General features: G+C 31.5%; 70 protein-coding genes and 2 CRISPR repeat arrays (1 of these 72 only partly in view). Of the genes, 41 read left to right on the forward strand and 29 right to left on the reverse strand.

What is annotated here, in order from left to right; translation table 11 throughout:
- The 4 genes from MFS40622_RS07685 to MFS40622_RS07700 form a co-directional block, all read right to left on the reverse strand.
- Positions 1–166: the 5' end (the start) of a hypothetical protein gene (locus tag MFS40622_RS07685; RefSeq protein ID WP_012981103.1), read on the reverse strand. Its footprint begins 344 nt before the window's first position; only the first 166 of its 510 coding nucleotides appear in the window; it begins with the start codon at positions 164–166; the stop codon falls past the left edge of the window.
- Between the two features lie 51 nt (positions 167–217).
- Positions 218–460, reverse strand: a complete 243-nt coding sequence (locus tag MFS40622_RS07690; protein WP_012981104.1) for a 50S ribosomal protein L14e — start codon at positions 458–460, stop codon at positions 218–220.
- Between the two features lie 83 nt (positions 461–543).
- The gene (gene cmk, locus MFS40622_RS07695; protein WP_012981105.1) at positions 544–1,089 is read right to left on the reverse strand and encodes a (d)CMP kinase; all 546 of its coding nucleotides are present in this window, start codon (positions 1,087–1,089) and stop codon (positions 544–546) included.
- A gap of 62 nt (positions 1,090–1,151) precedes the next feature.
- Positions 1,152–1,421, reverse strand: coding sequence for a 50S ribosomal protein L34e (locus MFS40622_RS07700; RefSeq protein ID WP_012981106.1), 270 nt, complete (start codon positions 1,419–1,421; stop codon positions 1,152–1,154).
- A 268-nt stretch (positions 1,422–1,689) separates the two neighbouring features.
- Between MFS40622_RS07700 and MFS40622_RS07705 the strand changes: the two genes are divergently transcribed.
- Positions 1,690–2,598, forward strand: a complete 909-nt coding sequence (locus tag MFS40622_RS07705) for a dihydroorotate dehydrogenase (RefSeq protein WP_012981107.1) — start codon at positions 1,690–1,692, stop codon at positions 2,596–2,598.
- Between the two features lie 17 nt (positions 2,599–2,615).
- Here MFS40622_RS07705 and MFS40622_RS07710 read toward each other — a convergent pair whose 3' ends face one another.
- Positions 2,616–3,200, reverse strand: a complete 585-nt coding sequence (locus MFS40622_RS07710; RefSeq protein ID WP_012981108.1) for a CBS domain-containing protein — start codon at positions 3,198–3,200, stop codon at positions 2,616–2,618.
- Between the two features lie 61 nt (positions 3,201–3,261).
- Complete coding sequence (gene tmk / locus MFS40622_RS07715; protein ID WP_012981109.1) at positions 3,262–3,819, reverse strand: dTMP kinase; 558 nt, start codon at positions 3,817–3,819, stop codon at positions 3,262–3,264.
- Positions 3,820–3,887: 68 nt separating this feature from the next.
- Between tmk and MFS40622_RS07720 the strand changes: the two genes are divergently transcribed.
- Positions 3,888–4,163: a cation:proton antiporter gene (locus tag MFS40622_RS07720; protein ID WP_012981110.1), complete on the forward strand. Its 276-nt coding sequence runs from the start codon at positions 3,888–3,890 to the stop codon at positions 4,161–4,163.
- Between the two features lie 11 nt (positions 4,164–4,174).
- Here MFS40622_RS07720 and ftsY read toward each other — a convergent pair whose 3' ends face one another.
- A complete protein-coding gene (ftsY, locus tag MFS40622_RS07725) occupies positions 4,175–5,377 on the reverse strand; it encodes a signal recognition particle-docking protein FtsY (protein WP_012981111.1) in 1,203 nt (400 codons plus the stop codon).
- Between the two features lie 142 nt (positions 5,378–5,519).
- Between ftsY and MFS40622_RS07730 the strand changes: the two genes are divergently transcribed.
- The 7 genes from MFS40622_RS07730 to MFS40622_RS07760 all read left to right on the forward strand — a co-directional run bounded on the left by MFS40622_RS07730 (position 5,520) and on the right by MFS40622_RS07760 (position 10,079).
- Positions 5,520–6,158 (forward strand): winged helix-turn-helix domain-containing protein, encoded by a 639-nt coding sequence (locus MFS40622_RS07730; protein WP_012981112.1) that lies wholly within the window; start codon positions 5,520–5,522, stop codon positions 6,156–6,158.
- A gap of 313 nt (positions 6,159–6,471) precedes the next feature.
- The gene (locus MFS40622_RS07735) at positions 6,472–7,479 is read left to right on the forward strand and encodes a hypothetical protein (protein WP_012981113.1); all 1,008 of its coding nucleotides are present in this window, start codon (positions 6,472–6,474) and stop codon (positions 7,477–7,479) included.
- A gap of 48 nt (positions 7,480–7,527) precedes the next feature.
- A complete protein-coding gene (locus tag MFS40622_RS07740; protein WP_012981114.1) occupies positions 7,528–8,064 on the forward strand; it encodes a hypothetical protein in 537 nt (178 codons plus the stop codon).
- Between the two features lie 53 nt (positions 8,065–8,117).
- On the forward strand, positions 8,118–8,414 hold the full coding sequence (locus MFS40622_RS07745) for a winged helix-turn-helix domain-containing protein (RefSeq protein ID WP_012981115.1): 297 nt from the start codon (positions 8,118–8,120) through the stop codon (positions 8,412–8,414).
- A gap of 16 nt (positions 8,415–8,430) precedes the next feature.
- A complete protein-coding gene (locus MFS40622_RS07750) occupies positions 8,431–8,784 on the forward strand; it encodes a hypothetical protein (RefSeq protein WP_012981116.1) in 354 nt (117 codons plus the stop codon).
- A gap of 151 nt (positions 8,785–8,935) precedes the next feature.
- Positions 8,936–9,379 carry a heat shock protein HSP16.5 gene (locus MFS40622_RS07755; RefSeq protein WP_012981117.1) on the forward strand — a complete coding sequence of 148 codons (444 nt, stop codon included), beginning with the start codon at positions 8,936–8,938 and terminating at the stop codon, positions 9,377–9,379.
- A 70-nt stretch (positions 9,380–9,449) separates the two neighbouring features.
- Positions 9,450–10,079: an METTL5 family protein gene (locus MFS40622_RS07760; RefSeq protein ID WP_012981118.1), complete on the forward strand. Its 630-nt coding sequence runs from the start codon at positions 9,450–9,452 to the stop codon at positions 10,077–10,079.
- Positions 10,080–10,523: 444 nt separating this feature from the next.
- A CRISPR array of direct repeats spans positions 10,524–11,930; the repeat unit is 30 nt; unit sequence GTTAAAATAAGACCGATTCGGTATGGAAAC.
- A gap of 33 nt (positions 11,931–11,963) precedes the next feature.
- Here MFS40622_RS07760 and MFS40622_RS07765 read toward each other — a convergent pair.
- From MFS40622_RS07765 to MFS40622_RS07775, 3 genes are all read right to left on the reverse strand, one after another.
- Positions 11,964–12,404: a hypothetical protein gene (locus MFS40622_RS07765; RefSeq protein ID WP_012981119.1), complete on the reverse strand. Its 441-nt coding sequence runs from the start codon at positions 12,402–12,404 to the stop codon at positions 11,964–11,966.
- A 220-nt stretch (positions 12,405–12,624) separates the two neighbouring features.
- Positions 12,625–14,631 carry a ferrous iron transport protein B gene (gene feoB, locus MFS40622_RS07770; RefSeq protein ID WP_012981120.1) on the reverse strand — a complete coding sequence of 669 codons (2,007 nt, stop codon included), beginning with the start codon at positions 14,629–14,631 and terminating at the stop codon, positions 12,625–12,627.
- The gene (locus MFS40622_RS07775) at positions 14,618–14,866 is read right to left on the reverse strand and encodes a ferrous iron transport protein A (RefSeq protein WP_012981121.1); all 249 of its coding nucleotides are present in this window, start codon (positions 14,864–14,866) and stop codon (positions 14,618–14,620) included. Before MFS40622_RS07775 ends, feoB begins: the two co-directional genes overlap by 14 nt.
- Before the next feature lie 104 nt (positions 14,867–14,970).
- Between MFS40622_RS07775 and MFS40622_RS07780 the strand changes: the two genes are divergently transcribed.
- Positions 14,971–15,348 (forward strand): metal-dependent transcriptional regulator, encoded by a 378-nt coding sequence (locus MFS40622_RS07780; RefSeq protein WP_012981122.1) that lies wholly within the window; start codon positions 14,971–14,973, stop codon positions 15,346–15,348.
- Here the strand turns inward: MFS40622_RS07780 and hemC are convergent.
- Together hemC and MFS40622_RS07790 are read right to left on the reverse strand one after the other, a co-directional pair.
- Positions 15,345–16,223 carry a hydroxymethylbilane synthase gene (gene hemC, locus MFS40622_RS07785; RefSeq protein WP_012981123.1) on the reverse strand — a complete coding sequence of 293 codons (879 nt, stop codon included), beginning with the start codon at positions 16,221–16,223 and terminating at the stop codon, positions 15,345–15,347. The genes MFS40622_RS07780 and hemC overlap by 4 nt on opposite strands.
- 9 nt (positions 16,224–16,232) lie before the next feature.
- Positions 16,233–16,904 carry a TIGR00289 family protein gene (locus MFS40622_RS07790; protein WP_012981124.1) on the reverse strand — a complete coding sequence of 224 codons (672 nt, stop codon included), beginning with the start codon at positions 16,902–16,904 and terminating at the stop codon, positions 16,233–16,235.
- A gap of 480 nt (positions 16,905–17,384) precedes the next feature.
- Positions 17,385–17,769: direct repeats of the CRISPR family, unit length 31 nt; unit sequence GTTAAAATCAGACCTCTTAGAGGATGGAAAC.
- A gap of 303 nt (positions 17,770–18,072) precedes the next feature.
- On the opposite strand from MFS40622_RS07790, the gene MFS40622_RS07795 reads away from it, so the two are divergent.
- The 8 genes from MFS40622_RS07795 (at position 18,073) to MFS40622_RS07830 (ending at position 24,619) form a co-directional block, all read left to right on the forward strand.
- Positions 18,073–19,491 carry an aspartate kinase gene (locus tag MFS40622_RS07795; protein WP_012981125.1) on the forward strand — a complete coding sequence of 473 codons (1,419 nt, stop codon included), beginning with the start codon at positions 18,073–18,075 and terminating at the stop codon, positions 19,489–19,491.
- 29 nt (positions 19,492–19,520) lie between these two features.
- Positions 19,521–19,781, forward strand: coding sequence for a tetratricopeptide repeat protein (locus MFS40622_RS07800; protein WP_012981126.1), 261 nt, complete (start codon positions 19,521–19,523; stop codon positions 19,779–19,781).
- 141 nt (positions 19,782–19,922) lie between these two features.
- The gene (locus tag MFS40622_RS07805) at positions 19,923–20,495 is read left to right on the forward strand and encodes an OsmC family protein (RefSeq protein ID WP_012981127.1); all 573 of its coding nucleotides are present in this window, start codon (positions 19,923–19,925) and stop codon (positions 20,493–20,495) included.
- Positions 20,496–20,594: 99 nt separating this feature from the next.
- Positions 20,595–21,998 (forward strand): radical SAM/SPASM domain-containing protein, encoded by a 1,404-nt coding sequence (locus tag MFS40622_RS07810; protein WP_012981128.1) that lies wholly within the window; start codon positions 20,595–20,597, stop codon positions 21,996–21,998.
- 24 nt (positions 21,999–22,022) lie between these two features.
- A complete protein-coding gene (locus tag MFS40622_RS07815; protein ID WP_012981129.1) occupies positions 22,023–22,292 on the forward strand; it encodes a PLD nuclease N-terminal domain-containing protein in 270 nt (89 codons plus the stop codon).
- Positions 22,267–22,956: a DUF166 domain-containing protein gene (locus MFS40622_RS07820; protein ID WP_012981130.1), complete on the forward strand. Its 690-nt coding sequence runs from the start codon at positions 22,267–22,269 to the stop codon at positions 22,954–22,956. The genes MFS40622_RS07815 and MFS40622_RS07820 overlap by 26 nt, the downstream gene beginning before the upstream one ends.
- A 115-nt stretch (positions 22,957–23,071) precedes the next feature.
- Positions 23,072–24,115 carry a tellurite-resistance/dicarboxylate transporter gene (gene tdt, locus MFS40622_RS07825; protein ID WP_012981131.1) on the forward strand — a complete coding sequence of 348 codons (1,044 nt, stop codon included), beginning with the start codon at positions 23,072–23,074 and terminating at the stop codon, positions 24,113–24,115.
- 21 nt (positions 24,116–24,136) lie between these two features.
- On the forward strand, positions 24,137–24,619 hold the full coding sequence (locus tag MFS40622_RS07830; RefSeq protein WP_012981132.1) for a universal stress protein: 483 nt from the start codon (positions 24,137–24,139) through the stop codon (positions 24,617–24,619).
- On the opposite strand, the gene MFS40622_RS07835 is transcribed toward MFS40622_RS07830, so the two are convergent.
- From MFS40622_RS07835 to MFS40622_RS07845, 3 genes are read right to left on the reverse strand one after another with little or no spacing between them, the layout of a single operon-like run.
- Positions 24,612–25,421, reverse strand: a complete 810-nt coding sequence (locus tag MFS40622_RS07835) for a P-loop NTPase (protein WP_012981133.1) — start codon at positions 25,419–25,421, stop codon at positions 24,612–24,614. The genes MFS40622_RS07830 and MFS40622_RS07835 overlap by 8 nt on opposite strands.
- A 1-nt stretch (position 25,422) precedes the next feature.
- Entirely contained in the window at positions 25,423–26,220 is a 798-nt protein-coding gene (locus MFS40622_RS07840) for a P-loop NTPase (protein ID WP_012981134.1), read from the reverse strand.
- A 4-nt stretch (positions 26,221–26,224) separates the two neighbouring features.
- Positions 26,225–26,554 (reverse strand): NifB/NifX family molybdenum-iron cluster-binding protein, encoded by a 330-nt coding sequence (locus tag MFS40622_RS07845; RefSeq protein WP_012981135.1) that lies wholly within the window; start codon positions 26,552–26,554, stop codon positions 26,225–26,227.
- Between the two features lie 171 nt (positions 26,555–26,725).
- Between MFS40622_RS07845 and MFS40622_RS07850 the strand changes: the two genes are divergently transcribed.
- The 4 genes from MFS40622_RS07850 (at position 26,726) to MFS40622_RS07860 (ending at position 29,940) form a co-directional block, all read left to right on the forward strand.
- Entirely contained in the window at positions 26,726–26,983 is a 258-nt protein-coding gene (locus MFS40622_RS07850; protein WP_012981136.1) for an MTH895/ArsE family thioredoxin-like protein, read from the forward strand.
- Positions 26,984–27,045: 62 nt separating this feature from the next.
- Positions 27,046–27,219 (forward strand): hypothetical protein, encoded by a 174-nt coding sequence (locus MFS40622_RS09620; protein ID WP_012981137.1) that lies wholly within the window; start codon positions 27,046–27,048, stop codon positions 27,217–27,219.
- Positions 27,220–27,221: 2 nt separating this feature from the next.
- Positions 27,222–28,313 (forward strand): permease, encoded by a 1,092-nt coding sequence (locus tag MFS40622_RS07855; RefSeq protein WP_012981138.1) that lies wholly within the window; start codon positions 27,222–27,224, stop codon positions 28,311–28,313.
- A gap of 316 nt (positions 28,314–28,629) precedes the next feature.
- Entirely contained in the window at positions 28,630–29,940 is a 1,311-nt protein-coding gene (locus tag MFS40622_RS07860) for a hypothetical protein (protein WP_048197513.1), read from the forward strand.
- A 49-nt stretch (positions 29,941–29,989) separates the two neighbouring features.
- On the opposite strand, the gene MFS40622_RS09625 is transcribed toward MFS40622_RS07860, so the two are convergent.
- A complete protein-coding gene (locus MFS40622_RS09625; RefSeq protein ID WP_012981140.1) occupies positions 29,990–30,160 on the reverse strand; it encodes a hypothetical protein in 171 nt (56 codons plus the stop codon).
- A gap of 91 nt (positions 30,161–30,251) precedes the next feature.
- Between MFS40622_RS09625 and MFS40622_RS07865 the strand changes: the two genes are divergently transcribed.
- Positions 30,252–30,749, forward strand: a complete 498-nt coding sequence (locus MFS40622_RS07865; protein WP_012981141.1) for a multiprotein bridging factor aMBF1 — start codon at positions 30,252–30,254, stop codon at positions 30,747–30,749.
- Positions 30,750–30,890: 141 nt separating this feature from the next.
- On the opposite strand, the gene MFS40622_RS07870 is transcribed toward MFS40622_RS07865, so the two are convergent.
- Both MFS40622_RS07870 and truD read right to left on the reverse strand, forming a co-directional pair.
- Entirely contained in the window at positions 30,891–31,115 is a 225-nt protein-coding gene (locus MFS40622_RS07870) for a hypothetical protein (RefSeq protein ID WP_012981142.1), read from the reverse strand.
- Positions 31,116–31,170: 55 nt separating this feature from the next.
- Positions 31,171–32,472, reverse strand: coding sequence for a tRNA pseudouridine(13) synthase TruD (truD, locus tag MFS40622_RS07875; protein WP_012981143.1), 1,302 nt, complete (start codon positions 32,470–32,472; stop codon positions 31,171–31,173).
- 36 nt (positions 32,473–32,508) lie between these two features.
- Here truD and MFS40622_RS07880 point away from each other — a divergent pair, with 36 nt between their 5' ends.
- The gene (locus MFS40622_RS07880; protein WP_012981144.1) at positions 32,509–32,817 is read left to right on the forward strand and encodes a hypothetical protein; all 309 of its coding nucleotides are present in this window, start codon (positions 32,509–32,511) and stop codon (positions 32,815–32,817) included.
- A 2-nt stretch (positions 32,818–32,819) separates the two neighbouring features.
- Here the strand turns inward: MFS40622_RS07880 and MFS40622_RS07885 are convergent, their stop codons facing one another.
- Positions 32,820–32,963, reverse strand: coding sequence for a C2H2-type zinc finger protein (locus MFS40622_RS07885; protein WP_012981145.1), 144 nt, complete (start codon positions 32,961–32,963; stop codon positions 32,820–32,822).
- Between the two features lie 122 nt (positions 32,964–33,085).
- Here MFS40622_RS07885 and acs point away from each other — a divergent pair, with 122 nt between their 5' ends.
- A complete protein-coding gene (gene acs / locus MFS40622_RS07890) occupies positions 33,086–35,185 on the forward strand; it encodes an acetate--CoA ligase alpha subunit (RefSeq protein ID WP_012981146.1) in 2,100 nt (699 codons plus the stop codon).
- A gap of 60 nt (positions 35,186–35,245) precedes the next feature.
- Here the strand turns inward: acs and MFS40622_RS07895 are convergent, their stop codons facing one another.
- Positions 35,246–35,533, reverse strand: coding sequence for a HesB-like protein (locus MFS40622_RS07895; RefSeq protein WP_012981147.1), 288 nt, complete (start codon positions 35,531–35,533; stop codon positions 35,246–35,248).
- 302 nt (positions 35,534–35,835) lie between these two features.
- On the opposite strand from MFS40622_RS07895, the gene psmA reads away from it, so the two are divergent.
- The 10 genes from psmA (at position 35,836) to MFS40622_RS07945 (ending at position 41,421) form a co-directional block, all read left to right on the forward strand.
- Positions 35,836–36,621 (forward strand): archaeal proteasome endopeptidase complex subunit alpha, encoded by a 786-nt coding sequence (psmA, locus tag MFS40622_RS07900; RefSeq protein WP_012981148.1) that lies wholly within the window; start codon positions 35,836–35,838, stop codon positions 36,619–36,621.
- A gap of 251 nt (positions 36,622–36,872) precedes the next feature.
- The gene (locus MFS40622_RS07905) at positions 36,873–37,580 is read left to right on the forward strand and encodes a ribosome assembly factor SBDS (protein WP_012981149.1); all 708 of its coding nucleotides are present in this window, start codon (positions 36,873–36,875) and stop codon (positions 37,578–37,580) included.
- Positions 37,581–37,610: 30 nt separating this feature from the next.
- The gene (gene rpl37A / locus MFS40622_RS07910) at positions 37,611–37,889 is read left to right on the forward strand and encodes a 50S ribosomal protein L37Ae (RefSeq protein ID WP_010870097.1); all 279 of its coding nucleotides are present in this window, start codon (positions 37,611–37,613) and stop codon (positions 37,887–37,889) included.
- A gap of 62 nt (positions 37,890–37,951) precedes the next feature.
- Positions 37,952–38,092: a DNA-directed RNA polymerase subunit P gene (locus MFS40622_RS07915; protein WP_012981150.1), complete on the forward strand. Its 141-nt coding sequence runs from the start codon at positions 37,952–37,954 to the stop codon at positions 38,090–38,092.
- A 1-nt stretch (position 38,093) separates the two neighbouring features.
- Positions 38,094–38,603 carry an rRNA maturation protein gene (locus MFS40622_RS07920; RefSeq protein WP_012981151.1) on the forward strand — a complete coding sequence of 170 codons (510 nt, stop codon included), beginning with the start codon at positions 38,094–38,096 and terminating at the stop codon, positions 38,601–38,603.
- Positions 38,604–38,618: 15 nt separating this feature from the next.
- Positions 38,619–38,861 carry a KEOPS complex subunit Pcc1 gene (locus tag MFS40622_RS07925; protein WP_012981152.1) on the forward strand — a complete coding sequence of 81 codons (243 nt, stop codon included), beginning with the start codon at positions 38,619–38,621 and terminating at the stop codon, positions 38,859–38,861.
- A 12-nt stretch (positions 38,862–38,873) separates the two neighbouring features.
- Positions 38,874–39,101, forward strand: a complete 228-nt coding sequence (gene rpl18a / locus MFS40622_RS07930; protein ID WP_012981153.1) for a 50S ribosomal protein L18Ae — start codon at positions 38,874–38,876, stop codon at positions 39,099–39,101.
- A gap of 73 nt (positions 39,102–39,174) precedes the next feature.
- On the forward strand, positions 39,175–39,600 hold the full coding sequence (locus MFS40622_RS07935; RefSeq protein ID WP_012981154.1) for a DUF2666 domain-containing protein: 426 nt from the start codon (positions 39,175–39,177) through the stop codon (positions 39,598–39,600).
- Positions 39,590–40,636, forward strand: coding sequence for a radical SAM protein (locus MFS40622_RS07940; protein WP_012981155.1), 1,047 nt, complete (start codon positions 39,590–39,592; stop codon positions 40,634–40,636). The genes MFS40622_RS07935 and MFS40622_RS07940 overlap by 11 nt, the downstream gene beginning before the upstream one ends.
- Positions 40,636–41,421, forward strand: coding sequence for a sulfide-dependent adenosine diphosphate thiazole synthase (locus tag MFS40622_RS07945; protein ID WP_012981156.1), 786 nt, complete (start codon positions 40,636–40,638; stop codon positions 41,419–41,421). Before MFS40622_RS07940 ends, MFS40622_RS07945 begins: the two co-directional genes overlap by 1 nt.
- 9 nt (positions 41,422–41,430) lie before the next feature.
- Here the strand turns inward: MFS40622_RS07945 and MFS40622_RS07950 are convergent, their stop codons facing one another.
- Positions 41,431–42,216, reverse strand: coding sequence for a hypothetical protein (locus MFS40622_RS07950; RefSeq protein ID WP_012981157.1), 786 nt, complete (start codon positions 42,214–42,216; stop codon positions 41,431–41,433).
- A 169-nt stretch (positions 42,217–42,385) separates the two neighbouring features.
- Here MFS40622_RS07950 and MFS40622_RS07955 point away from each other — a divergent pair, with 169 nt between their 5' ends.
- Entirely contained in the window at positions 42,386–42,721 is a 336-nt protein-coding gene (locus MFS40622_RS07955) for a nucleoside triphosphate pyrophosphohydrolase (RefSeq protein ID WP_012981158.1), read from the forward strand.
- Positions 42,711–43,346 carry a hypothetical protein gene (locus MFS40622_RS07960; protein ID WP_012981159.1) on the forward strand — a complete coding sequence of 212 codons (636 nt, stop codon included), beginning with the start codon at positions 42,711–42,713 and terminating at the stop codon, positions 43,344–43,346. The genes MFS40622_RS07955 and MFS40622_RS07960 overlap by 11 nt, the downstream gene beginning before the upstream one ends.
- Here the strand turns inward: MFS40622_RS07960 and hemL are convergent.
- The 6 genes from hemL to spcS all read right to left on the reverse strand — a co-directional run bounded on the left by hemL (position 43,341) and on the right by spcS (position 49,115).
- Positions 43,341–44,618 carry a glutamate-1-semialdehyde 2,1-aminomutase gene (gene hemL / locus MFS40622_RS07965; protein WP_012981160.1) on the reverse strand — a complete coding sequence of 426 codons (1,278 nt, stop codon included), beginning with the start codon at positions 44,616–44,618 and terminating at the stop codon, positions 43,341–43,343. The two genes, MFS40622_RS07960 and hemL, sit on opposite strands and share 6 nt — an antisense overlap.
- Before the next feature lie 45 nt (positions 44,619–44,663).
- On the reverse strand, positions 44,664–44,939 hold the full coding sequence (locus MFS40622_RS07970; RefSeq protein WP_012981161.1) for a DUF5379 domain-containing protein: 276 nt from the start codon (positions 44,937–44,939) through the stop codon (positions 44,664–44,666).
- 1 nt (position 44,940) lies between these two features.
- Positions 44,941–45,180 carry a hypothetical protein gene (locus MFS40622_RS07975; RefSeq protein WP_012981162.1) on the reverse strand — a complete coding sequence of 80 codons (240 nt, stop codon included), beginning with the start codon at positions 45,178–45,180 and terminating at the stop codon, positions 44,941–44,943.
- 153 nt (positions 45,181–45,333) lie between these two features.
- Positions 45,334–46,257 (reverse strand): manganese-dependent inorganic pyrophosphatase, encoded by a 924-nt coding sequence (locus MFS40622_RS07980; RefSeq protein ID WP_048197514.1) that lies wholly within the window; start codon positions 46,255–46,257, stop codon positions 45,334–45,336.
- A gap of 238 nt (positions 46,258–46,495) precedes the next feature.
- Positions 46,496–47,797, reverse strand: coding sequence for an APC family permease (locus MFS40622_RS07985; protein WP_012981164.1), 1,302 nt, complete (start codon positions 47,795–47,797; stop codon positions 46,496–46,498).
- A gap of 13 nt (positions 47,798–47,810) precedes the next feature.
- Positions 47,811–49,115 (reverse strand): O-phosphoseryl-tRNA(Sec) selenium transferase, encoded by a 1,305-nt coding sequence (gene spcS / locus MFS40622_RS07990; RefSeq protein WP_012981165.1) that lies wholly within the window; start codon positions 49,113–49,115, stop codon positions 47,811–47,813.
- A 77-nt stretch (positions 49,116–49,192) separates the two neighbouring features.
- Here spcS and MFS40622_RS07995 point away from each other — a divergent pair, with 77 nt between their 5' ends.
- The 4 genes from MFS40622_RS07995 to MFS40622_RS08010 all read left to right on the forward strand — a co-directional run bounded on the left by MFS40622_RS07995 (position 49,193) and on the right by MFS40622_RS08010 (position 52,305).
- Positions 49,193–49,765 (forward strand): rhomboid family intramembrane serine protease, encoded by a 573-nt coding sequence (locus tag MFS40622_RS07995; protein WP_012981166.1) that lies wholly within the window; start codon positions 49,193–49,195, stop codon positions 49,763–49,765.
- Positions 49,766–49,783: 18 nt separating this feature from the next.
- Positions 49,784–50,359, forward strand: coding sequence for a site-2 protease family protein (locus MFS40622_RS08000; RefSeq protein WP_012981167.1), 576 nt, complete (start codon positions 49,784–49,786; stop codon positions 50,357–50,359).
- Positions 50,360–50,703: 344 nt separating this feature from the next.
- The gene (locus MFS40622_RS09740; protein ID WP_232217811.1) at positions 50,704–50,889 is read left to right on the forward strand and encodes a phosphatase PAP2 family protein; all 186 of its coding nucleotides are present in this window, start codon (positions 50,704–50,706) and stop codon (positions 50,887–50,889) included.
- 75 nt (positions 50,890–50,964) lie between these two features.
- A complete protein-coding gene (locus tag MFS40622_RS08010) occupies positions 50,965–52,305 on the forward strand; it encodes a prephenate dehydrogenase (RefSeq protein ID WP_012981169.1) in 1,341 nt (446 codons plus the stop codon).
- Positions 52,306–52,307: 2 nt separating this feature from the next.
- Here MFS40622_RS08010 and MFS40622_RS08015 read toward each other — a convergent pair whose 3' ends face one another.
- Together MFS40622_RS08015 and MFS40622_RS08020 are read right to left on the reverse strand one after the other, a co-directional pair.
- The gene (locus MFS40622_RS08015) at positions 52,308–53,342 is read right to left on the reverse strand and encodes a DUF123 domain-containing protein (RefSeq protein ID WP_012981170.1); all 1,035 of its coding nucleotides are present in this window, start codon (positions 53,340–53,342) and stop codon (positions 52,308–52,310) included.
- An 83-nt stretch (positions 53,343–53,425) separates the two neighbouring features.
- A complete protein-coding gene (locus MFS40622_RS08020) occupies positions 53,426–53,806 on the reverse strand; it encodes a DUF22 domain-containing protein (protein WP_012981171.1) in 381 nt (126 codons plus the stop codon).
- Between the last annotated feature and the right edge of the window lie 88 nt (positions 53,807–53,894).

Genomic DNA, 53,894 nt, shown 5'->3' on the forward strand with positions numbered 1-53,894 from the left:
ATAACTTTATTTCTCCGAGTGTTGATTCTAAAATTGAAGTGATGTAGTTCTCAACATTATCATAATTTAAATTATCAATATTTGCAGAACTACTGTTCTCTATACACCCACAAGTTGTTATAAAAAATATCGATAAAATTATTGATATCAATTTTCTTATTTTCATCAATACTCACCTAAACTGATAAAAATAAATAAAAAATAAAAAAGAGAGAATTTATTCTTCTTTTAATAATCCAGCAGCATCTAAAGCTAATTTAACTTCTTCTGTTGTAGCTCCTTTTTGAATATCAACTTTTTTCTCTGTTGGTTCTAAGTGTTTTATGTTGCATCTTCTTCTCTTAACTAATCCATCAACTATAACGAAGTTTTTATCTAAGATATCTACGATAACACAAACTTTTCCTGCTTCTCTTCCTGCTGTTTTTATACAAACTCTTCCTACTTCTATAGCTGGCATTTACCTCACCTCATTTTTGTTGTTGTGACTCTCGCGAATCACAACTCATCCTCCAATGAGGGAGGTTTAATATCGCCCCCTCTTTAAATTTGTTTTTGAGTTAAATTATCAATGGCAGAGGAGACAATATTAAACACTCCCTCCACATCCCATTTTGAAGTATCAATAACCAAATCGTAAATGGATAGGTCATCTAAATCTATATTATAAATTTCTTTATATCTTTTTTTCTCACTTGCTTCTCTTTCAACCATCTTTTTTAAAGCAATTTCTTTACTTATACTTTCTCTCTTACTAATTCTCTCAGCTCTAACTTCAAGGGGGGCTTTAAACCAGATTGTTAAATCTGGCTTAATTCCATTTTTTAATAACATCCAGGCAGCTAATCTTCCCTCTAACACAACATTTCCCTGCTTTGCTATCTCTACTTGTCTTCTATCAATTTCTTCATCAACTTCTTTATGCTGTTCTGCATACTTGCTGAATTCCTGTAAGTCCATTCCCATCTCTTTTGCCATCTCTCTAAATATGAATCCTGCACATACGTGTCTTAAGTTATATTTCTCTGCTATCATCTTTGCAATTGTTGTTGTGCCAGTCCCTGGTAGCCCCCCAATAGTGATTATCATCTATTCACCCATCCAAAATGGATTAACCATTATGTAATCTTTTATTATATAAACTTAATTGCTTAGAGGTTTCTTGCCTTTTGAATCATTAATCTCTTTAAGCATCTTGGGCATAAGTAACCTCCATAAGGTCTCTCTGGTCTTCTCTGTGATTTTGGTAATTTTCTAATCTCAACAGGTCTTCCTCTTGGAACTCCGTGTAATTCAGCTCCACATACGGCACACTTTGGTTTGTCTGGTTTTCTTCTCTTGTAGTGGATAACTATTCTTCCTCCTGGTGTTCTTCTGTATATTCTTCTGTATGACCTTGACCTGTATCTTGGTGCTGGCATGTTTGGCTCACCTTTTTAATATAATTTTGATAGTATTAGACTTAGTTTCTATTTATTAATAAAAAATCGTTGTATTTTTAAATGTTTTTAATGGGACTTTCGCAGGAATTAAATATTGTCTCTGCATTCAGACAGTTATTGATGCCTAAAGGCATCTAAATTCCAAAGTTGATGTATAAACTGCGAAAGTCCTATTTAATTGCCATCAAAAATTTAATATCATTATACCATAAGAATTAGTATTTAAAACTTTTGGTTAGGTGAATATATGCTGAGAACAAAAATATGTGGAATTGAGTTTAAAAACCCTGTTTTTTTAGCAAGCGGGATAATGGGAGAAACTGGGAGTGCATTAAAAAGAATTGCCAAAGGAGGAGCTGGAGCAGTGACAACAAAATCTATTGGGTTAGAGCCAAATCCTGGGCATAGAAATCCAACTATTGTAGAGGTTTATGGAGGCTTTTTAAATGCTATGGGTTTGCCAAATCCAGGAATTGATGAATATTTGGAGGAAATAAAAAAGGTTAGAGATGAATTAAATAGAATGGATGTAAAAATTATTGGTTCAGTTTATGGAAAGAATGAGGAAGAGTTTGCTGAAGTAGCTAAGAGGATGGAGAAATATGTTGATATTATTGAGCTAAACATTTCTTGCCCTCATGCTAAAGGTTATGGAGCTACAATAGGGCAGAATCCAGATTTATCTTATAGTGTTTGTAAGGCAGTTAAAAAAGCTGTTAAAGTTCCAGTTTTTGCTAAATTAACACCAAATGTTACAGATATTGTTGAAATAGCCCAGGCAGTTGTAGATGCTGGAGTAGATGGACTTGTGGCTATAAACACAGTTAGAGGAATGGCTATAGATATTAAAGCAAAAAAACCAATTTTGGGAAATAAGTTTGGAGGTTTAAGTGGAAGAGCAATAAAGCCAATAGGTATAAAAGTTGTTTGGGATTTGTATGAGAATTTTGATGTGCCAATTATTGGAGTTGGAGGAATTATGAGCGGAGAAGATGCCATTGAATACATGATGGCTGGAGCTTCAGCTGTTCAAATAGGAAGTGGGGTTTATTATAGAGGCTATGATATATTCAAAAAAGTTTGTGATGAGATAATTAGTTTTTTAAAAGAAGAGAATTTAACATTGGAAGAGATTATTGGAATAGCCCACGAATAAATTTTTATTTTTAATTTTTATTCTTCTTTTTCTTCAAATTCTTCTATGCACTCATCACATAAGTATCTTCCTTGATATAACCTAACTCTTCCCTGATAACCACAGTTTTCACATATTCCATTTATATACTCTTCTCTAAACTCATCAGTATCTAATGAAATAACTTCTTTTTCTTCTGGAGTTATTGATGCGTATTCTATAACTATCTCTAATAACTCTGGAGACACTCTAACTATATCACTTTGGGTAACTATTCCTACCAATTCTCCATCTTTTACAACTGGTAATCTTTTAACTCCATGAGTAGCCATAATTTTGGCTGCTTCGGTAATTGAAGCATTTTGTGGGATTGTAATTATTTTTTTACTCATCACTTCCTCAGCCAATACATCTTTTGGCTTTAAATTTTTTGAAACTACTCTCTTAACAATATCTCTTTCTGTTACAATACCTATTGGCTTGTTGTTTTCTACAATAACAACAGCTCCTATATTATTTTCTGTCATTATATTGGCTATCTCATAAACTGTCATGTCTTTTGTGGCTGTAATTACAGGAAAACTCATAACTTCTGAAACAGGAATGTCACATGCGATTTCCATTATATCCCCACCTATAAAGCTATCTAAAAAATTTACTAAATGTTATAATTTATATACTTTATTACATTATTTTTAAACTCTTTAAATAGTTTAAAATCTCTTCATGAACTACCTTTACTGACTTTTTTGTCGTGTCAATAACTATAAAATTATATTCTTCAGCCAACTCTAAATACTTATTCTGCACTTTTTCCAAAAAATCTTTTTTTTCAAATATGTCTTTTGTTTTAACTCTCTTTAATGCTGTCTCAATATCAACAACTAATAAAAAAACAATATCTGGCTCTAAAGCGTACCTATTTATTGATTTTATAAAATTCTCATCAACCCCTGCAACGCTTTGGTATGCGATTGAAGAGTATAGATACCTATCACAAACCACAGCCCTTTTTTTCAGCTCTTCTTTTATTAATTTGGTGTGCTCCACTCTATCAGCTGCAAATAATAAAGCTAAGGTTTTATTATCAACTTTAACGTTTCCAGATAAAATTTCTCTTATAAATCTACCTATCTCACTATCTGATGGCTCATAAGTCCAAAATGCATTCAGCTTTTCAGCTAAAAGTTTTGACTGAGTAGTTTTTCCACTCCCATCTATGCCCTCAAACACAATAAACATCTCGCTCACCAAAACATATAAATAAGATTTATCATTATTAATCATTATAAATTTCTCATAAATTGGTGATGATTATGGAACAATTTATTGAGATTGTTAAGGACATTCTTGTTTTTATTGCCTCATTTGGTATTTTGTTGGCTTCTTATAGGTTATGGATAGAGAAAGATAGAAAAAACATCATTTATGCAAGAATCCATATCTTAGGAGTTATTGACTGTGCATGCTTTTTAATTTTTATAGCCTTAGGGGAGACACTATTGGCTTTTGTTTATCTAATTTTAGCTCCATTTTTGGCTCATGCAATAGCTCACGCTGCGTATAATGATAAGCTGCCTGAATAAATAATATAAAATTAAAACTCCCTTTCGGTTGAGAATTCAAACTCTTCCTCTCCAAACAGCTTTTTAACCATCCAGTCAGCATCAAACTCAATTAAATCTGAATATCTCTGCCCCACACCCAAATACAGGATTGGTTTTCCAATTGCATATCCAATAGAGAGGGCGGCTCCTCCCTTAGCGTCAGCATCTACTTTTGTTAATATAATCCCATCAATATTTACTGCATTGTTAAACTCCTCTGCCTGACATACAGCATCATTTCCAGTTAGTGCATCTCCAACGAATATAACTAAATCTGGCTTTGTAACTCTAACAACCTTCTTAATCTCTTCCATTAAGTTGATGTTAGTTGCCTGTCTTCCTGCTGTATCAGCCAAAACAACATCAATTCCTCTTGCTTTGGCATGCTGTATAGCATCGTAAATAACAGCAGCAGAATCAGCCCCCTGCTTATGCTTTATTACTTTAACTCCAATGTTTTTAGCATGCTGCTCTAACTGCTCAATAGCTCCAGCTCTGAAAGTGTCTCCAGCAGCTAAAACAACACTATATCCTTTTTGCTTTAATTTATAAGCCAATTTAGCTATAGTGGTAGTTTTTCCTGTTCCGTTAATTCCAACAAATACGATAACTGTTGGTTTTCCTTGAGCTTTGTTCTTTTTGATTATCTCTTCAATATCAATTTTCTCCTGAGATAGGATATTTTTTATAGCATTTTTTACAGCATTTATTGTAATCTCTTCTACATTGTCATCTGGGGAAATCTTTCTTCCAACTAATTCTTTTTTGATATTCTCAATCAACTTTTCTACAACTTCTAAGGCAACATCTGCCTCTAAAAGCTCTATCTCCAACTCTTCTAACACATCTTCTATATCTTCTTCTAAGATAACAACTTCTTTTTTAAGAACTTTCTTAATAGCCCTTGTTAAGGTAAATCTATCGAAGAAACTTATTTTTTTCTCTTCTTTTTCTTCTTTGATTTCTTTAACTTCTTCTTTAGCTTCTTCTACTTTTTTAGGAATTTCTGTTTTTACAATTTCTGCTTCTGTTTTTTCTTTTTTAAGTTCTTCTTTTTTAGATTCTTTCTTAAATAAATTTGTAATGGATATTTCTGGTTTTTCTTTAACTTCTTCAGCGTCTCCTTTGCTATATATTTTTTCGGTAATCTTTGAGGCAGTTTGCAGAAGTTTTTCTTTTAATTTTCCAAACATTTATAATCCCCCTATCTCGATATATAAATAAATTCAAAATAAAATTTTGTTTTTGTTAAAGTAATTTTAATATAATAAAGATTACACTATATTTATATGTAATTTCTGTAGTTTTGTTTGTGGTCGTTTTATGGGTGGAACTATGGAATGTATTTCAAAAAGGGAAAAAATTAAAGAGTTAATTAAAAATGGTAAAATAAATGACGTTTTACAACTCGTTGAAGAAGACACGTCATTGTTAGAGGAAATTTATAGTTATTTAGAATCTGACGATATCCAGTTAAAGATAGCTTGTCTAACTATTTTAGGAAATTTATATCTAAGAGGAAAGGTTCAAATTACTTTATTAATTAAATGTCTAGAGAATGTGCTTTTAGAAGATGACACGGATACTATTTTAAATGCTCTTTTAATTCTAAAAGAAATTCCTGAAGTATATCAAGAAGATGTATTGAAAAGAATAATATTGAAATATATTGGAAAGTATGTAAAAGATTGTGAGTATGATGAGAAAGATAAAAACACTCTACCAAATATAAAACGAGACAAAATAATGATAATATTTGAAATCTTAAAGGCAATAAAGGATAAAGAATTAAAAAAGACAAAGATAATGTATGCTGCAAATTTGGATTGGAAAACATTTCGCAATTATATAGGATATTTGTTAGATAATGAATTTATCAAAAAAACAGATGGAACTTATACATTAACACCTAAGGGTGAATTGTTGTTGGAGAAAATTGAAGAAGTTTTTAGATTAATTTATCCCGATAAATAATTGTCTTATTTTTCTTTTTTACTTTTCATAAAAAATTTAAAAACTAAATAGACTAACACATCTGTTTTTTCCATATGCTTTACATTCATAAATTATATTAATAAAATACAAAATATAGTATAATCAGAAGATGTGGGGGAGGTGATAATGAGAGAATGTCAAATATTACAAAAATTGAAGTTTAAAAACTGCAGGGTGATGCTCAATGGTAGTGGATGGTAGTATCATACACTGGCTAATTTACCTAATACTTTCAATAATTGGGGGAGGTTTTCCTTACTAATAAAGTAAAGAATTTTATGAGGTGTCTAAAATGAAGAATGCTACTAAGTATATGTTATCGCTGCTACTCTCAATAATCATGGGAGTTGCAGTAATGGGGTCTGCATTTGCCATCTCAACAAGTAGCGGGACAGGATACACGAGCGCAACTGTAGCTAATCTTAACCCTATAATCAACTGTAGCAGTTACGAATTAGTAATAAAAACAGTTGAAGGATTGAAGGTATACGAATACAAGAACACAACTGGAGTAACTCCTAATCTTTTAAGAAGTGATGCTTTAGAGGCTTATGCCTATACTGGAGAAGGAGTAACCTTCTATGTGAATGTTAGTGACCCTAATGGGGAACAAGATTTACAAACAAACGGAGCTGGAGTAGATTTCTTATTAGTCCCACAAGGAGGGAGCCCTGCAAATCCAACATACACTATCCATGCAGGATTTGATCCAGCAACAAGTGGAGATGATGACTTAACAACCTTAACATTCTACGCACAATGGACAGTCCCTGCAGGAGCACACGGATGCTTCGATGTATATGTTAAGGCAAGAGATAAACATGGCGCATGCACAGGACCTATATACAAAGGTAAAATATTCTTAAACCCAATGATTGGAATGAATGTAACAAAAGATAACGATGCAAGCCCTGCTCCATTCACAGGATTAAGCTTCGGTAATGTGAATCCAGGAGACACCAACGTTCCAGCAAATGAGAACGTTGTAACAATCCACAACATCGACCCAGATGGAGTAGGAACTAAGATAGCAGTCTTTGTTTCAGCAACATCATTGACACAGGCAGGAGGAACTGGAATAATTCCAGCAGAAAACATCAAGGCACATCTCTTAAAAGCAAATGGAAATCCAATAAGTGGAACAGTCACGCTACAGAACAATGTTAAAGTCTTATTATGGCAACCACTCGAACCATGCCATGCAAATGCTTTAGAAGTTAATTTCACACTCGATGTCCCAACACCATTGCCAAGCGGTTGCTATGGAGGTTCAGTTACATTCTACGGACTTGGGCTCTAAAGCCCTTAAATTTTAATCTTTAATTTTTTGATAGTAAGGTGGTTACTTATGAAAAAATTCTCTGCAATTTTTGGCTTATTAGTTCTCATATTTGTTACTATATCCATTTCACAGGTTAGTGGTTTAAGTGGGGCCATAACTCCGCCAAAAATTGATATTATGGTGAATGCAAGCAAGGGACTTCCTCAAGATGTAAATAGCATTATTTATGTAAAAAATACCAATAGTTTCCCAGTTAGAGTGGAAATACTCACAACGGGTGACTTAAATAATTCTGAAAAACTTGAAGTTAAAATTATGAAGAATAATTTCACATTAAAGCCAGGAGAAACTACTGGGGTAAATATCGCATTTACCGTAAAAGAAAATGATAACTATGAAGGAGACATCCTAACAAAAATTAGTCCATTGGATTATGGAAACGAAAAAGAAGGTGTAAATCTAAAAGCAAGCGTGGTTTTACCTACAAAAGTTGCGATAATGGTAGTTGGTAGTGGAGTTCATACGAAAGAATTGGTAGTTACTGCAGTTTTGATTATCAGCATCTTGGGATTGGGTGCTATGTTGCTTAGGAGATATCTTTAATTGAACTTATTTAAATATTTAAAGATAAAATAAAAATGTGTTAAAGTGATAGTATGAGAATTCCCCTTCCGCTCTCAAATAATAAAAATAGGAATAGAAGGTATAAAAGGTCTCAGTTTGAAGTGATTTTTGAAATTCTGCATACTATTAAGGAAGGAGAGCAAATAAAAACAAGAATTATGTATGCTGCAAACTTAGATTGGAGAAATTTTTCCAAATACATCAATTTTTTAATGGATAATGGATTTATTAAGAAAAATAATAAAGAGAAATTTGAACTTACGGAACTTGGAAAAAAGCTGTATTCGTCGTTATATGAATTATTTGAAATCATGAATTCTAAACCTTGAATTGTGGGGGATTTTTATGAAAAAATTTGGGACAATTTTGCTGTCTGATATCGTTAAGGAATGTTTGAATGGGGATGAGTTTGCAAGAGAAATGATGGAAGATTTGTTCAATTTTTTAATAAAACTACGACTTTGGAGATGGAAATATCTACTGTCTCAAAACCAAAAGAATGAGATGCAGATATCAGATTTACTGGATTTAATAAAAGAAGAGAAAGAAGGTATTAACAGGTTGTTCTCATTCCTATATAATACAGATATCCCTGTTGAGCATAGAATTGAAATATTAATGTTGTTAAAAGAATTCGTGAGGGAAGAAATTAAATGGATTTCAATGGATGTTAGCGAGATTAATCGTATAAAAGAATAACGGCTTTTTTTAATCATATACTTTTTTTGATTGTTGATATTATTTTTATTTACATATATATTTACTAATTTAAATTTATAGATTATAGAAAAGTTTATATAGAACCTCAAAAACATTATATATACAGAAAACCAAAATAGAGGTGGGGGACATGTTCGGAAGAGACCCATTTGATTCATTGTTTGAAAGAATGTTTAAAGAGTTTTTTGCAACACCAATGACAGGAACCACAATGATTCAAAGCTCAATGGGAATTCAAATATCTGGAAAAGGATTTATGCCAATCTCAATTATTGAAGGAGATGACCATATAAAAGTTATCGCATGGTTGCCAGGAGTTAATAAGGAAGATATAATCTTAAACGCAGTTGGAGATACCTTAGAAATTAGAGCTAAGAGAAGCCCATTAATGATAACTGAGAGTGAAAGAATTATCTATTCAGAAATTCCAGAAGAAGAGGAAATATATAGAACAATAAAGCTCCCTGCTAATGTTAAAGAAGAGAACGCATCAGCTAAATTTGAGAACGGAGTTTTATCAGTAATTTTACCAAAGGCAGAATCCTCAATTAAGAAAGGAATCAACATTGAATAACCCCTCCTCCTATTTTTATTTTTTATATTAAATAATATCTATAAAGTTATATATTTAGTTGGGTGGATATATGATAAAGAAAAAGCATTTAGAAATGATATTGGACTCTTTAAAAAGACATCCAAGCCCAAAAGTTGATTTAGAGCAATACACAATAGATGGAAAATTGGCATCTGACATATTATTTTTTGCTGTAAATGATTTTTATAACAATGTTGTTATCGATTTAGGTTGCGGAACTGGAAGATTAGCTATAGGTAGCAAACTTTTAGGGGCTAAAAGGGCTATTGGTATAGATATCGATAGGGAGAGCATTGAGGCAGCGAAAGAAAACGCTAAAAAGCTAAATGTTGATGTTGATTTTTATTGCATGGATGTTAGGGATGTTGATGATGAGTTTTTAAATAAAGTGCTTGGAGAGGATAGAGATTTAAAGAGAGTTGTTATTCAAAATCCTCCATTTGGAGCTCAGAAAAAACACGCTGATAGGTTGTTTTTGGATAAAGCTTTGGAAATTGGGGATGTAATTTACACTATTCATAATTATCCAACTAAAGATTTTGTTATGAAGTATGTTGAAGATAAAGGAGGTAAAATAACCCATATCTATGAGGCGTTTTTTAGAATTCCTGCAATATATGAGTTTCATAAAAAAAGGGCTGTAGATGTCCCAGTAGTTGTTTTTAGAATAGAGAAATAAGATGAGAACAAAATATTTATATATGAGTTTGTCGATATTTTTTGATTGAGATGTTTTTAGGTGTTTATTATATTGTTGTGTTTGTCTCGTTGAATAGGCTTGGAATCTGATAAGGGTAATAATTATTGTTTATTATCTTGTTTAGAGGATTTAAATTTAATTTCTAATGGTCTGTTGGTTTAATCATTTGGAATATTTAGGTTTATTAAATTATTTAGATTTTTAGAAGTTAAGATTAGATAGTAAGTCAAATAAAATTTCTCCAACTAATAAGTTAAATCTTCAAATTTAGAAAGATAAGAATACTCAATTTAACTAAAAGAGAAAGATTTAAATATCAGGGGGTTTATAAATAAAGACAGTTATCTATACTTAGAAAAATATAGTGTCGAAAAGTATATATATTAGAAGAATAATAAAAAATAGGTTGAGAATGATTGCCCTGTTAAAATAAGACCGATTCGGTATGGAAACCTTTTAATTTCTCCATCAACTCTTCTCCACATTCTTGTTAAAATAAGACCGATTCGGTATGGAAACTGTTATCCCTCAATCCCAATATCTGGACAAAGGAGTATATAAGTTAAAATAAGACCGATTCGGTATGGAAACGAGTTCATAGGACCATGAGGGGGGCAACTCCTTGGGCAGTTAAAATAAGACCGATTCGGTATGGAAACTGTATATCATAATTACAATTCCAATAATCACAGATGAAATTAGGTTAAAATAAGACCGATTCGGTATGGAAACTTTCACTCAATAAACTATCTATCTGTATTGCAATCTCCATATCATCGTTAAAATAAGACCGATTCGGTATGGAAACCTACTTCTTAACCTTGAGCTGAAGCTTCTATGTCTGGTTAAAATAAGACCGATTCGGTATGGAAACACGATTGTGTGTAATGAACTAAATTGCAATTACAACAAGTTAAAATAAGACCGATTCGGTATGGAAACACATACTCTAAGAGATTCTCTAAGTCATTGTGATAGTTAAAATAAGACCGATTCGGTATGGAAACATTTTCACACAATATAAGCAGTTCTTTCATTTCTTGTTAAAATAAGACCGATTCGGTATGGAAACGTTTTTACATCGATACAAGTAAGGTCTGAATTATCGTTAAAATAAGACCGATTCGGTATGGAAACTAAATCTTGTCAGCTCCTTTTAACTTTACATTTAAATCAGTAGTTAAAATAAGACCGATTCGGTATGGAAACTCCACTTCTTTCTTAACAGTAATAGAAGGTTTAAGTTAAAATAAGACCGATTCGGTATGGAAACCTCCTTTGTCATTTATTACTCTAATTGTTCCTTTATGGTGTTAAAATAAGACCGATTCGGTATGGAAACAAAAAAACAGATTACATCGTTCAAGAAATCATCAAATCTTAGTTAAAATAAGACCGATTCGGTATGGAAACTATTATTATGATGATAAATACACAATAAACTTGGACAGCTCGTTAAAATAAGACCGATTCGGTATGGAAACTTTTGTTGAAACTCAACAACACTTAAATATTTTGGTCTGTTAAAATAAGACCGATTCGGTATGGAAACCTGCCAATGCCTATGCCTCAAATACCTATGCCACAGAGTTAAAATAAGACCGATTCGGTATGGAAACGTATCAATGACGACTCTCATTTCTCCTTCTTCTGCAGTTGCTGTTAAAATAAGACCGATTCGGTATGGAAACATATTATTAGTTTTTGCCTTTGGTGGTTTAAAATTAGTTAAAATCAGACCTCTTAGAGGATGGAAACCTGGTAAATGCTTTTCTATAAACTTTATGATGTCTACAAATTGTTAAAATCAGACCTCTTGGAGGATGGAAATAGAGCATTAAACACTAAAAAAGAAGATTATATTCATGTAGAAGAAGAGATAACTTTAGCTATTTTGTATGGAATTATCGCAAGTAATCCCAACACCAAATATATTGTTATGTCATTAAAAACGCTCCAATCTGCCCAATCCTCAAATCCTAATAAAAACCCAATGGCATCAGATATTAAAATCAAAAAGGCAATAATCCCAATACCTAAACCAATAATAGAAGCAGTAAATAGATAAGAAATTGCCTTTATATCATTATCCACCGCCTTTTTTACTCCTAAGATATATGCTACTCCAACAGCCAATAAAGCCAATCCTCCAAATGCATCTCCCAAAAATAATGGCAATTTAATTTTAACTCCCAATATTGAGTAAAATCCAAGTATTATTTCAACAATTCCAGAAACTGCAAATAACAGTCCAAATATCAAAGATAAAGAAATTACGGTATTCCTTATATTCTTTATATCCATACTTAATCACCATAATTGTCGCTAAGGAAACTCCAAGCTTTAGCTCGGAGATTGGAAGGTAAGTAAGCATAATTTTTATAGTTCGATAGTGTATAATTCTTATTTGAGGCTGTCTGACCCAGCCCGATGAGCTGAACCTGCCTTGTGACCCATCGGTGACGATGGGTAGTAGGGTGTTCCCAGTGGGAACCTCCGCCCTTTAGGGTGGAGAGGAGGTCAGCTAAAACAATAGATTTCCAACAATAGAGATTATTAAAGCTACAATATAAGCTAATGTCATTTCATAAACTACCGCAAACAACGCCCATTTCCATCCAATCTCTTGTTTTATAACTGCCAATGTTGCTATGCACGGAAGATAAATTAAAGAGAATGCCATAAACGCATAGGCAGATACTGGAGAGAATGCATGGGCAATAATGGATGAGAGATTTTCCTCTCCAGCTCCATACAACATTGCCAAGCTTCCAACAACAACCTCTTTAGCTATAATCCCAAACACCAAAGCTGAACAAGCTCTCCAATCCCAACCCATTGGAGAAAATAATGGAACTAAAGTTTTTCCAATAACTGCAACCCATGAATTGGCTATTAACTGAGGATTTTCAAATACTCCATCTCCTAAATATCCTGAAGGCCCATAAACTGACAAAACCCAAACTAATATAACTCCAAATACAATAATTGTCCCCGCTTTTCTTAAAAAGTCATATACTCTCTCCCAAGTATTTTTTAGAACTACATTTAGATGTGGAATATGATAAGGAGGAAGTTCAACAATTAAGTATGAAGGAGATGTTTTAAAAACCAACTTTCTAAATAGAAGTGCTGTAATTAAAGCCAAAACAACTCCAAGGGCATACATGCTTATAATCACAACCCCTTGATATTCTGGAAATAAAGCCCCAGCAAATAGTGCGTAGATTGGCAGTCGTGCAGAACATGACACTAAAGGATTTATTAATATGGTTAAAATCCTATCTTTCTCATCTTCTATTGTTCTTGTAGCCATTATCGCTGGAACATTGCATCCAAAACCCATAACTAATGGAATAACTGCCTTTCCAGGCAAACCAAATTTATTCATTATCCTATCTGTTATAAATGGAATCCTTGCCATGTATCCACTGTCCTCTAAGAAGGATATGGCAAAGAACAAAAATGCCAATATTGGGAAAAACACTAATACTGCCCCAACACCAGAGATAACTCCATCAGCCAACAATGATGCAATAAATTTATTGGATATAGATGATTTTATAATCTCTGACAAAAATCCAAAGAAATATTCTATCATAGCTGAAAATGGCTTTGAAACATCGAATGTAAATTTAAATAACATCCATAAAAATGGAATTATCAGTAAAGTTCCTACTTTTTCATCTGTTAAAACATCATCGAGCATTTCAGTAGTTGTTAATTTTCCAGCCCTCCTTTTAACGACTTCTTTAACAATTTTATCAATAACCTTATATCTCTCTTCAACTATTCCCAATTCTGCCTCTCCATATTTTTTTGACAACTCTTTTATAATATTATCTAACACTGGTTTTAACTCATTCCAAACTTTGCTATTTTTTACAATCTCCTCTACATATTTATCATTCTCAAGGAGCTTTATAGCTAAATATCTCAGATTGTAATTCTTTAAATTATCATCTTTCTGTAAAATAGAGGTTATTTTTTTAATGTAAGGTTCAAAGTTTGGGTATTTGATTTCAGCTATCTTTTTATCTTTTACTGCTGTAGATATGGCTTTTTTTAAATCTTCAATACCTATCTTTTTAACTGCAGATAATGGAACAACTTTAACTCCTAAAATCTTCTCTAATTTATCTACATCAATCTCTATTCCTAAACTCTTAGCTAAATCCATTTTATTTAAAGCTAACAATAAATTAGCCCCCATCTCCATTAATTGTAAAGTTAGGTATAAATTCCTCTCTAAGGCGGTGGCATCAACAATATTAACAACTAAGTCAGGTTTTTCATTTATTATGTAATCCCTCGCAATAATTTCATCAATAGAATTGGCTGTTAAGCTATAAACTCCAGGTAAATCAACAACTTTAAATTTCTCTCCGTTATATTCAAATTCTCCCTCTTTTTTCTCTACAGTTACCCCAGCCCAATTTCCAATATACACATTTTCTCCAGTTAAAGCGTTAAATATGGTAGATTTACCGACATTTGGGTTACCAATTAAAGCTATTTCATAGCTTTTCATCATCTCCCTCGTCTCTACAATCCTCTACCATTATTTTCATCGCTAAACCTCTCCCTATTGCTATATTGCTTCCCTTAGTAGATATAATCACTGGGCCGTTTTGGTTTCTTACAACTGTTAATTTAGCTCCAATATTTAAACCCATACTTGATAATCTCTGTACAGCTCCATAACCTGCATTAATTCCTTTTATAACTACTTTCTGCCCTTCTTTTGCAAACGCTAATGGATACATGGTATCACAACATTTATATATGATTAAATGATTTAACTATAGTTAAAACTTTTAACCGTAGTTAAATAATAATATGCAAAGTATAAAAACTTTTCGGTGGCACCATGTCCCAGAGTGTTGAAGATTACTTAGAGAGGATTTATCTATTTATAAGAGAAAATAACAGGCCAATAAAAACGACTGAACTGGCTAAGTTGTTGAATATAAAGCCATCTGCTGTTACAAACATGGCAAAAAAATTGCATAGATTGGGTTATGTTAATTATGAGCCATACATTGGGATAACATTAACTGAAAAAGGAATTGAAGAGGCTAAAAAGATATTGGACAAACATAAAACAATTAAAATATTTTTGGTGGAGTTCTTGGGATTAGATGAAAAAACTGCATCTGAAGAGGCGTGTAAGTTGGAGCATGCATTATCAGATGAAATATTAGAAAGATTAAAAATTTTCATGAAAAAATTTAAAGATAAAATTTAATTTTTTAACTTCATACCAATCTTTTTTCCTAATTCAATGGCTTTATCAATCTCGTCTATTTTACATTTAATCTCTCCAGAAGCACTTTTTAGCTCATCGTTGATGACAACACCCGCATCTAATTTTAATATTTCATTTTTTTCGTCATAAACAGCCAAAGCTCCAAATGGGACACTACAACCTCCTCCAAATTCATTTAATGCAGCTCTTTCACATAAACTCTCTAAGTAAGTTTTTTCATGATTAATTTCTTTTAAGATATCCTTCATCTCCTCGTCATCTCTTTTGCAAGCAACGGCAATAATTCCCTGAGCTGGGGCTGGAAGAATGTTTAACCTTTTATAGTTAAAATCATCTAAATTAATTCCCAATCTTATTATTCCAGCTTCAGATAAAACAATGGCGTCATAAAGATTTTCTTTTAATTTTCTTAATCTTGTATCTACATTCCCTCTCAACAACTCAAATTTTGCATTTGGATAAAGGAATTTTAAAAAAGCCCTCCTCCTTAAACTTGAAGTACCTATAACTATTTTGCTATTTTCATCAAAATCTACATCTTTATTCCATATCAACAAATCATAATAGCTGTCTCTTTCCAAAACAGCTCCAACCATCAAATTTTCGTTCCAAATAGTTGGGATGTCTTTTAAGCTATGCACTGCTATATCAATTTCATTATTAAGCATAGCCAAATCCAACTCTTTTGTAAAAACTCCAATACCAATATCTGAAAGCTTTTTATCTAAAACCCTATCTCCAGTAGTTTTGATTATCTTTATTTTGACATCATAACCGAGATTTTTTAATAGTTCAGCCACTTTATTTGCCTGATACAGAGCTAACTTACTACCTCTTGTTCCTATAGTAATCATAGTCCCCCTTTATTCTTTATCAACTAATCTTGCCTTCTTTATATGGTAAATTCCCCAAGTCTCGTGCCATTCTATTTCAGCATCAACAACCTCTATCCTCTTTTTAAACACTGGAGAATCAAAAACGAATGTTTCAGCTTCTCCACCTTCAAATGCCTTGTGTATTCCATACTTTTCACAGATGTTTAATAATTTGTCAATATTTTCTTTGGTTATTCTTTTTCCTAACCATTCTTTACCTAATCCATAGGCATAGACCCCAACAATTCTCACATCAAAAAGCTCACTCACAGTTCTTAAAATCCACTCTGGGTCTTTGTGCCATAGTGGGGCAAAGGATTTTAATCCCAGTTCCTCACAAACTCTGTCAATTCTTGATTTTTGATAAACGCTTGCCACAGCTCCTGTTACAATCCCATCAACATCCAATTTTTCGAGTCCTTTTTTTAAATCTTCAACTTCTTTCTCTTTTTCTCCTTTTGTGTATAGTTTTATTAAAGGGATGCCAACTGCCTCAGCACTCAACTCGGTTAAATGGACATTTGGGATGTGAAACATATAACTTTCTTTGTTCTCACTCTCAACATTTACAAGGTATTTTACATCAAACCCCTCTTTTAATGCCCAATATAATGCATAGTTTGAATCTTTCCCTCCAGAATACAAAACAGCGACTCTCATATAATCACCGTGGTGAATTTAATCAACATAAAAATTATGGAGTAAAGTATATATTTTTGTTGCTATAATTTTATTTTAAGGTTGAGATTATTGTAGTAGTTTATTGTAGTGTTGTGGTTGTCTCGTTGGATGTGTTTGAAATTTAATAAAGGTAATAATTATTTAGTATTTGTTAATTTAGAGGGTTTTTATTTGATTTCTAAGGGTTTGTAAGTTTGATTATTTGGAATATTTAGGTTCATTAAATTATTTAGATTTTTAAAAATTAAGATTGAATAGTAAGTTAAATGGGATTCCTCTAACTAATAAGTTAAATTTTCAAATTTAGAAAAATAAGAATACTCAATTTGATTAAAAGGGAAAGATTTAAATATCAGAAGGTTTATAAATAAAAGGTGTCATCTATACTTGAAAAAATATGGTTCCGAAAAGCTTAAATATTAGAAGAGTGATTAAAATTATATTGTCGATGATTGCCCTGTTAAAATCAGACCTCTTAGAGGATGGAAACATGTAGTGATAAAGAAAGTCCATGACAAAGACGTTATCAAGTTAAAATCAGACCTCTTAGAGGATGGAAACTTTCTGACAAGTTAGCAAGTATCGGGAGTAAGTCCATGGTTAAAATCAGACCTCTTAGAGGATGGAAACACACACTACTAAACTTGTTTATATCTGTTGTAAGTGTTAAAAATAGTTAAAATCAGACCTCTTGGAGGATGGAAACTTAGTTGTAATATAATATTTTTCAATGTTGCAATTGTAGTTAAAATCAGACCTCTTGGAGGATGGAAACTAAAATAACAGATGATTTAACTAAAGTAGTAAATGAAAGTTAAAATCAGACCTCTTAGAGGTTTATTCTCTTTTTAAACCCTTAAAATCAAAAGTAAAAGAGATATTTTTATCTCTTACTTAGTAATACTCACACATCTAAATATACAACAAACTATTTAAATTAGTAATACCAAAAGAGAAAAAATCCCGAGAAAATTTTTCAACTAGTATTAAAAATTATTACATAAATTGAATAAGATTTTATAATCTTCAAATGCATAAATTAATAAAACTTCACTTCCTAATAAAGAAAAATTTTAAATATATATGGTTTAAAATTTGGGTGTGGTTAATCTTATCAATCACAAATAAATTTTTTTGGTGTTAAATTATGGTAACTGTAATGAAGTTTGGAGGAACTTCTGTTGGTTCTGGAGAAAGAATTAGGCATGTTGCAAAGATAGTAGTGAATAGAAAAAAAGAGGATGATGTTGTTGTTGTAGTTTCAGCGATGAGTGAGGTAACAAATGCTTTAGTAGATATTTCCCAACAGGCATTAGATGTTAGAGATATAGCAAAGGTAGGAGATTTTATAAAATTCATCAAAGAGAAACACTATAAAGCTATAGAAGAAGCTATAAAATCTGAAGAAATTAAAGAAGAAGTTAAAAAAATAATTGACAGCAGAATTGAAGAATTAGAGAAAGTTTTAATTGGTGTTGCTTATTTAGGAGAGCTAACACCAAAATCAAGAGACTACATCTTATCATTTGGAGAGAGGTTGTCTTCCCCAATATTAAGTGGAGCTATTAGAGATTTGGGAGAAAAATCTATTGCCTTAGAAGGAGGAGAGGCAGGGATAATAACAGATAATAACTTTGGTAGTGCAAGAGTTAAAAGATTAGAGGTTAAAGAAAGATTGTTACCATTATTAAAAGAAGGGATTATTCCAGTAGTTACTGGCTTTATAGGAACCACTGAAGAGGGCTATATAACAACCTTAGGTAGAGGAGGAAGTGATTACTCAGCCGCTTTAATTGGTTATGGTTTGGATGCCAATATTATTGAGATTTGGACTGATGTTTCTGGAGTTTATACAACAGACCCAAGATTAGTGCCAACAGCCAAGAGAATTCCAAAACTTAGCTATATAGAGGCAATGGAATTGGCATACTTTGGAGCTAAGGTTTTACATCCAAGAACTATAGAGCCAGCTATGGAAAAGGGCATTCCAATATTGGTAAAAAACACATTTGAGCCAGAAAATGAAGGAACTTTAATAACCAACGATATGGAAATGAGTGATAGCATTGTTAAAGCAATATCTACAATAAAAAATGTTGCTTTAATAAACATATTTGGGGCTGGAATGGTTGGAGTTAGCGGAACAGCGGCAAGAATATTCAAAGCCTTAGGAGAAGAGGATGTTAATGTAATCTTAATAAGTCAGGGTTCCTCTGAAACAAATATATCCCTTGTTGTTAGTGAGGAAGATGTTGATAAAGCATTAAAAGCATTAAAGAGAGAGTTTGGAGATTTTGGAAAGAAGAGTTTTTTAAACAATAACTTAATTAGGGATGTGAGTATAGATAAAGATGTTTGTGTTATTTCAGTTGTAGGGGCTGGAATGAGAGGGGCTAAAGGCATAGCTGGGAAGATATTTACAGTAGTATCTGAAAGTGGGGCAAATATAAAGATGATAGCTCAGGGTTCTTCTGAGGTAAATATATCCTTTGTTATTGATGAGAAGGATTTGCTAAACTGTGTAAGGAAGTTACATGAGAAGTTTATTGAAAAAACTAACAACTAATTTTTTATTTTAATTTTTAAGGTGTTAATATGGATGAGAATATTAAAAAGGCAGAGTATTATTATAAAAAAGGAGTTGAAATTGGAAATAAAGGAGATGTAGAAAAGGCTTTAGAATATTTTAACAAAGCAATAGAATTAAATCCATTTTATAGAGATGCTTGGTTTAATAAAGCTTTGGCTTTGAGAATTTTGGGAAGATATGATGAAGCGAGAGAATGCTTTTTTAGAGGTTTAGCGGTTGAAAAATACCTAGCATGTAAAAAACAAAATATTAATGATGAAAAATAAACAGCTAATCATCATAATTTTTAAAATTCCATTAATACATTCAAATCTTTTTTAAAAATATTAAAATGCATCAATTAATCGGAAGGTATAAATATTTGTTTAAATATTTTTACTCATAAGGGTCAAATAGAGAGGTGGAGTATGAACCCAGAAATGATTATGGAAATGATGAATTCAGATATTACCAAGGAAATGGCTCCAAAAATGATGCCAAAGATGATGCCTTTAGCTTTGGAAAAGTTTTTGCAATATATCCCTGAAAATGAGAGAAAAGAGTTTATAGCAAAGATAGTTGATATAATTGTTAGTAAAGATGAGAAAAAAGAAATTTCTGCTGAATACTTAGACATGTTTGAAGCAATGTTAAATGTTAAAGGTTTAGAAATTCACTCAAGAGGTGGAAAAGGAGCTGTAAAAGAAAAAATATCTCCAATGGATTTATTTTTAGCAGGACTTTGTGGATGTATTTGCATAGCCGTTGGTAACACTTTAAAAGCTAACAACATAGATGCTGATATAAAGGTTGATGGGAAGGTTGAGAAATCATTTGAAGAAGGGAAAATAAAAAAAGTAATTATAAACATCTATGCGAAGGTTAAAGATTCAGACAAATCAGAAGAAGAGTTAAGAGAACTAATTTTAGAAGGTTCTAAAAAATGTTTAATTAGCAACTCTATAAGCTGTGAGATTGAGAAAAATGTTATCTTTGAATAAGTAATAACTTATATATATAACCCCTAACATATTTTAATATATATGCCCCAACCTTAAAAAATCTTTGTGTTATTTTTTGTCAATATTTTTGGTGGTATTATGAAAGCCGAGGATATGGCATTAATATTTTCAAAATTGATACTAAATCCTATTATAAGAAGCCAAATATTAGACCTTTTTAAAAAGGATGAAAATGGAAAACTAATAATTGAAAATTATATAGATGCTTACATAAAGGGGGAGGATATAAACTCAGTAAAATACAAAATATTAAAGAATATTTTAGAAAAAGGTCTTAAAACCTTTGCTGGAGATAATTATGAAAGTGCATTTAAAGAATATTTAAAAGATTCATACTTTAAGAAAGGATTGATAAGTGTCGTAAGAGGATTAGGTTATTTTGGAGTAAGAAAGCCATTTGTTTCTGGTTCTCCATTTTTAGTTGTATGGGATGTAACCTACAGGTGTAATTTAAGGTGCAAGCATTGTTATGCAAATGCAGGGAAACCTTTAGAAGATGAATTAAACACAGAAGAAGCAAAGAAAGTAGTTGATATATTGGGAAATGCTGGAGTTGTAGCTTTAGCATTTTCTGGAGGAGAACCATTGATGAGAAAAGATTTATTTGAATTAATAGATAGAGTAAAAGATTACGATATGCAAGTTTCCATAGCAACGAATGGAACACTACTAACAAAAGAAAATGTTAGGAAGTTAAAGGAGCATAATGTGGATTTTATACAGATAAGTTTAGATGGATTAAAGGAAACTCATGAGAGATTTAGAGGAATAAAAGGAATTTATGAAAAGGTAGTTGAAGGAATAAGAAACGTTGTTGAGGAAAATATATGCTGTGCAATTGCAACGACTGCAACGAAATTAAATTATAAAGATGTCCCAAAAGTTATGGATTTCGCTGAAAAACTTGGAGTTAATTATTTCATGCTCTACAACTATATTCCAGTTGGTGCTGGAGATTATGATATTGATTTATCCCCTGAAGAAAGAGAAGAGTTATTAAACATGCTATGGGAAAAATTAAACAATGAAACAGGAAAAAAATGTAAAACAGCATTTTTATCAACGGCTCCATATTATTCAAGAACAGCATTAGAGCATAATAAACACTACCTTGCAACACACTTTGCAAATGTTGATTTAGATGGAAATGAGCATTTAAAAAGCTTAGCAAATTTCATTGGAGGTTGTGGATGTGGAAGATTCTATTTAAGTTTAAGGGCTAATGGAGATATCCAACCATGTGTGTTCTTCCCATTAAAATTAGGAAATATGAGAGAATTTAAGGACGAAAATGACTTTTTAAACTTTTGGAGGGAAAATAAAGTATTAAATGATTTAAGAGACAGAGATAAAATAGAAATATGTGGAAAATGCCAATATAAATATGTATGTGGAGGTTGTAGGGCAAGGGCATATTCTTACTATAAGGATTATCTAAGGGAAGACCCTGGATGTATTTTAACTAAAAAACTATCATCATAGGAGAGATAATAATGAGGGATTTTTATGTGGTTTATGCCAATGGGCTTTGGAATGATGGGATTTCCAATTTTTATGGGATTATTCTTTATTATAGGGATAGCAATTTTTATAATAATCATTATTGCCATTATAGATATTTTAAAGAGAGATGACTTAGATACTCTTGAAAAAATCTTATGGGTATTGGTTGTTTGGTTTTTAGGAATAATTGGAGCAATAATTTATTATTTACTGTCAAAAAGAAACTCCAAAGGAAAAGGAGATAACAATGGCAAGGATACTGGTAGTAACTGATGGGGCTTATGGATATAGGATTAAAGGAACTGTAAACTCCTTTGGAAAGAAAAATAGATTTATCGGAATCTATAAAATTGATAGACCAGATGATTTGATAGTTGATGATATAGAGTTTCCAGAAGAGTTACTAAAGAAGATTAAAGAGGCAGATATTTTATTGCTCTATACCCAACATCCAGATAACACTTATTATCTTTGCTATGAGGCAAGAAAATTAAATAAAGATATAGCTATAATCGTTGCTACATGGAGTGGAGAGGGAGAGAAGAAAGAGCTAAAGAAGTTTGATGCAATTTGTCCAGAAGAGATGTGTTTGTTGGATGAAAATGAGGTTGGAAACTTAATAAATAAATATCCAAAATTAAAGGAGTTTTTAGAGGAGTTTGGGACACCAAAGGTTAAAGTTTATGTTAAAGATAACAAGGTTGTAGATGTTGAGGTTTTAAGAACGTCTATCTGTGGTTCAACCCTATTTATGGCTAAGTTGATGAAGGGGATGGAAGTTAATGATATTGAGGATTTTGCCAAAAAATCTGCTATGCTAATACAAAGGTATCCATGTGTTGCTGGAAAGATAAAACTTTTTAGAGGAGATTGTAAAAAGCAAAAAGCTTTAAATATACACAAAGATGCTATCCTAGAAGGAATAACATTTATTTAAATATTTAATTTTTTTTTAAAAGTATTAAAATACATCAATTAATCGAAAGGTATAAATATTTGTTACACACTATTTTAACGCATAATGGGAAATTTCTAAAATTGGAGGGAAAAGTATGTTAGATGCATGTGAATCAAAATTAGATGTAATAAAAAACTTCGTCCCTTCATGGTTTGCTGCAGTAATGGGAACTGGAATTTTAGCAGTAGATAGCTTGCTCTATTCAGCTTATTTGCCAATATTAAAAGATGTTGCAGTTGCACTGTTTTATTTTAATGTTTTGTTATTCTTTATCTTCTTAATTCCATGGGTTTTGAGATGGATTATGTTCAAAGATAATGCTTTAGCTGATTTAAAACATCCTGTATTAAGTGCTTTTTATCCAACCATTGCAGTTGGTTGTTTGGTTTTAGGAGCTGATTTTATAAATATAGGGCATAATATGTTTTGGGGAGAGATATTCTGGTCTCTTGGAGCTGTTGGAATGTTTTTGTTCAGTTTGATAGTTCCGTTTTATATGTTTAAGTCAGAAACCATAAAATTAGATCATGTTAATCCGGGTTGGTATATTCCACCGGTTGGTTTGATTGTTATTCCAATAGCTGGGAGTTTGATAATGCCTCATTTGACTGGAATTTGGCATGAATTAACAGTTATAATCAACTACTTCGGTTGGGGGGCCGGATTCTTCTTATACTTGGCATTATTGGCAGTGGTGATTTATAGGTTTATATTACATCATCCTTTACCTTCAGCAATGGCTCCGACTGTATGGATTAACTTAGGACCGATAGGGGCTGGGATTGTTGCTTTGATAAATATGGTTAATAACTCCCCATTCATAACAATAAAAGAGCCGTTTTATATATTTTCTTTTATATTCTGGGGCTTTGGGTTGTGGTGGAGTCTAATGGCTATAATCATGACTCTTTACTATGTTAAAAAACTAAAACTACCCTACGCAATGTCATGGTGGGCATTCATCTTCCCACTGGGAGCTTATGTTGCGTCATCTCATTTAGTTTATAATATATTTAAGTTCCAATTAATAGATTATATAGGATTTGCATTGTATTGGCTGTTATTCTTCTTCTGGGCGATAACCTTAATAAAAACTACAAACAAAGTTTATACTGGAGAGGTGTTTAAAGGGCATTAACAAAATAATGGGTGAAATCCTATGTATAAAAAAATTCTCTACCCAACTGATTTCTCTGAAACTGCTGAGATTGCATTAAAGCATGTTAAAGCATTTAAAACTCTTAAGGCGGAGGAAGTTGTTTTATTGCATGTTATAGATGAGAGAGACATTAAAAAGAAGGATATCTTCTCTCTACTCTTGGGAGTTGCTGGATTAAATAAGTCTGTGGAAGAGTTTGAAAATGAATTAAAAAATAAACTCATTGAAGAGGCAAAGGGTAAAATGGAAAGGATTAAAAAGGAGCTTGAAGATGTTGGCTATAAAGTTAAAGATATCATTGTTGTTGGCATCCCACACGAAGAAATTGTGAAAATAGCTGAAGATGAAGGAGTTGATATAATTATGATGGGTTCTCATGGAAAAACAAACTTAAAAGATATATTGCTTGGTTCAGTTACTGAAAACGTCATTAAAAAGGCAAATAAGCCAGTTTTAGTTGTTAAAAGAAAAATAACTAAATAAATTCTTTTAATTTTTCATAAAGCTCTTTTATTGCTTCTGATACTCTGCTATTACTATCACAAAGCAAGATTTTATTTGCAATCAACTTTGGCACATCAAAATCAAAAGGAATTGAATGGAATATTTTAAATGGATAATTAATAGCGTTCATGCCCTTTTTATTTTCAACAACTAAATATTCAACATCAAAGAAATTCAACGTCTCTATCAACCTTAAACAGTCATTAACACTTGATTTCGTTGGTTCTACTATGCATAAAGCTAAATCAACATCCTTAACTGTTGAAATTAGAGGACATCCAACTCCGGGAGGTCCGTCTATAAGCTCTATCTCTGCTTTATACTTTTTGGCATGCCTTTTTATATGCTCTATAATCTTTCCACTTCCACTCTCACCAATCTCTAACTCCCCCCAGATTAATGGAAATCCAATAAATCCCTCATATATATAGCCACTTTCATGTTTAACTGGCTCTATAGCATTAAACTCACAGATTAACTCACATGCCCCACATCCTTCACACAGTATTGGATTTATTTTAAAATCCTCTATAGCATCAAACTGGCAAATATCTAAGCACTTTCCACATTTTACGCAGTTTTCATTTATCTTGTATAGCTCACGATAGATAACTTCCAATAATTTTTTATCTTTAACATCAAACATTAGGTTAAAATTTGGAGCATCAACATCACAATCCAAAGCTACTATACTAAATTCTTTTGAAAACAACTTAGCAAGAGATGTTGAGATGGAAGATTTTCCAACTCCTCCTTTTCCTGAAATAACTGCTATCTTCATCTTATCCCCAGATAATCCAATTTGCTATCTCTTCTATACAGCCTCTTAAATCATTATACTTTAAAAAGCTCTCTCCTTTACAATAGCATTCAACTATTCTCCTATCGTAAGGAATTTTAAAGTTATAACCAACTTTTAAATCACTAATTCCATATCTATTTAAAACAATCTTGTATGGGATGTTTAGCTTTTCAACAATCTTTATTATTCTCTTTGCATCTGACATGCCAAAGGGTGTAGGTTCTGTAACTATAAGAACTTTATCTGCGTTGATTAATGCCCTCACAACATTACAATGAGTTCCTGCGGCAGTATCTACAATATTAATTTCGCAGTTTTTTGATAATGCATATTTTTTTGTTTCAGTTACAATTTTAGCGGTTTTTCTCTCTCCTAAGTTTGATTTTCCTACAATTAAATAGCCATTATCAAATTTTTTCTCATAGATTTTTCCAATACTCTTCTTTCTAAACGTTATATTGCTGTTTATGCCACAAGCTTTACATCCACTACATAAATCTTCAATAAATATTAGCTTGTCTCCAACTTTTAACAAAGCCCCTTCTTTGCATACATTTTTATAGTTGTAGGTTTTTCCTTCCTCTATATTTGGAATTTCAATAAAAACTTCCTTTGCTAAGGATAAATCCTCACTACCTGTTAGATAAGGAAGATTTGGTGTTTCAACATCACAATCTATCAGTGCAGTTTTATAATTCTCAATAAAATAAAAAAACAGATTTGCTGACAAAGTGGATTTTCCAGTCCCTCCCTTACCTCCAGTTACGGCAACAATCATCATCTCACTCAAATTTTTCTAATTTCCCTTCTAAGAACAACTTTATGCACTCATCGATTGATGTTGTATTGCTTTTATAAACCTCAATGCCCAACTGTTTAAACACACTGTAAGCCTTAGGTCCTATATTTTGCACTATAATGGCATTTACTCCCATATTTGCAATTAATGAGGCTGATGTAGTCCCAACTCCATGCATACCTTCTCTTGCAGTGTTCTCAATAATTTCTTTATTTTTTATCTCTCCATTTTCAATCTCTACAATCATAAATTTTTCACATCTTCCAAAGTGTGGAGATAGTTGGTTGTTTTCTATAGGTAGGGCTATTTTCATTAATTTCACCTTGAAGATTTTTGAACCATATAACGCTTATGCGAGAAAATATATAAAGCTTACTAAGGTATCATTTAAATATTTAAATTCTTTTTAAAAATATTAAAATGTATCAATTAATCGAAAATCATAAATATTACCTTTAAAACCTGTAATATTTGGTGAAACCTTATGGTAGTGATAAGAGTTTTCGGAACTGGCTGTCCAAAATGCAATCAAACCTATGAGAATGTTAAAAAAGCTGTAGAGGAGCTTGGTATAGATGCAGAAATTATTAAAGTTACAGATGTGAATGAGATAGCAGAGTGGGTATTTATTACTCCTGGAGTAGCATTTGATGATGTAATAGTCTTTGAAGGAAAAATCCCTTCTGTTGAAGAAATTAAGGAGGAATTACATGTATATTTAAATGAGAAAGATGATGCTTAAAGCACTATATTTTATAAATATTTAAATTAATTAACTTAAATTCATAGATTAATGGTGAGATAATGATAATTTGGAACTTAATCTGCCCAAAGTGTGGAAAGAGAATGAGATTTAAGGTAGATGTCTGCCCATGTATGGCTTCTGAAGTAGAGCTTCCAAACTGCCCAAATTGTGGAGAGAAGATGGTTCATGACTACACTTCATTAAAGGGAAGAAGGAGAATTAGGAGGGAATGAGGATGGATGTTGTAGGCTTTATACTGAACATCATCAATGTCATGATAAGGACAATCATTGATTATTTAAATGTAAATAGAGTTTTAGCCCTATTAATGGCTTTTTTAATGGCTGGTGGCATTGCTTCTATGATTAACAAAAACTTCATCATAAAATATTTCGGTTCAAACACTCCAAAATATATATCATATACTGTAGCCGCCATTAGCGGAACACTATTAACAGTTTGTTCTTGCACTATACTGCCATTGTTTGCAAGTATCTACAAAAGAGGAGCCGGAATAGGGCCGGCAACAACATTTCTGTTTTCAGGACCGGCAATTAATGTTTTGGCAATATTTTATTCAGCAGCATTACTTGGATGGGATATTGGTTTCTTAAGAGCTGTGTTTGCTGTTATTGTTTCTATATTTATTGGTTTGGTTATGGAAATGATATTTAGGAGTCATGAGAAAAAAAGAGCTTTAAGAGTTCCAAAGGCAGATAAAATATCTAATAGGCCATTATATCAAACAATAACATTCTTTGCTCTGCAGTTTATTATGTTGTTGGTAATAACTGCCTCACCTAAGCTGTTTCCAACTCTCTCAATGCCCCTATATGATGGATTTTTGTTAAAGCACCTATTGTTTATAATACTTGGGGTTATCTTGGCTATAACAACAAAAATATGGTTTAAGGATGAGGAGATAAAGAGCTGGCTTAGAGAGAGCTTTACACTGCTGAAGATTGTGTTCCCACTCTTAATTATTGGGGTTGCCATAGCTGGAGCTATTAAAGCTATCATTCCACCAAGCTACATAGCAACTTACGTAGGAGGAAACTCTATAGTATCTAACTTTATTGCCTCATTTATTGGGGCTTTGATGTATTTTGCCACATTAACTGAAGTTCCAATTATAAAAGCCCTAATGGAACTTGGTATGGGCGTTGGGCCGGCGATGGCTTTATTGTTGGCTGGGCCGAGCTTGAGTATTCCAACAGTTTTAACAATCTCAAAGGTCTTAGGAAAAACAAAGGCATTAACTTATTTAGGTTTGGTGGTTATATTTTCAACAATCTGTGGCTATATAGCTGGAATAATTCTTGGATAAAATTAAAGCTCTTAATTAAACATAATTTTTTATGGTAATATCTTGGTGAGTGCAATGAAAAATGCTTTTAAAAAGTGAATTTAAGAGACAAATATAGAAATATTTAATATTGTTGCTGGTGATTCTCTTGAAAAATAAATTAATCAAATACTATATAATTCAAAATCCTCTCAGAGTTCTCGAAAATCATTGATATAAAACTTTCTATATATTAACGGAATCTAGAAATTACAACTTTAAAAATCAAAAATTAAATATTTTGTAATACTAAAGTAATAATAATCAAAAAGTGAGGGGTGTAAAAACTGGTGAGATTATGAAAAAATTTATTTTATTTTTAATAATTTTATTTTCTATTTATTTTTTAGGAGTTTCTTCGGCTGAGGTTTGTCCATTTAAGGATGGATTTATAATAATTTATCATGATATTGGTTATGATGAGCTTTTTGGATATACTTACAACGATTCTGAGATTTTGTATTTTAATAACTCAAAAACTTTAATTGACATAACTCCCATCTCAAAGTATTATCCAGTGTTATATCATAACATAACATATTTTTATTGTGGCTCAACCAATAATTCAGCCATATTGGCATTTGCAGGAGCTTATTTCCCAACAAGTAAAGAAGATCTCTGCCTCTATGGAGACGGAGATTATTTTATTGGTGTTTTAATATACACAACAAAGGGCAATAAAATAAACTATACCGAAAAAATACTATGGGCATATCCTTTTAATTCAGTTGATTATTTTGATATATATCCTCCAACGTGTTCTCCTAATGAAGCGTTGTTTGTTTATTGTTATAAAATAAAAACTGAAAATCCAGAAAACATTCTTGTATTGATAAATAACACTAATATAACCAAACTAAAAAAGTTTGAGGATGACGACTATTATACTACATTCCAATATTACATATATCAACCCATATTCATCTTTACAACCTACGATTCGAAGGCAAAGAAGTTTTATATCTTAGATGGGCGTTTATCAAATACATCCTTTCCATTATATTCTTACTACAATGGAAAAATTAACTTTGAAGATAATATAACTCTTCCAAGATATGAAAATATTTCTTGGGAGTGTATAGATTTTTACAGCATAAATGAAACTTTATATATTATTATGAGGAAACTTAATTATTCCACGATTAATTACGCAAATTGGTATAGGGACTATTTAAATCAAAAGCCATATCTCCTTATATGGAGAAATAAAACCATAAAAATCATAAGTAATTACTCAAATCCCTATTATTTTGTTAAAGTTAAAGGAGGAGAAATTCCAATAGAAAAAAGTTATATAAAAAATATTTTTAGATATAAATATAAAAATATAAGAATTAAAGATTTAGCATACAATAACGGAATACTATTAATAGAAACAGAAGAAAACCACAAACTACACTACTATCTCATAAAAAATAACTCAATCAAAGAAATAAAACTAAAAAACATTATAAAATTGTATAAAAAGAAACATGGCTTATGGGATGATATTAAAAAAGAATTAAAGCCAAAAATTTATTGGCTAATTCACAACTGGTATATAATAGTTTTAATTATTGCTGGATTGTTGTGGAGTTTGATATTGTTCTATGAAAATAGAAAGAAATAATAAAATAAGGTAAAAAGTGAATTTAATGAACAAAATTATTTAAATTAAGTTAAAGCTCTTTTTTAACTTTCTCATTTAATTCTTTTAATTTAATATACAACTCTTCATATTCTTTAGTTTCTAATCCAAGTTCTTTTAATTGGTTTATTATTGCCTCAAAATGCTCTTCTGTATGCTCTAAAGTATGAAGAAGCTTTTTTATCAACTTTTCTCTTTCCATATTTTCACCAGTTAGTTATTTATAGTTATGCTAATATAAATAATGTTATCCAAAGTATATAAATGTTATTAAATTTTTGAGGGATAGTATTATGCAAATGTGTGAGTTGTGTGGAAAGCTAACAGATAAGCTTTACAAGGTAATTATTGAAGGTTCTGAAATGAATGTCTGTAAAGAATGTGCTAAATTTGGCAAAAGCCCAAAGACATATTCAAGATTAGGTAAAAAAACTATAATAGGAAAAGGAACGATAACTACTAATAAACAAGTTAAAAAACCTGTGAAAAGAAAGAGAGATATATTTGACACTCTACCAATGTTAAGGGAGGATTATGGAGATGTTATTAGAGAAGCAAGAGAAAAGAGAGGTTTATCAATAGAAGAACTTGCTAAAAAACTTAAAATGAAAGCATCCACTTTACAAAAATTTGAAAGATATGAGTTAGAGCCAAATGAAAGAGAAATTAAAATATTGGAGAAAGAGTTAAAAATTAGTTTAACTGAAAGTGTTGGGGAAGAAAGTTCATATTATGGCGGTGGAGATGAAGATGGATTTACCTTAGGTGACTTCATTAGAATTAAAAAATGATTGGGGTAGTAATATGGAAGGAGAAACCTTATTCTTATTAGTTTCAATGCTTTCCTTTTTAGTTATTATAGGTTTTGTAGTTGGGTTATATGTTTGGTATTTCAAATTAGGGGGTAAAAAGATGATAGAATAGCTAATTATTTAATTTAATTTTTTGTAAATATCATATAGCACAGCTGAAAATACCCAAACAGTAAAAAATCTTGCTATTAAATCCATAACTATCAGAGCTGTCCCTACACTAAAAGATATAACCTTACAAGCAGTTTGTAAGATTGTAGCCCCTAAAAATACAATTTCATAACCAAAGATTATTTTAAACACATCAAATATGCTATCATAAATTATTTTTCTTTTATCTTCCATAATTTCCCTCTCATATTATTCACATAACAATATATAGACTGATGCGGTATGGAAATTAAAAGTATTTATCCTTCTTCTCAATAAACTCCCTCAAAACAGAGGTTGCATAATTCCCCTTCTTTAAACAAAACTGCAAAACATAGCTATCATCTTCAATCCAATATTTCATATTGTATATTTTTCCAATCATTGCCCTTCTATCTCCAATAAATGAACCAAACTCTCCAATCTTGAAATCTTCTGGGCTTAAGCCCTCTTTTTCATAAATTTCTCTCTCAATCTCTCCTTGAATGCCATTAGCAAATCTTGTTTTGTAGCCAAATAATGCCCCACTTGGCACGTTATCAATTAAAATATCTCCTTCCATAGGTTCAAAGCCATATTCAAACCTTCTATTGATTATCTCATTAAATAGATAAGATTGATAAGCATTTATAAACATACATCTTAAATATGGTGGAAGAATCATAAATGCCTTTTGATAGCTCCCAGTCTCTATATAAGCTTTAATCATTCTTCTTTCATAGAAAAATACCTTTGGGAATTTTTTATATGCTTCTTTAAAGTTTTCTTCATCCACCAATTCCCTTGCTAATTTTGATTTTTTGTCATCGTAGGGAAGAGGAGTTCCGCAATATGCATGAAAAGCCGCTTCCCAATCCCTCTCTATAATAAACCTTCCAACTATGTGAGTTATTGGTCTTGTAGTTCCAAATCTTTGAACTCCATAGTAGTTTAAGAAATATTTTAGCTTGCATAATTCATCTAAAGCTTTTTTCAGCTCTTCTCCTTTAAGTTCTGGTTCTCTAACTCTTATAGTAAATCTATTCCCCCACAAATCTCCCAATCTTATTTTTTTATTTGTTTTTTGGAAATCTCTTAATGTAATTCCTTTAATCTTAACCTTCTTTAAATCCTCTAACCTTACATTAAAACAGCCAACTCTTTGAGTTGTTACAGCATATTTATCCTTATTTCCAGCAAAACCAAAGTGTTTTCTTTGCTTTCCAACTCTATTAGCAATCTCTCTAATTGCATCTAAGGTAGTCCAATTCCTCTTCTCTAAGGTGAAGTGTATATAATTTCCCTTCCAGTTTTCCACATCTTTAAATTCTATGCTTTTTCCAACCTCTAAGATAATGCCTTCTGGAGTTATCTCCTCAACAATAAAATCCTCTGGATATTTTTTTATAATTCCTCCAGTATATGCATCAGTTAAATATTTATTCATGTTTAATGGCATCTCTTTTAGCTTTTCTTTAATTCTGCTGTCTCTTAATTTTTTTCTATATCTTTTTAATTTTTCTTTCAAATTTTTTTCACTTTCTTTCTTTCTCTGCTGAATCAAAAAGTACATATAATCACCTTGGATAAATTTTATTTGGGTGAGATGATGAGAGCTAAAGTGGTTTGGAGAGAGTTGTTAGAGATAGCAAAAAATTATTATGATGAGGATAAGATTTTTTATTCAAAAACTAAAAGAGGGGCTTATAAGATAAAAAGCTTTAGTAAAGATAAAATTGTCATTGAAAAACTTAGAGGAAAATTGGATGAAGTTTTAGGAAAAAGAAGATTTGTTGAAAATTGGGATAAGATTGTTCATGGTGTTGATTGGAATATTCCACCAGCAATAAAATCTTTTTTAAAGTTACATCCAAAAATAGTGGAAAATGAAGACGGAAATCTTGTTTATAAAGGATAACTTTATTCTTTTTTAAAGAGATAGCCATGAGCTTTATTTACATGTCTTGTGTAATCCTTTGAATATCTGAAAATTTTTCCACATCTTGGACATTTAAAGAATGTCTCCCCATCTCTGCTTGTTATTTTTATTGCCTTTAATCTCATAAAATCCCACCTCCATAATCGTTATAGGAGGTGAGGATATATAAATGTTAAAAGAGATACTTTTAATTAGATACTAAAAATCAATATAAAAATTTTTCTCTAAAAAATGTGGGGGAGGGAGTATGAGCTTAAAATATATTTTTTATCCAAAATCAGTAGCTGTAATAGGAGCTTCAAAAACTGAAGGAAAGGTTGGATATGCAATAATGAAAAACTTAAAAGACTTTAATGGAAAAATCTATCCCATAAATCCAAAATATGATGAAATATTTGGAATAAAATGCTACAAATCAGTTTTGGATGTTGAGGATGATATAGATTTGGCAGTTATAGTTGTTCCAAATATTGTTGTCCCTAAGGTATTAGAAGAATGTGGAGAAAAAGGAGTTAAAGGGGCTGTAATTATTACAGCTGGCTTTTCAGAAGTAGGAAATTATGAGTTGGAAGAGAAAATTAAGGAGATTGCAAAAATATACAATATAAGGGTTATAGGGCCTAATTGCTTGGGGATTATGAACACACACATAAATTTAAATGCCACATTTGCAAAGGTATTTCCTCCAAAAGGAGGGGTTTCAATAATCTCACAAAGTGGGGCTGTTTTAAACGCTATATTGGATATAGCCCCTTTATTGAATATTGGCTTTTCTAAGGTTGTTAGTATTGGAAATAAGGCAGATATTCAGGAAAGTGATTTATTGGAATATTTTTTAGATGATGAAGATACTAAGATAGTTGTTTTATACATAGAAGGATTAAAGGATAAGAGATTTTTAAAAGTTGCTAAAAAGCTATCTAAGAAAAAGCCAATAATTGCCCTAAAATCTGGAAGAACTGAAGTTGGAAAGAAAGCTGCGAAATCTCACACCGGCTCTTTAGCTGGAGAGGATGTTATTTATGAGGCAGCGTTTAAAGAAGCTGGGATAATTAGGGCATATACGTTTGAAGAGTTGGTTGATTTATGCCATTTATTCTCAACACAGCCAACAATAAGCTCAAATGAAATTGGGATTATAACAAATGCTGGAGGATTTGGAGTTTTAGCAGCTGATAGCTGTGTTGATTATAATATGAAGCTATCTAACTTTGAAAAATCAACAATAGAGAAGCTTAAAGAAATTTTGCCTCCAACTGCCAACATATCAAATCCTTTGGATATTATAGGAGATGCCACACCAGAAAGATATAGAAGAGTTATAGAGGTTTTAGCTGAAGATAATAACATTAAAGGGCTTTTGGTTATATTAACACCACAAGAGATGACAAAACCATTGGAGGTTGCTAAATCTATTGTAGAGGTTAAAAATTCCCATAAAGAATTTGCCAATAAACCATTAATTACTTCATTTGTTGGAGGAGTTTCAGTTAAAGGAGCTAAAAGTTATTTAAGAAAAAATGGAATTCCTGCATACATAACTCCAGAAAATGGTGTCAAAGCTTTATCTCATCTCTATAAATATAGCTTAATGAAAGTTAAGGAAGATTATGATGAATATTTAGAAAATGTTAAAGAAGAGTTCTTAAAAATCACAGAAGAAAATAAAGATATTATTAAAGAATTGCTACAAAATCCAAATGAGTATAAAGCAAAAAAATTATTGAGCATTTATGGTCTTCCAGTACCTAAGGGATATTTAGCTAAAAATGAAGATGAAGCTGTTGAATATTGCAAAAAATTAGGAAAATGTGTAATGAAAATTGTCTCACCACAAATAATACATAAGACGGAGGCAGGGGGAGTTATAATAAACCCAGAAAATCCTAAAGAGGCATTTAAAAAATTAATTGAAAACGCCAAAAATTATGCAAAAAGGATGGACATTGATGATTTAATTATAGAAGGAGTTTTAGTTGAAGAATTCATTGAGAAAGATAAGATGGAGATTATAGTTGGAGCTAAGAGGGATGATATCTTTGGATCTGTTGTAATGGTTGGTTTAGGAGGGGTTTTTGTTGAGGTCTTAAAGGATGTGAGCTTTGGCATTTCACCAATAACAAGAGACTTTGCTCATGAGATGTTGAAGGAATTAAAATCATACAAAGTTTTAGAGGGGGTTAGAGGAAGACCTAAAAGAGACATTAACTTTATTGTTGATACTCTAATAAAGATTGGGGTATTTATGGATATTCACAGTGAGATTAAGGAAATGGACTTAAACCCAGTATTTGTCTTTAATGATAAAGAAGGAGGGTGTATTGGTGATGCAAGAATAATCAAATAAATTTAATTTATTTCAGAAAAAAACAGATAAATTCAACCAATAACAGAGCTAACTTTCCAGTTAGCACTCACTACTACCTTTTATCTTAAGATACTTTCCAAAGATAGACCTTCTTAATGTGATATTAATTTCATCAAGCCACTGGTCAGCAATTGGGTCAATATAAAGTTTGAATTCATTATCGTAGATTAGTTTATCATTTTCGTTGGGGTGGGCGATGGCTATTCCAAACTTAGGTCCTCCTCAAGCAAATCCTTCAAAGTATATAACTACATTATCCTGATTAGCTTTCTTTAGCTTATCTAAGATGAATTCCTTAGCTTCATCCGATATAACAACTTTCTTCATTTCATATCACCACCTTATTATAGAATTCATTATTAGAATTCCTAATATATATAACTTATGGTTATGTCAATACTCAACACAATCATATAGAATAATGCTAAAAAATAAAAAAGAATAAAAATAATAAGATAATATAATGAGATGAAAGTTATAATGTCTTTCAAAACATTTTCGAATAAATAAGGTATTTATGAACGCCTTCCAAAGGAAGACGTTCAAACCTCCTAATAAATTTTATTAATAAAGACATTAAGTTAATGTTTATTTAATTATCTTTAAAATACTTATAACGGTGATATTTTATGCAAATGGTGCCACCAAGTGCTTATGATAGGGCTATTACAGTGTTTAGCCCAGAAGGTAGGTTATATCAAGTAGAGTATGCAAGAGAGGCAGTGAGAAGAGGAACAACAGCAATAGGGATTGTTTGTAAAGATGGTGTTGTCTTAGCGGTAGATAGAAGAATAACAAGCAAACTCGTAAAAATTAGGTCAATAGAGAAGATATTCCAAATTGATGACCATGTTGCCGCTGCCACATCTGGGTTGGTAGCTGATGCAAGGGTTTTAATAGATAGAGCGAGATTAGAAGCTCAAATTTACAGATTAACTTACGGAGAGGAAATATCAATTGAAATGTTGGCTAAAAAAATTTGTGATATTAAGCAAGCATATACACAGCATGGAGGGGTTAGGCCGTTTGGTGTCTCTTTATTAATTGCTGGAATAGATAGAAATGAGGCAAGGTTGTTTGAAACAGACCCAAGTGGGGCTTTAATTGAATATAAAGCAACAGCAATAGGTAGTGGAAGACCTGTAGTTATGGAATTATTAGAGAAAGAGTATAGGGATGATATAACATTAGATGAAGGTTTAGAGTTGGCTATAACTGCATTAACAAAAGCAAATGAAGATATAAAACCTGAAAATGTTGATGTTTGCGTTATAACAGTTAAAGATTCACAATTTAAGAAAATCCCTGCAGAGAAAATAAAAAAACTCATAGAAAATGTTAAAAAGAAGTTAGAGGATAAAAATAAAAAAGAAGAAGAAAATAGAGAAGAAACTAAAGAAAAGCAAGAAGAATAAATCCATAGTAAAATTTTTAAATCCGCTATTTTAAATTACTTTATTAGATATTAATAATATTTAGAGTATCTCGCTCATTATAATGGGACTTTCGCAGGAATTAATATTTTATTGCATATTGGCATCCTTTTGATGTCTAAATTCCTTGAATTTAATATATAAACTGCGAAAGTCCTATATTACTCACAAAGTAATTTTTATAAATTCAAAACCCTTAGCCGAAACATTTATATAATGTGGGGAGGGATATTATGGTGTCCTTAGAAGAGGCAGTAATTGCAAGATATAATTCACATGGCGAAAAATTTGAAATTTTAGTTGACCCATACTTAGCGGCTAAGCTTAAAGAAGGTCAAAATGTAGATATGGATGAGCTTTTAGCTGTTGAAGTTGTATTTAGAGATGCAAATAAAGGAGAAAAAGCCCCTGAAGAACTTTTATCAAAGGTCTTTGGAACAACAGATGTTAAAGAAATTGCTAAAAAAATCATATTAAAAGGTCAAGTCCAATTAACTGCTAAGCAGAGAGAAGAAATTAGAGAGCAGAAAAAAAGGCAAATTATAACTATAATTAGTAGAAACACCATAAACCCTCAAACAGACACTCCACATCCACCACATAGAATTGAAAAGGCAATAGAAGAATTGAGAATTAATATTGATATTTACAAAAGTGCTGAAGAACAAGTTCCTGAAATTGTTAAAAAGCTTAAAAAAGTTCTTCCTATTAGGTTTGAAAAGAGAGATATTGCTGTTAAAATTCCAGCAGAATTTGCTTCTAAGGCATATAATGCTTTATACCAATTTGGAGCCGTTAAGCAGGAAGAATGGCAACCAGATGGTTCTTTAATTGTGTTAATTGAAATACCAAGTGGGATTGAAGCAGAGTTCTATGCTCATTTAAACAAAATAACCAAAGGAAATGTCCAAACAAAGGTTGTTAAGAAGTATAGTGAATAATTTATAGAAATTAGAAATGAGGTGATGTAGATGTTCAGCCACACAAAGAAAGTAGGGCCAACAGGAAGATTTGGACCAAGATATGGTTTAAAAATTAGAGTTAGAGTTAGAGATGTTGAAATTAAAGCAAAGAAGAAATATAAATGCCCTGTTTGCGGATTTCCAAAGTTAAAGAGAGCTTCAACATCAATCTGGGTTTGTGGAAAGTGTGGGGCTAAGATAGCTGGAGGAGCTTACACACCAGAGACAGGGGCAGGTAAAGCTGTTATGAAGGCAATTAGAAGAATCGTTGAGAGAAAAGAAGAATAATTTATCAAACTTTATATCTAATTTTTTTCTTTTAAAATACCAAAATTATTTTGGGGATGTATATGGTTGAATATAAATGTTTAAACTGTAAAAAGATAATAAAATTTGAAGAGTTAGGAAATAGAGCGAGATGTCCTCACTGCAGTTATAAGATATTGGTTAAGCTTAGACCAAAAGTAGTTAAACATGTAAAGGCGAGATAAAATGATACTCACAACTTCAAGAAAACCTTCTCAAAGAACAAGAAGTTTCGCAAGAGATTTAGAGAGGACTTTAAATTTGCCTTATGTCCAGAGAGGGAAACTTTCATTAAAGGATATTTTTGAAATTGATAAACATGTTCTTTTAATTGGTGAGTTTAAAGCCAACCCTGGAACTTTAGTTGTTTATGATGTTGAAAATGAAAGGAGATTATCAAGCTTTATCTCCGTTAAATTACAGAGAGAGATTTGTGGAGGGAAAATATACAACGATGATGGAATAAGAATAAGAATTAGCAAGGAGCTTAAAGATGATGAGGAGTTCCAAAAACACTATGAAATTTATGATGAATTTTTGTTCCAACATTTAAATATTGATGAGGATAGCGATATAACATTAAGATTAGAAAAAGACCCAAAATATTTATTTGCCATTCAATTTTATAAGGGAAGGGTTAAGATAGGCCCTTTAATTAGAGTAAAATCTATTAAGCTGTTCGACAGCCTTATATAAATGGCAGGGATTTTTATGAATTCTTTTGAACTAATATTGGAGTTTGATAGTGAGGAAGAGGCAGAAGTTATTTATAAATCCATATTTTTAGAACATCTAACATCTCAAATAAAATCCTCTGCCACAATGGAAATAAATAAAAATGTAATAAAGATAAATGTTAAGGCAGAAGATATTTCTATATTAAAGGCATCTATCTACTCTTACTTAAGATGGATAGGTGTAGCACAAAACATTTATAAGATTTGCAAAGAATGAGGAGGTGGTAATTTGGCAAAGATATTTAGAATAACAGGACAAATATTAAAAAAAGGAGAACCAATGTTATTTAGAAAGGAATACAAAGCTTTAAAGCCAGAAGATGCTTTAGAAATCTTATACTCTGAGTTTGGAGGAAGATACAAAGTTAAAAGAACAAAAATAAAAATCTTAAATGTTGAAGAGATAAGCCCAGAAGATGTAACAGACCCTGTCTTAAAGAAATTAGTCACAGCTTAAATTCTTTTTTTGTTTATTTTTTTATTTTCTATAGTTTCATTATTTACTTTTAAAATTTTATTTTGGTGAGATTGTGGAAGATAAAATTGAGTTTATGGCAAAGCATAAAAAATGGTTCGTAGTAAAAAAATTAAAGATAGATGAGAATACTGAAGATATTGAGATAGCAAGATTATTGGCATCAATAGACGAGACGGTTTTAAATAAAATCCCTGAATATTTACCATTTGATATGAATAAGTTGTATGAGATTGCAGATGAAATATATCAAAAGAAAAAGGGAAGAATTACAGAAGAAGAGATAGCAGAGGTTTTAAAAAAATTAAAATCACCTGCAACTACAAGAAAATTAAATGAAATTACTGAATCAAAAGAAGGAAAAGAAATACTTAAAGCTATTTTAAATAACATAATATTAGAGAGATTAGGAATTCAAACAAGAGTTTCTCCAAAAGTTATTGAGAAATATATAGAAAAGGAGAGAGAAAATGAAAGTTGAGGAAATATTGGAAAATGCAAGAAAGGCATTTAAACTAACAACAAAACATTTTGGAAATACAGTTACCTTTGAGAGAGCTCTTTTTTTAGGTTGGTATTGTAATCTAAAACAACCATGCAAATTTTGCTACATGGCTACACAAAAAGATAAGATAAGAGACCCAAAAAAGGCGAGAAGAAGATTAGAAAGTGTTTTAGCTGAGGCAATTTTAATGAAAAGAATTGGATGGAAATTAGAGTTTATATCTGGTGGTTACGGCTATACACCTAAAGAAATAAATGATATTGCTGAAATGGTAGCTTATGTGCAAAAATGTAAGCAGTATTTGAATGTTGGAGTTGTTGATTTAGACAACATTAATTTGGATGTGATTGAGGGAGTTGTAGGGGCTGTTGAGACAGTTAGCAAAGATAGAGATTGGATTTGCCCAGGAAAGCCATTGGATAAGATAAAAGAAAATTTATTAAAAGCTAAAGAATTAGAATTGAAGACAGGGATAACAATAATATTGGGATTGGGAGAGAAAGAGGAAGATATTGAGAAATTATTAAATTTAATCGAGGAATTGGATTTGGATAGAATTACTTTTTACTCTTTAAATCCACAAAAAGGAACTATATTTGAAAATAAACCATCAGTAACTACAATAGAGTATATGAATTGGGTTTCTTCTGTTAGGTTGAATTTCCCAAAGATTAAGATTATTACAGGTGTTTGGGTTGATAAAATACCAATGATAAGTCCATTAATCATGAGTGGTTCTAATGTAATAACTAAATTCCCACTATTCTCAGTATTTGGAACAAAAGAAGCTCATTGGATAGAGAAAGAGATTTTAGCAACTGGTAGAGAGTTGTTAGGGACATTTACAGATATTGATATTTTGGCTGGAAAAAAAGTGTTAGAGAAAACCCCATACATAGAGGAAGAGATAAATATAAGTAGCGAAAATATTAGGAGAGTTGAAGAGCTTAGAGAAAATATAAATGAAAGAATAGAAAGCTATGTATCCAAAGTTTTGAAAAGGGTGGTTTAATGAATATAAAGGATATAAAGTTAAATGCTGATGAGATTAAGACAGCTAAAGCTATATTAAAGGCAAGCTTTGATATGTGGTTGAATATCTTAGAGGTTGATGTTGCCATTGTTGGAGCTGGGCCGAGTGGTTTAACATGTGCAAGATACTTAGCTAAGGAAGGGTTTAAAGTAGTTGTTTTAGAGAGACATTTAGCGTTTGGTGGAGGTACTTGGGGAGGAGGAATGGGTTTCCCATACATTGTTGTTGAAGAACCTGCAGATGAGTTGTTGAGAGAGGTTGGAGTTAAGTTAATTGATATGGGAGACGGTTACTATGCTGCTGATTCTGTTGAAGTTCCTGCTAAATTAGCAGTTGCAGCAATGGATGCTGGAGCTAAGATATTAACAGGAATCGTTGTTGAAGATTTAATTTTGAGAGAAGATGGAGTTGCAGGAGTTGTTATAAACAGCTATGCAATTGAAAGGGCTGGATTGCATATCGATCCATTGACTATAAGAAGTAAGGTTGTTGTTGATGCCACTGGGCATGAGGCATCAGTAGTTAATATCCTCGTGAAAAAGAATAAATTAGAGGCAGATGTTCCTGGAGAGAAATCAATGTGGGCTGAGAAAGGAGAGAATGCATTATTAAGAAATACAAGAGAAGTTTATCCAAATCTATTTGTTTGTGGAATGGCTGCTAACGCAGCCTATGGTGGTTATAGAATGGGGGCAATATTTGGTGGAATGTATTTATCAGGGAAGCTTTGTGCTGAATTAATTATGGAGAAGTTGAAAAAATAAAGAATAATTTTAGTTCTTTATGCTCTCTTTTAATAAAACAATTTGCTCTCTCAATTTATGATTTCCTACCTTTCTGGCAATACTTAAAATTGATTCAATCTCATCATCAAAATTCTTTAAAATTCCTTCTTCAATTCTATGAATCTTTAAATTTATTAAGAAGAGGGCTTCATAATCAAAAGACGATTTAAATTCTTTTTTGTCTATAAAGTCTTTAACCATTTCTAAAATCCCTATAATTGACAATCTCTTCTGTATAAATTCCTCAGTTAATTTTCTCTTCCTTCTTCCAGTTAAAAGTAGCTCAATCTCATTTTTTAATTCATAACTCCCCACTCTTAAAGCCATATTGGTTAAGCTCCTAACTTCAGAGTTATAATCTAAAACAATCCCCTCATCTAACCTTAAAATTTTTAAACCAATTAGATTTAGGATGTGTTTATCTTCATAAGATTTGTATGGCTTTTTCTCTATATATCCCTTTAAATATTCCAAAATTTCAATAATCTTTTTTATTTTATTTTTTTGGGATTTTGTTAATCTTTTTTTCTCTCCAAATAGTAAAAGATTTATCTCTCTCTTCATGTCAAAGCTTCCAACTTTTTTGGCAATTTCTGAAATTTTAGTTGCTATTGGAATGATATCTTCATCTAAAACATGTCCTTTTTCAAGGTAATCTAACATCAATCTTATAATTGCCTTCTCATCACTTCCCTCTCTCGCATACATGTCTAAAATCTCTAAAATATGTATAAATTGCTCTATAACTTCTATTTTACTTTTTTCTAACAGCATTTAAATCACTTGTATTAAGAATTGTAAAATTTTAATTCTAATTTTATATATAATTCTCTAATTACAAATAAAATATTTAAACGTTATATAGGGAAATTAAACTTTCCCTACAAATAATTAGTTCATACAACACTCACCGTATTTATTATAAAGTTAAATTTGGGAAACCATGGATAAAATAACATACAATAAGCTTGTAAGGGATAAAATTCCAGAGATGATTGAGAAAAGTGGTAAGAAAGCAGTAATATACATTGCAGATAATAAAGAATATTTAGAAAAGCTTTATGAAAAATTATTGGAAGAAATTGGAGAGTTTAAGGAAAATCCTTCTCCTGAAGAACTTGCTGACATTTTGGAGGTTTGTGATGCGATTAGAGAGTATTTTAAAATAGATGCTAAAGAGCTTGAATATATAAAAAAGAAAAAATATGAAGAGAGAGGAGGATTCTATAAAAGGATAATTTTAAAAGAGGTCATTGTGGGGGAAGATAATGAAAAATGATTATCAAAGAATAGTTTATGCCAAATACTTAGAGCTAAAAAGAAAATTGGATAGAAAGCCAAATAGAGTTGAGATGTTTGAATACCTAATGAAAGAGAGGATTTATCCAAAAATTAAAAATACTAAATACAATCCACTTAGGAATTACTTAGGATTTTTAGAAAAATATAATGAATTGTCTGAAGAAGAAAAGGAAGTTAAAGAAATTGCTGGAGATTTTTTAAATATGTTGGAGAGGACTAAAATGACTAAAAGCTATAAAATTCCTCTTTTAATGACATTTATAAAAGGAGATAGGATAGTTCAATGTGTTAGTGAAGATGAGATTTATGAAAGCTTTAAAAACTTTTATAATAATCCCAAATATGCCATAGACATGAAGAGGCATAAAACAACCAAAGATTTTAGAAATTGGAGTAAAAAGGAATATATAAAATTAGCTAAGGAGAATCCAATAAAATATCTGCTTAAAACAGAAGGAATATATTTTAAAATGGAGGGCAGTTATTTCTGCCTAACTGAAAGATTAAAACCAGTTTTAGATAATAAAATCTTTGTAGAGCATTATAATGACATTCTTGAATTTAGATGCCATGAATATTTTGAATGTCGTGATTTATTATAGATTTTTAAACACATCCTCCATAGCCTTTGTTGTCTTATCAATAACTTCATCATCATGCTTTATTGAAGTAAAGCAACACTCAAACTGGGATGGTGGGACAAAAACCCCTCTCTCCAATAATCCCCAGAAGTATTTCATAAATCTCTCAACATTACTCTGCTTAACAATTTCATAATTCACAACTTCTTTGTCATTGAAATAAATTTGGAACATTGAAGCAATATTATAAACTTTAGCTTTAATATTATGCTTATCAGCCAATTCTCTTAAAGTATCAGCCAATATCTTAGCTGTTCTTGCTGTTTCTTTGTAGAATCTATCATCCAATTGCTCAAGTGTTGCAATCCCAGCAGTTATTGATATTGGATTTCCATTAAAAGTTCCAGCTTGATATATAGCTCCTAATGGAGAGAACTGCTCCATAAGCTCTCTTTTACCAACAATAGCACCAATTGGAAATCCTCCTCCCAATATTTTACCTAGAGTAGCTATATCTGGAACTACTCCAAAATACTCCTGAGCCCCTCCTTTAGCCAATCTAAATCCTGTTATAACTTCATCAAATATTAATAAAATGTCATTTTCCTCAGTTATCTCTCTCAAAAACTCTAAATAGCCATCTTTTGGTAATATACACCCAACATTACCCATAACTGGCTCAACTATAATACATGCAATCTCATTTTTATTCTCATTTATTGCTTTTTTAATAGCATCTTCATCATTAAAAGGCACTAAGATTGTATTTTTTGTAGTTTCTTCTGGAATACCCGGAGAGTTTGGATGTCCGTGAGTTAATGCCCCACTACCACTTTTAACTAAAACATAGTCATGTGCTCCATGATAAGCCCCATCAAACTTAATAATCTTCTTTCTTCCTGTAACTCCTCTTGCCAATCTTATAGCTGACATTGTTGCCTCTGTTCCAGAATTAACAAATCTAACCATCTCAGCACATGGCACTCTCTTAACAACCTCCTTAGCTAAAATAATCTCTTTCTCTGTTGGACATCCGTAAGCACTGCCAAGTTCAAGCTGTTCTTTAACTGCTTTAACTACTGCTTCATTTGCATGCCCTAAAACCATCGGCCCGTAAGCTAAGCAGTAATCAATGTAGCAATTTCCATCAACATCAAACAAGTAACAATCTTTAGCTTTCTCAACAAAAAATGGGTATGGCTTAAAATATCTAACTGGGCTATTAACTCCCCCTACCAAATATTTCTTAGCCTCTTCAAATAATTCCTTTGATTTATCCATTTTTAAAGCCATAATTCCACCTCTAAATAACATCAATGATATTCAATTTTCATTATTTTAAATCAAAGCGTTAAACTTCAATACCCAAACAACTATAGCTACTAAGAAAAATGGCAGAACTCCACATCCAAGCCACTGTTTTTGATTTAAACTCTCTTCTCCAAAGATTTTAGCAGAGATATGCCCAAAAATCACAGCTCCAATAAATAAAAATATCAACGTAGCTATTCCACTAAACATCCCCAATCCAGCAGTATATACATAATTTGCCAAATATCCAAAAATAATTCCACCAATTGTATGAATTAAGCAACATTTTCCTTCTAAATCCATATTAATCCCTCTCTATATCTTCTATTGTATAAATCTCTATCTTCTCCTTAGGTCTTTTTGAATCAGTAAAAGAGTAATCAACCACAACTTCAACCTCATCATTAGCCCAAAATTCTTTATTGTCTAAGATTTTATCTCCAACTTCTAACAAAAATGCAAACTTTCTTTTTGTTTTTAATGAACCTTTATCTATCTCAATAATTTCTTTTTTACACTTTGGTTTTATTATGGAGTAGTGCATAAATCATCCCTAATCTTTCCCATTCTTTCTCTTTCATCTTTTTATATCCTTTTTCATAAACCTCTAGATCAATATCTCCAATATCTCTAAAATCTTCACCAAGTTCTTTAAGAAGTTCTTTTCCTATAGTATCACAAAAAAATAAAAATTAATTTAGCCATTATAAGCCTTCTCCAATGGAGGAACTACCTGCTTCTTCCTTGACATAACTCCCTCTAAGAATACGCTCTTTCCTTCAACTTTAACATTAAATGCTTTCTCAAACATCTCCTTATTACCAACAACTAATGCTTCACTACCTTCTTTCATAATATCAGTTATTAAAAAGACTATCAAATCATAACCTTCATTTTTCAACTTCTCCTCCAATAATTTGTAAATATCTTCTTTTTTACTCTCAACCTCACTCACATCTATAACCTCAACCTGCCCAATTCCAACCTTCTTTCCATTGAAATCAAAGTTCTTAAAGTCCATATTTATAATCTCCTCTGGTTTTAACTTACCAACAATTGATTTTGCCTTTAAAATTTCCATACCAAACTCTTCTATATTGCTTATTCCAGCTATTTCAGCTAATTTTTTAGCCATCTCTTTATCTAATTCAGTTGTCGTTGGTGATTTGAATAAAACAGTGTCTGATATTATTGCACTCAACAATAAACCAGCTAAATCGGGTTTCAATTCTTTCTTCTTACCTCCAATCAAATCAATGGCATCTTTGAAGTATAACTCGGCAATAACTGTAGCTGTTGAACCAACTGGCTTGGCATAGTATAAAATTGGCTCAGTTGTTGTTAAACCAACCTTGTGGTGGTCTATAATAGCTATTAACTTCCCTTCTTCTAAATCATCAAAGCTCTGGCTCTTTTCTGAATGGTCAACTAAAATTATTTCTTTACCTTTAGCTGATGTTATTAACTCTGGCTCCATAACTCCAAATTTTCTCAAAACAAACTCTGTTTCTGGATTTATATCTCCCAATCTTGCTGGGTAGCAATCTAAGAAGTAAGCTAAAACAATAGCTGATGCTATACTATCAGTATCTGGATTTTTGTGCCCTACTACATATCTCACTCTCTCACCTTCCATATTTGTTATCCTAAGTTTTATATAATTGATTATGGATAAATATTTATCCCCAACGAACCGACCCAAATGGAGCATATCCATAATGGTTGCGATGATAGCGGGTTCGAAGTTGGGGGGACAAAAAAGGAGGTCTGGGCGAGTCGTGGGAGAGGGCTTTTGCTCAATGAAGATGACCACGATACAGCACGACCTCCTACAGAATCTCTTAATGTTATTAAGTTATTTAACTATACATCTTGTTGGAGAATGTTCTTTTCGTTATTTTTCTATATATGATTTCAAATATTAGCACTCCAATAAATGTTACTATTATCCCATAAAACACAAATCTATGGGTTTCCCATTGGTAATATAATAAGAGTAGAAAAACTCCCAATACAACAATAAAGCTAAAGATTACAATCTCTTTCTTTCCTCCAACCTCATCAATAAGGATATAATGAGAGAGGATAACAAATAGATATATCACCATAAATACAGCACTTGTTATTGACGCTACACCCTCCATATTAAAGAGTAATGCAAACAACACTCCGAGGGCTGAAGTTATATAAAGCCCCTCTGTAGATTTAAACCATACCTTTCTTTCAAAGAATTTTGGAAGTTCCCCATCTTTTGCTAATGAATAGGCAACATTAGCCCCTCCATATATTGTAGCATTCATTGCTGATGAAATTGAAAATAAAGCTCCGATGGATATTAATAAAAATCCTAAGTTTCCTAAAAATGGTTTTGCTGCCACTGCTAAGGCATTTTCACTGGCTTTAATTAGCTCATCTATTGGCAGATTTCCTATTGCTGAAATGGCTACTCCAACGTATATAAACATAACAATCAATATGCTTATAAATATCGCCCTTGGAACATTCTTTTTAGGATTTTCAATATGTTCTGAGGCATTGGTTATAACTCCAAAACCCATATAGGACAGGAAAAAGATAGCTGATGCAAAAATCATTCCACTTATTGCGGATGGAGATGTGCTTGGAATTATGTATGAAATATGGAGAGTCATCAATCCAACAAATATAAAAATTCCCAATATCAAGAGTTTAATTAAAACAATGAAAAATTCGGCTCTTCCCACAGCCTTAGAACCAAAGAAATTTAGGGCAGTGAAAAATGCAACTATGGCTATTTCAGTTATAGCTATATTAAACGTATTTGTTGATGCATTTATTAAAGGTAAAAAGTAGCCTGCAAATCCTTTTGCAAATAGAGCAATTGATATAACATAACTCATCCAAAGCAAAATACTTAAAGCTCCAGTTATTACACAATCTCCAATAGCTTTATGAATAAACGCAATAGGCCCTGCATCTGAAACTATCTTTGACCCAAGTTTTGAATAAGAGTATGCAACTAAAAGTGCGTAAATTCCTGATAGTATAAATGTTTCTGGAAGATTTTTTCCGGCTATTTTGGCTCCAACTCCAAATATAGAAAATATGCTTGCCCCAATCATTACACCAACGGCCATAGACACAGCTTCCCACAAACTAAGCTTTTTATTTTTTAACTCCATATTCATCCCTTTTTTATAAAACCTCATCCAATTTCTCAACGACTTTATAGATATCCTCTTCTTTAACTCCAATAGCTGAATTTACAACTATGTAATCATGAGGATACTCTTTTAAATAGCACGTTCCAAATTTATCAGTTCTTCTAACTCCCCTCGGCCCTGTAACCCTCAAATTGTAGAGCTTACCAGCAACATCCAATGGGTCTTTTTTTGTTGTTATACATGAAGATATAGGGTTTTCAACATTTAAAACTCTCTCATCCTTTTTATTAGCTAAATCTTCCAATAACTCATCCAATAGCTTTTTGCAAGCTTTTTGCTGTTTCATTAAATCTATATAGTTTTTAGTTCCAATTGCTAAGAGAGATATTAAAATATTTACAATTGGATTTGCTGATGCTCTTCCCGGATATGTCAATGAAATTTCTTTTAAAAATCCCTCATCCTTTGTATATATAATACCTCCACCAATTGGAGTGAATAAATTCTTATCAGAAGAGCTAACAACGGCATCAACCCTATACTTTAAAGCTTTTTTTAGCCTTTCAATATAGTAAAAGTTTTGAATAGCATAAGCTCCATTTATTATATGTGGGATGTCATAATCTTGGCATATCTTTGCTATCTCCTCAATATCATCACTCTTTCTTGGTGGGAAAAATGTTAAAGTGCTTAAAACAGTTGGGTTGTTGTTCTCTTTAACTTCTTTTCTTATGGCATCCTCAACATCTGAAACATCAACTTTAACGATATCTCCATCTAAAACTGTCTCAACCAACCTCATCCTCATGCTAATAAATGAAGTTGCCTTTATAGGGCTTTTATGGGCTGCATAGGGGTAGATAACAACATTTGAATTATATTTTTTTCTTGCAGCTGATAAGCAGAGAGCTAAGCTCATCCCAGTAGCTACTGGTGTTGCTATTGCTTTAACATTTAACCCCAAAGCTTTTAAAAAACTCTCTAACAATTTATTAGTTAGCTTATACATCACACTTGCTCCTGGGGCTTTTGGTTGTGGGTCAATTAAATTTCCACTTCTTCCAACACCATGGCAGAAATCAAAAACACTCTCTCTCTGCAGTTTAGTATAAACCCTTGCCTCTCTCTCACCAATCTGCACGACATTTGGGTCTTTATCAGTGTCCATAAAGGATAAAATTCTTAATAAAAGCTTTATATGTTCTTCATCAATACCATTCTCTGGAGCTTTTCTCTGCTCTAAGATATTTTCAATAATTTTTAAATTTTCTTTTAAAGTTAGTTTTCCTCTACTTTCCATGTGTTTGGGGATGAGTCCCGTTATATTAAGTTCCATTCAATCACCTTTTTATATCCAATAGTCTAAGAAGTATACATAAAAATGTTATAAAAAGTAATGGGGGAGGGGTAAAAATGATTAACGTTTTAATAGTGGGGATTTGCATAGCTATGTTTATTATTAGTGTTTTTATGCCACAGCTATATTACTATTTTGCATTATGGCCAAATCTTTTTACCGATATGCCTTGGCAGATAATTACAAGCATGTTCATGCATGCAAATATAACCCATTTATTGGTGAATATGTTCGTATTATTTATATTTGGAACATACTTAGAAAATATGATTGGTTCAAAAAAATATCTTATAATCTTTTTATTATCAGGAATTATAGGAAATTTGGCATATATTGCCTATGCCTATCTCACTGGAGATTATAACCCATCAGTTGGAGCTTCTGGAGCGATATTTGGAATAATGGGGGCTTTGGCTATTTTAGCCCCACATTTAAAGGTTGTTGTATTTCCTCTACCAATTCCAGTAAGTATAAGGGTGGCAGTGATTGTATTTGCACTTATAGATTTAATTTTGCTTCCTTACTCTTTAAAAACAGGAATTGCACACATAACCCATTTAGCTGGACTTATAAGTGGATTAATATTTGGAAAATCACTATATAGAAGGATGGACGTAAGATATTATTAAAATAAAAATGGTGAAAAAATGAGTATGTTTAGATTTTCACAGAGAGAGATTATCGACCTAACGATATCAGTATTGGCAATAGCATTTATTTTCTCTTATCCTAATCTTTCAATATTTGTTTTTATTATTAGCTTAATAGCCGTTGGTAGTGGCTTCATATTTCATGAGTTAATGCATAGAACTGTAGCACGAAAGTATGGAGCGTGGAGTGAGTTTAGAGCATGGTATGAAGGTTTGATACTGGGTTTTATATTAAAGCTTATCTTTGGAGCTACATTTTTAGCTCCTGGGGCAGTGTATATCTACAAAGATTATCTAACCCCTGAAGAAAATGGAAAAATCGCCTTAGCTGGACCTTTAACAAATGTTGCTTTAGCATTCGTGTTTTTTATAATGTATTTGATGTCACACCCATTTTTATTGTTATTTTGGGTAGGATTGTGGGGTTATAAAATAAACTTATTCTTAGCTGGGTTTAACATGCTTCCAATCCCTCCATTTGATGGAGAAAAAGTTTTAAAGTGGAATCCTATAATTTGGGCTATAGTTGGAGTTCCTTTAATTGGATACATGCTATTTATGATGTTTTGGTGAGAATCTTGAATATGAAGGAGATTTTTCAAATATTTTCTTTGATGTATTTGTTATTTTTATTTATTGGATTCCTAATCATTTCAAAATTTGATATCTCCTTATCTTTAGTATTTTTCTTTCCATGCATTTTCTGGATATGTTGGGCAAAAATAAAAAGAGAAACATGGGATATACCAAATAGAGAAAATAGGCTAATTCCTTTAATCTTTACTTTAGTTTATTTGTCAATGTTGGTAATATTTTGGAAAAATATCTTTATAATAATTTTCTTGGTTAATGTTTTTGTAATTTTAATAATCACAAAATTTTGGAAAATAAGTATGCACAATTATGGGTTATCTGCTATGGCTTATCTCATATATGCTTTCACAAACGATATTTGGCTATCTGTTCTATATTTAACATTAGTTATTATTACTGGCTATGCAAGAATATATTTAAAGAAACATACATTTTCTCAAGTTATCGCTGGAACCATATTGGGAATTTTAGTTAATTACATTTTATTAAACCTTATTTGGGTGAAATAATGAAAAATAAAAATCTAACAATGAAACTTTTAAAAAAGTTTCATCAAAATTAACAAATCATAATGAGGGGTATTTATGAAAAATAAAAATCTAACAATCTCAATTATTGGAGGGACTGACGGTTTAGGAAAGTGGTTTGCAAGGTATTTAAAAAATAGAGGATTTAGGATAATAGTTACTGGAAGAGATATTGAGAAGGGAAAAAATGTTGAGAGAGAGTTAGGAGTTGAATTTTTAAATAACAATGTTGAAGCTGCTAAAAAAGGAGATATTGTCATTGTAGCAGTGCCTATAAATGTTACAGAGAGGGTTATAAAAGAGGTAGCCCCTCATGTTAGAGAAGGATGTTTATTAATGGACATAACCTCAATTAAGGAGATTCCTGCAAAGACTATGGAGGAGAATGTTAAAGAGGGAGTAACTGTTATTCCAACCCACCCAATGTTTGGACCTTCAACCCCTTCTTTGTTGAGGCAGGTTGTTATTCTCACACCGTCTGAGAAACATAAAAATACTGAGTGGTTTAAGAAAGTTTATAATTTTTTAAAGAGAGAAGGGGCTAAGGTTATAGTTATCCCTCCAGAGAAGCATGATAAAATTATGGGGGTTGTTCAAGGTTTAACTCACTTTGCATTCATTTCTTTAGGGGCAACATTAAAAGAACTCAATGTTGATATAAAAGAGTCGAGGAAGTTTGCCTCCCCAATATACGAGTTGATGATTTCCATTATTGGAAGAATTATAGGGCAGAATCCTTATCTATATGCGGACATCCAAATGTTTAATCCAAGGATAAGAGAGATTCATGAAGCTTTTATAAATCAATGTAAGGAAATTAGTGAAATTGTCAAAAATAAAGATAGGGAAGGTTTTGTTAAGATAATGAAAGAAGCTGCAAAGCATTTTGGTAGTGAAGCAAAGAGAGGAGCTTATTATTCAGATAAAGCTGTCTTTGCATTAACCTCTGAAATTGAAAAGCTGAATAAGCTCATTGGTAAAGAGATAGCTGTAAAAAATATAAATTCAAATAACATTCATTTCGGAGTTTTAAAGGATATTGAGGACGATTATTTAATATTAGATAAAAATGGCAAAGAGCAGAGGTTCAATATTTTAAGGGTTGAGGTATTTTCTGGAGAGGAGTTAAAAGAACTAAAAAAGAAACACTTAGAGAGAAAATATATAGATGTGTCTGTTCTATTTAAAAAAGATGTAGATGTGAGAGTTATTTTAGATTTATTAAAAAAGGTGTTTGACATTGAGATAATTGATGTTTATGAGGGAGATAAAATAGAAGAGGGATATAAAAGTATAACATTTAGAATTTATGGATACAGTAAGGATGAGCTAAAAAATATAGAAAAAGAATTTTTAAATATAGTTAAAAATATTGGTGGAAAAGAAAGATTCAAGTAGTTTTATGGTTTTAAGTAAAATAGATGACTCTTACATTTGCAATCAGAACATCCAAAGTTTTCTACAAAATCAAATTTTTTTATAAATTCATTTGCAACCTCACACTCAACTTTTTCATTTGTAATAAAAATTTCCTCAACTTTTCCAAATTTGAGGAGGTAATCAATATGCCAATGCATCTTTTTGTCATCTTTTAAATGCCTCTCTATCCTATTTTTTAAATTAACTGAATTTCCAAAGGCAGAACCAACATAGAAATAATACCCCTTCTTAAAAAATCTTTCTGTTTTTCCAAACTTTATTTTTTTGCCCTCTTTTAATCTGATTTTTAAGATATAAGTTCCTTTTTCATTTGGAATGTTGTTTTTTGAAACCTTTCTAAAATTGAATTTTTTTAATATATTTTCAAAATGTTTAATTTTTTCATAGTAAGGGCATTTTTCTCTTATTTCTTCAAAGCATTTATCACATTTTGGTTTTGGAGAGCAAATCTCTCTTCCAAAAACTACTAATAAATTATTTATTACTTTCCAATATTTTTTTGGTAGCTTTTTTCTTAATTCAAACTCTGTCTCTTCTGGAGTTTCTGTATCAACGATTTCCCATCTATTGCAGATTCTATGCACGTGGGTATCTACACAAATTCCATCCTTATTAAAAGCTAATGTTATAACTAAATTAGCTGTTTTCCTTCCAACTCCTGGGAGTTTTAACAACTCCTCTAAAGAGTCTGGAACTCTGCCATTATAATTCTCTTTTAAAATCTTAGCTAATTTTTTTAGATTCTTAGCTTTGTTTTTATAAAATCCAGCTGGATATATTAGATTAGATAATTTTTCCTCATCTATGTTTAATAAATCATCTACATCTTTAATTTCTTTAAACAGCCTCTTAGAAACCTCTTCAGTTACTTCATCCTTTGTTCTTGCACTTATTATTGTTGAAACTAAAACCTTAAAAGGGTCTCTGTCTTTAGCTATTTCTGTAACTACTGCATTTTTGTTTAATTTTTTTAGCAGTATCTCTATCAGCTCCATAGATACCACAAAAATAGTTTATTATTTTATTATTCAAAGAATTTTAATTAAATAAAATAAAAAAGATTATTTATTCTCTTTTTTTATTCTCTTTTTTCAGCTGCAACTATAAGTAACATTCCAATTAAATCTCCTTTCTTCACTTCTCCATCAAACCCACATGCAAACATTGCCATATCAACTTCTCTCTCAACACTTATAGGCATTGGCACTTCCTCCCCAACAGCTACAACATGTCCAACTCTATGCCTACCGTAAGGACAAATTAGCAAAACGGACATTGGAGGGATTTTAATCTTCTTAATTCTTATTGGCTTTATATCCCCCTGCTTAAATTCCATATCCTCTTCAGCAACTATTGGCTCAATTTTTGCTTCATTTTTAATTATTAAATCACACTTTACTTCTTCTTCTTTAATCTTCTTTTCTATTTTAGTCATTCTTCCAAGTATCCTGAATACCATAAACACCACCAAAAAATAAAGATATTTATGGTTTATTTATTCAGTTATACTGCTTCTTCCTCGGCCTCTCTCTTTTCGATTCTTGATT

This window comes from Methanocaldococcus sp. FS406-22 (genome assembly GCF_000025525.1).
Taxonomy (GTDB): domain Archaea; phylum AGJL01; class Methanococci; order Methanococcales; family Methanocaldococcaceae; genus Methanocaldococcus.

What these genes read in the sequence shown, in the direction of transcription:
- MFS40622_RS07690 (WP_012981104.1), bottom strand. Translation starts at nt 460, where the DNA reads ATGCCAGCTATAGAAGTAGGAAGAGTTTGTATAAAAACAGCAGGAAGA.
- cmk (WP_012981105.1), bottom strand. Translation starts at nt 1,089, where the DNA reads ATGATAATCACTATTGGGGGGCTACCAGGGACTGGCACAACAACAATT.
- MFS40622_RS07700 (WP_012981106.1), bottom strand. Translation starts at nt 1,421, where the DNA reads ATGCCAGCACCAAGATACAGGTCAAGGTCATACAGAAGAATATACAGA.
- MFS40622_RS07705 (WP_012981107.1), top strand. Translation starts at nt 1,690, where the DNA reads ATGCTGAGAACAAAAATATGTGGAATTGAGTTTAAAAACCCTGTTTTT.
- MFS40622_RS07710 (WP_012981108.1), bottom strand. Translation starts at nt 3,200, where the DNA reads ATGGAAATCGCATGTGACATTCCTGTTTCAGAAGTTATGAGTTTTCCT.
- tmk (WP_012981109.1), bottom strand. Translation starts at nt 3,819, where the DNA reads ATGTTTATTGTGTTTGAGGGCATAGATGGGAGTGGAAAAACTACTCAG.
- MFS40622_RS07720 (WP_012981110.1), top strand. Translation starts at nt 3,888, where the DNA reads ATGATTATGGAACAATTTATTGAGATTGTTAAGGACATTCTTGTTTTT.
- ftsY (WP_012981111.1), bottom strand. Translation starts at nt 5,377, where the DNA reads ATGTTTGGAAAATTAAAAGAAAAACTTCTGCAAACTGCCTCAAAGATT.
- MFS40622_RS07730 (WP_012981112.1), top strand. Translation starts at nt 5,520, where the DNA reads ATGGAATGTATTTCAAAAAGGGAAAAAATTAAAGAGTTAATTAAAAAT.
- MFS40622_RS07735 (WP_012981113.1), top strand. Translation starts at nt 6,472, where the DNA reads ATGAAGAATGCTACTAAGTATATGTTATCGCTGCTACTCTCAATAATC.
- MFS40622_RS07740 (WP_012981114.1), top strand. Translation starts at nt 7,528, where the DNA reads ATGAAAAAATTCTCTGCAATTTTTGGCTTATTAGTTCTCATATTTGTT.
- MFS40622_RS07745 (WP_012981115.1), top strand. Translation starts at nt 8,118, where the DNA reads ATGAGAATTCCCCTTCCGCTCTCAAATAATAAAAATAGGAATAGAAGG.
- MFS40622_RS07750 (WP_012981116.1), top strand. Translation starts at nt 8,431, where the DNA reads ATGAAAAAATTTGGGACAATTTTGCTGTCTGATATCGTTAAGGAATGT.
- MFS40622_RS07755 (WP_012981117.1), top strand. Translation starts at nt 8,936, where the DNA reads ATGTTCGGAAGAGACCCATTTGATTCATTGTTTGAAAGAATGTTTAAA.
- MFS40622_RS07760 (WP_012981118.1), top strand. Translation starts at nt 9,450, where the DNA reads ATGATAAAGAAAAAGCATTTAGAAATGATATTGGACTCTTTAAAAAGA.
- MFS40622_RS07765 (WP_012981119.1), bottom strand. Translation starts at nt 12,404, where the DNA reads ATGGATATAAAGAATATAAGGAATACCGTAATTTCTTTATCTTTGATA.
- feoB (WP_012981120.1), bottom strand. Translation starts at nt 14,631, where the DNA reads ATGAAAAGCTATGAAATAGCTTTAATTGGTAACCCAAATGTCGGTAAA.
- MFS40622_RS07775 (WP_012981121.1), bottom strand. Translation starts at nt 14,866, where the DNA reads ATGTATCCATTAGCGTTTGCAAAAGAAGGGCAGAAAGTAGTTATAAAA.
- MFS40622_RS07780 (WP_012981122.1), top strand. Translation starts at nt 14,971, where the DNA reads ATGTCCCAGAGTGTTGAAGATTACTTAGAGAGGATTTATCTATTTATA.
- hemC (WP_012981123.1), bottom strand. Translation starts at nt 16,223, where the DNA reads ATGATTACTATAGGAACAAGAGGTAGTAAGTTAGCTCTGTATCAGGCA.
- MFS40622_RS07790 (WP_012981124.1), bottom strand. Translation starts at nt 16,904, where the DNA reads ATGAGAGTCGCTGTTTTGTATTCTGGAGGGAAAGATTCAAACTATGCA.
- MFS40622_RS07795 (WP_012981125.1), top strand. Translation starts at nt 18,073, where the DNA reads ATGGTAACTGTAATGAAGTTTGGAGGAACTTCTGTTGGTTCTGGAGAA.
- MFS40622_RS07800 (WP_012981126.1), top strand. Translation starts at nt 19,521, where the DNA reads ATGGATGAGAATATTAAAAAGGCAGAGTATTATTATAAAAAAGGAGTT.
- MFS40622_RS07805 (WP_012981127.1), top strand. Translation starts at nt 19,923, where the DNA reads ATGAACCCAGAAATGATTATGGAAATGATGAATTCAGATATTACCAAG.
- MFS40622_RS07810 (WP_012981128.1), top strand. Translation starts at nt 20,595, where the DNA reads ATGAAAGCCGAGGATATGGCATTAATATTTTCAAAATTGATACTAAAT.
- MFS40622_RS07815 (WP_012981129.1), top strand. Translation starts at nt 22,023, where the DNA reads ATGTGGTTTATGCCAATGGGCTTTGGAATGATGGGATTTCCAATTTTT.
- MFS40622_RS07820 (WP_012981130.1), top strand. Translation starts at nt 22,267, where the DNA reads ATGGCAAGGATACTGGTAGTAACTGATGGGGCTTATGGATATAGGATT.
- tdt (WP_012981131.1), top strand. Translation starts at nt 23,072, where the DNA reads ATGTTAGATGCATGTGAATCAAAATTAGATGTAATAAAAAACTTCGTC.
- MFS40622_RS07830 (WP_012981132.1), top strand. Translation starts at nt 24,137, where the DNA reads ATGTATAAAAAAATTCTCTACCCAACTGATTTCTCTGAAACTGCTGAG.
- MFS40622_RS07835 (WP_012981133.1), bottom strand. Translation starts at nt 25,421, where the DNA reads ATGAAGATAGCAGTTATTTCAGGAAAAGGAGGAGTTGGAAAATCTTCC.
- MFS40622_RS07840 (WP_012981134.1), bottom strand. Translation starts at nt 26,220, where the DNA reads ATGATTGTTGCCGTAACTGGAGGTAAGGGAGGGACTGGAAAATCCACT.
- MFS40622_RS07845 (WP_012981135.1), bottom strand. Translation starts at nt 26,554, where the DNA reads ATGAAAATAGCCCTACCTATAGAAAACAACCAACTATCTCCACACTTT.
- MFS40622_RS07850 (WP_012981136.1), top strand. Translation starts at nt 26,726, where the DNA reads ATGGTAGTGATAAGAGTTTTCGGAACTGGCTGTCCAAAATGCAATCAA.
- MFS40622_RS09620 (WP_012981137.1), top strand. Translation starts at nt 27,046, where the DNA reads ATGATAATTTGGAACTTAATCTGCCCAAAGTGTGGAAAGAGAATGAGA.
- MFS40622_RS07855 (WP_012981138.1), top strand. Translation starts at nt 27,222, where the DNA reads ATGGATGTTGTAGGCTTTATACTGAACATCATCAATGTCATGATAAGG.
- MFS40622_RS07860 (WP_048197513.1), top strand. Translation starts at nt 28,630, where the DNA reads ATGAAAAAATTTATTTTATTTTTAATAATTTTATTTTCTATTTATTTT.
- MFS40622_RS09625 (WP_012981140.1), bottom strand. Translation starts at nt 30,160, where the DNA reads ATGGAAAGAGAAAAGTTGATAAAAAAGCTTCTTCATACTTTAGAGCAT.
- MFS40622_RS07865 (WP_012981141.1), top strand. Translation starts at nt 30,252, where the DNA reads ATGCAAATGTGTGAGTTGTGTGGAAAGCTAACAGATAAGCTTTACAAG.
- MFS40622_RS07870 (WP_012981142.1), bottom strand. Translation starts at nt 31,115, where the DNA reads ATGGAAGATAAAAGAAAAATAATTTATGATAGCATATTTGATGTGTTT.
- truD (WP_012981143.1), bottom strand. Translation starts at nt 32,472, where the DNA reads ATGTACTTTTTGATTCAGCAGAGAAAGAAAGAAAGTGAAAAAAATTTG.
- MFS40622_RS07880 (WP_012981144.1), top strand. Translation starts at nt 32,509, where the DNA reads ATGAGAGCTAAAGTGGTTTGGAGAGAGTTGTTAGAGATAGCAAAAAAT.
- MFS40622_RS07885 (WP_012981145.1), bottom strand. Translation starts at nt 32,963, where the DNA reads ATGAGATTAAAGGCAATAAAAATAACAAGCAGAGATGGGGAGACATTC.
- acs (WP_012981146.1), top strand. Translation starts at nt 33,086, where the DNA reads ATGAGCTTAAAATATATTTTTTATCCAAAATCAGTAGCTGTAATAGGA.
- psmA (WP_012981148.1), top strand. Translation starts at nt 35,836, where the DNA reads ATGCAAATGGTGCCACCAAGTGCTTATGATAGGGCTATTACAGTGTTT.
- MFS40622_RS07905 (WP_012981149.1), top strand. Translation starts at nt 36,873, where the DNA reads ATGGTGTCCTTAGAAGAGGCAGTAATTGCAAGATATAATTCACATGGC.
- rpl37A (WP_010870097.1), top strand. Translation starts at nt 37,611, where the DNA reads ATGTTCAGCCACACAAAGAAAGTAGGGCCAACAGGAAGATTTGGACCA.
- MFS40622_RS07915 (WP_012981150.1), top strand. Translation starts at nt 37,952, where the DNA reads ATGGTTGAATATAAATGTTTAAACTGTAAAAAGATAATAAAATTTGAA.
- MFS40622_RS07920 (WP_012981151.1), top strand. Translation starts at nt 38,094, where the DNA reads ATGATACTCACAACTTCAAGAAAACCTTCTCAAAGAACAAGAAGTTTC.
- MFS40622_RS07925 (WP_012981152.1), top strand. Translation starts at nt 38,619, where the DNA reads ATGAATTCTTTTGAACTAATATTGGAGTTTGATAGTGAGGAAGAGGCA.
- MFS40622_RS07940 (WP_012981155.1), top strand. Translation starts at nt 39,590, where the DNA reads ATGAAAGTTGAGGAAATATTGGAAAATGCAAGAAAGGCATTTAAACTA.
- MFS40622_RS07945 (WP_012981156.1), top strand. Translation starts at nt 40,636, where the DNA reads ATGAATATAAAGGATATAAAGTTAAATGCTGATGAGATTAAGACAGCT.
- MFS40622_RS07950 (WP_012981157.1), bottom strand. Translation starts at nt 42,216, where the DNA reads ATGCTGTTAGAAAAAAGTAAAATAGAAGTTATAGAGCAATTTATACAT.
- MFS40622_RS07955 (WP_012981158.1), top strand. Translation starts at nt 42,386, where the DNA reads ATGGATAAAATAACATACAATAAGCTTGTAAGGGATAAAATTCCAGAG.
- MFS40622_RS07960 (WP_012981159.1), top strand. Translation starts at nt 42,711, where the DNA reads ATGAAAAATGATTATCAAAGAATAGTTTATGCCAAATACTTAGAGCTA.
- hemL (WP_012981160.1), bottom strand. Translation starts at nt 44,618, where the DNA reads ATGGCTTTAAAAATGGATAAATCAAAGGAATTATTTGAAGAGGCTAAG.
- MFS40622_RS07970 (WP_012981161.1), bottom strand. Translation starts at nt 44,939, where the DNA reads ATGGATTTAGAAGGAAAATGTTGCTTAATTCATACAATTGGTGGAATT.
- MFS40622_RS07975 (WP_012981162.1), bottom strand. Translation starts at nt 45,180, where the DNA reads ATGCACTACTCCATAATAAAACCAAAGTGTAAAAAAGAAATTATTGAG.
- MFS40622_RS07985 (WP_012981164.1), bottom strand. Translation starts at nt 47,797, where the DNA reads ATGGAGTTAAAAAATAAAAAGCTTAGTTTGTGGGAAGCTGTGTCTATG.
- spcS (WP_012981165.1), bottom strand. Translation starts at nt 49,115, where the DNA reads ATGGAACTTAATATAACGGGACTCATCCCCAAACACATGGAAAGTAGA.
- MFS40622_RS07995 (WP_012981166.1), top strand. Translation starts at nt 49,193, where the DNA reads ATGATTAACGTTTTAATAGTGGGGATTTGCATAGCTATGTTTATTATT.
- MFS40622_RS08000 (WP_012981167.1), top strand. Translation starts at nt 49,784, where the DNA reads ATGAGTATGTTTAGATTTTCACAGAGAGAGATTATCGACCTAACGATA.
- MFS40622_RS09740 (WP_232217811.1), top strand. Translation starts at nt 50,704, where the DNA reads ATGGCTTATCTCATATATGCTTTCACAAACGATATTTGGCTATCTGTT.
- MFS40622_RS08010 (WP_012981169.1), top strand. Translation starts at nt 50,965, where the DNA reads ATGAAAAATAAAAATCTAACAATCTCAATTATTGGAGGGACTGACGGT.
- MFS40622_RS08015 (WP_012981170.1), bottom strand. Translation starts at nt 53,342, where the DNA reads ATGGAGCTGATAGAGATACTGCTAAAAAAATTAAACAAAAATGCAGTA.
- MFS40622_RS08020 (WP_012981171.1), bottom strand. Translation starts at nt 53,806, where the DNA reads ATGGTATTCAGGATACTTGGAAGAATGACTAAAATAGAAAAGAAGATT.